The organism is Enterococcus caccae ATCC BAA-1240, from assembly GCF_000407145.1.
GTDB classification, from domain to species: Bacteria; Bacillota; Bacilli; order Lactobacillales; family Enterococcaceae; genus Enterococcus_L; species Enterococcus_L caccae.
Genome location: NZ_KE136472.1, coordinates 865,069 through 922,739 on the forward strand (window position 1 = coordinate 865,069; position 57,671 = coordinate 922,739).

Below are 57,671 nucleotides of genomic sequence, written 5' to 3' on the forward strand. Positions count from 1 at the left end.
GAAGCGCTAGTGGAGGTTACGAATCGCAATATGCTTTCGATTGGTTATCAAATTCAGATGTAAATAATCCTGTGTCTATTTATCCAGACTACAGCAATTTAAAAAAACGTAGTTTGGGTTCTATAAATATTTCAAAGATTATTCAGGCAAAGACAGAAGAAATGACTCTTGTTTTTAGTATTGCTTCTATAGGGATGTATAATACAGGAGTAAAATTTTCTAACCTATCCCTCGTGGATTTGAACCAAGGAGTTGCAGAATCAAATGAATGGATTGAAGGTTTATTCACAGATAAAACGCATACAGAATTAAAACTATCAACGACACAAGCGGAAATTGATAAGGTAAAAGAATTGATTGAAACGATTCTTGATGCAACGACAAAAACGGAACTGTCTAAGGAACTAGCCAAAGCTCAAGCTTTGCTGGACAAAATTACGATGAGCTTGACCATTCCAACAGAATTGGTGAATGATCCGAAAAATGAACTAAGCCATATCATCAAAGGAAAAACCTATCCAAATTCCTTTCTTCAATTCTCAGGAAGTAGTGAATTTCCAGTGGGAACGTTAAGCTCAGAAGTGGCGAAGGATTCAAAAAAATACCAGATTCGCGCAGATGCAGAAGGGAACTTTAGCTACTCACTGCCAGAAGGAAAGTATTTTAAGTGGAATGAAAAAATCACCGTGACGAGCATGTTAAGAGGGAAAACGACTTCTGAAACACGGCAAGTCAAAGATGTCATCCCACCAGAGAAACCGACATTAAATGCAATCAAAGACCAAACAGGAACCATTTCAGGTCAGGCGGAAGCGGGAGCCACGGTCACGATGTATGATAAATCGGATGCAACTGTGTTTTTAACAGGAACAGCTGGGACGGATGGTCAATATTCATTGGTTGTACCAGAAGCTAAAAAACCGTTAGTTCCTTATAAAACGTATTATGTTACTGCAACAGATGCCGCAGGGAATGTCAGCGTTGCTTCTGATTCTCAAGTTGTCGCCGATACCACACCACCAAAAGCTGAAGCGGTAAAACAAGAGTTAACCCTAGGTGATAAGCTGCCATCCATCGATAAAATGCTTGCGAATGTTTCAGATAATGCTGGAACAGCAGATTTAACTATTGAAATGACGAAAACACCTGATGTTTCTAAAACAGGGTATAAAACAGCTGACATCACATTGACTGATAAAGCAGGAAATGCTCTCGTTGTTGTTGTACCGATAACGGTAAAAGATGATTTGACATCAATGGATAGTAAAAACTTACTGAAAGCCGATGATTTCTCAGCCTTAGCCATTGATTTACCAGAAACAGCGGCTGAGCAAAAGGCATTTATTTTAAAACATGGAGCAGTTGAGGCGTGGGACTTAGATAAAGGGCAGTTGATCAATGACAAACTTGTCTATAGTCAAGGAAGCCTAAAAAAAGAACCAGGAGTATATTCGATCACAGTTACGCTTGGAAGTTTAACACGTGTATTTAAAGTGACACTCGTAGAGGGAAGTTTGTCTTTTGATAAAACGATAGACAAACTCACATTTGGAACCCAAACAATTGCATCGAAAGAACAGTTTGTGCTTTCAGAAAATAAGTTAAGCCTGTCTATAAATGACACTCGATTTAAAATGAATAAATGGCGTTTGTTAGCAAAAATGGATCATCCACTGAAAACCAAAGACGGGTTGACTTCAGCGAGTAGTTTAGTCTATCGCTCGTACGAATCAGGTAAGGTTGTGGATAAAAAACTGACCGAATTAAATACTCAGATGTATGAACCAGGCAAATTAAACAACGGTGTTATTCAAGTGGACTTTACGAAAGAAAAAGAAAAAGAAGTGGGGTTGAATATCCTGCCTGGAACTGTTCAGTCAGATAAAGAATATTCCACTCAAATAATATGGACACTTGAAGATGGACCGTAAGAATGAAGAAAAATAAGAAAAATTATTGTTTTGCTGTTTAAAGTAGAAGGGTGTATCTGAAAAAGGGATTAAGTGGAAAATTCAACGTTACAATCCCCAACGCTCATTTCTCTATAGAATCAACGCTACTGCAAATAACAAAAACAATAAAAACAACCATTGCAGCGATAAGTTGTTGTAATGGTTGGTTCTTACATAAAAAAATAACATATATTCAAACATAAGAAAGTTAGGAGAAATTAGTAATGAATAAACGAATAGCCGCACTGTTACTTTTGATTATAATGATAGGTTGTACCCCTATAAAAGCTTCTGCACAAGTTGGAAAAATGAATGTTTCTATGACAGCAGTAATTCCTGAAAATCAAATTGATAAAACGAAAACTTACTTTGATTTAAAAATGAAGCCAGGGCAAGTTCAAGAATTAGAAGTTTTAATAAATAATCCTTTAGACGAACCAGTGACTGTAGAAAATCACGCCAACACAGCTATTACTAATGATAATGGGATTGTTGACTATAGCAATTCAGAACCGAAGTTAGATGAAACGTTAAAATCACCTTTTTCAGCTATTAGTGAGCTAGAAAAAGAAACAACTATTCCAGCAAAAAGTTCAAAATCATTAAAAGTGAAGGTAACCATGCCAGAAGAAGAATTTGATGGTGTAATATTGGGCGGTCTTTATTTTACTGAAAAAGAAGACAAAACAAAGGAAGAAAAAGAAAACTCAGGAGTACAAATCAGGAATCGCTTAGCGTTTGCGGTTGGTATAATGATTAGAGAAAATGATAATGCAATTAAACCAGATTTGAAATTAGGAAAAATACAACCCTCACAAGTGAATTACAGAAATGTTTTAAAAGCAAATATTCAAAATACACAGCCCGTAATTATACAGGACATGAAAGTTGATGTCCGTGTAACTAAAAAAGGCAAAAACGAGAGTCTTTTTGAACAGAACAAAACTGGCGTGCGTATGGCACCTAACTCAAATTTTAATTTTGGGATCAGTTGGGCTAACCAAGAGTTTAAACCTGGAACATATACATTGCATATGAATGTGACGAGCGGATCAGATGAATGGAAATGGTCTAAAGACTTTGAAATTAGTAAAAAAGAAGCACAGGAATTGAATGAACAGGCAGTTGAGTTGGAAGTTGACAATACAAAGTGGTACATTATCGGAGGAGTAGCGGGAGCTATAGTATTAATCATCATTACTTTTGTGCTAAGTCAGTATATCAGTAAAAAAAGACGTCAGAAAAGAAAGAGATTAAAAGCTCAAGCTATTAAGAAAAATAGAAAAAAATCTATGACAAAAACAAGTGCTAGAAAAAAACATAAAAAAAATAACTAGTGATATAAGGTAATTTACAGAGCATTTTCAAATTCACTATAAATTAGGAGAGAAATATATGTACAATATAGGTTATTTTTCATTAAGAACACCTCAAAATAATTACTATAAAACATTGGATTTAGATCAACAATGCTCACTTGAACTCATTGATAAAGTTTCTTTAGAGGATTTAGGTGAATTAGATGTTCTTATAATAGAAGAGAGTAAAGAACTCAACTTTACAAATATATGTGAATGGTTGTTAGAAATAAGAAAAATCTCTGATATTTACATTCTTATTCTCGCAGATGTGGATCAAATGATTTTTACTTCTCGCATGGTTTATTTAAAATTAGGAGCAGATGGTATTTTCACTGAGGAAGCGGATGAGATGGATTTGATTGTGAAAAACATTTTGAAACGGTTAAAAAAAGAAACGGTTAAAAAGCGAGAAAATCAATCTTCTTTTGAGATAATACCAGAGAAATCATGTGTATTAGTTAATAAAAAGCAAGAAGTTGATTTGACAAGACAAGAGTTTTTAGCATTAACGATTTTGTATAAAAATAAAAACCAAACAGTTACGTATGAAGATATTTACAAAGGTGTTTGGGCTAAAAATGGCAGTGGGGTTCAAAAAAATCGAGTATGTAATTTGGTTTCTCATGTGAGAAAAAAGTTTGCTGATTTAAAAAATTCACCTGTTCAAGTAAAAACAATACGTTCTATTGGTTATATTCTAGATACTTCTTTTTCAGAAAAAGAAGTATAAGTTTTTATGATAGAGCGACAGAAAACATTCCCTCGAAGTGATTGAAACTCTGAGAAACTCGTACGTGGTCTCATTCACTCTTATTCTGAAGACCGTTAGCCATTTGTTCATGACGGCTATGAACGCAACCTTATCCTTTTTAGGTAGAGGTTGTGTTTTTAATTTATAGTTATAGTCTGTATTATGATTCAAAGGTTCCACTTGTTGGTGGAGTCTATTCTAAAGAATTTCTTGTTGTGTTTTACAATGATTTTAGGTGTTCCCGAAGGTTCGTTTTTTACCACCGTTTATTCAGATTTTAAGGAGCTGATATATAACTTGAAAAGTTATTGTCCAGCTCCTTAAAATCTTATTCTTGTTTATTTAACTAATTTCCACTCTGGGAACGCTATTCAGTGAATCAGAAGGTTCAAGATTGAAACTATAAGAATAATAGCGGAATAAAAGATTTAAAATATAAAAAGAAGCGATCTCTGTGGATACAAATCCTTTTAAAGAAGTAATAGAAAAAGTAAGTAAAGAGATTACTAGAAATAAAATAATAAATAATGAGAATAATTGCTTGATATGATTATTATTTACAATAACTACTTCTTTCGTTTCAGACTCTATTTTTATTGTTTTAGAAAAGTAGAAATAACCCTCTTTAAAACTAAGAACATCGCCATCTTCTACTTCTATCTCTGTTACAATGTTATTAAATAACTTTCCTTGTTTAATCCCATTTTTATAAATAACAAAATGGCGCATGCATCCCCATGGTGTTTGGCGTTTTAAGCTGATGTTCATTATAACCACCTCCTAGGAGTAGTTTCCCATAAATAGAAGAGTATAGAATCGAGCAAAAGACCGATTTATTCTGCCATTTTTATCCTGCTAAAGTCGTAGTTATTTTTTGATTTGTATACTGATAAGAAAAAAGAACGAATACTTGTATTCTAGTTAGTATGTTCGTTCTTTTATAATTATAACCTAATTAGTCTTGCTCTACAGATGGTAAAAAAGTATAGTCGGCTATATTAGCCGCATGTGTGCCTGCAACATGTCCGGTCACAAATGCTGCAGTAACATTATATCCTCCAGTATAACCATTAATGTCAAGTAACTCTCCAGCGAAAAATAATCCATTGACCAATTTACTCTCCATTGTTTTAGGGTGGATTTCTTTCAATGAAATTCCGCCACCAGTTACAAAAGACTTTTCGATCGGAAGTGTTTTTGCAGCATTTATTCTAAAAGACTTTAAGCACTGGACAATTTTATCAAGTTGTTGCTCCGATATTTGTTTTGATTGATAGTCAGAAAGATCAGTTTTGTTCAAGACAAAATCTAATAGTCGTTCAGCAACAAGATTTTTCAGTGAATTTTTTAGTGCTTTTTCGGGTTGCTCTAGAAGTCTCCTTTGGATCTCGTTTTTCAATTCTAATGCTGTTTTTTGAGGGAAAATATCAAGTTGTAAAGTAACAGCTTTATGCTCATTTTTAACTAATTCTTGATTAACAAAGCTTGAACATCTCAGAGCAGCCGGACCCGAGACACCAAAATGAGTAAAAAGAAGATCCATCTGATGTGTCACGATTACTTTCCCTTTGCTATTTAAAACAGAAAGTGCCACATCTTGTAAAGAAAGACCTTGTAACGTTTTTTCTGTAATAAAATCATCATTAGAAACGATTGGCGACTCCGTTGCATACAAAGGGCTGATAGTATGACCTAATCGTTTAGCAAGTTTATATCCGTCTCCTGTCGAGCCTGTGGAAGGATAGGTACGCCCGCCTGTTGTTAAAATGACACAAGGTGCATAGATTTTTTCATGCTCTAAAGCGACTCCGATGATTTGTCCTTCTTTATGTAATACTTTTTCAACTTTTGCTTCTGTGTAAATCGTTACACCCAGTTTTTCCAATTGATTGAATAGAGTTTCAACGATCGTTTTTGAACGATCAGTGACAGGAAACATGCGTCCGTGATCTTCTTCCTTTAAATGGGTACCATTAGATTCGAAAAATTCCATGATATCGTAATTGTTAAATTGTGAAAAAGCGCTATACAAAAACTTTCCATTTCCTGGTATATGCGCAATGATCTCATCAGCAGGACGATTGTTGGTCACATTACAACGACCGCCGCCAGTTAATAAGAGTTTTTTACCTACACGTTTATTTTTTTCTATCAATAAGGTACTGCTTCCGGCTTTTGCCGCAGCAATCGCCGCCATCATGCCACTCGTACCTGCTCCGACGACAATAACATCAAAACATTTCATAAATTCTCCTCCAGTTCAATGGTAGTTTAACACAAATTTGAAAATTTTTTCTAAGTTTTTTTCAATTTACAGTAAAAAGTTGTGGAAATTTTCTGAATTTAGGTTAAAATAGGATTATAACAATGAGAGGGTGATTAAATGGAAGCAAAACAGTACGTGGAAGAGATTCAAAAAAAGATTCATGAAAACGATCGAGGGCAAGTAGAATACTTGCAAGCTGTTGATGAATTTTTACCAACAGTTGAAGTCTTTTTGAAAGAAAATCCAGCATTTGTTGAATCTAATATTTTAGGCGTTCTGATTGAGCCTGAGAGAATTTTACAATTTAGAGTTCCATGGCAAGACGATCAAGGAAATTGGCAAGTCAACCGTGGTTACCGTGTTCAGTATAATTCTGCTATTGGCCCTTATAAAGGCGGCTTACGTTTTCACCCTAGCGTGAATTTAAGTGTGATGAAATTTTTAGCATTTGAACAAATTTTTAAAAATAGTTTAACAGGGTTACCTATTGGTGGCGGTAAAGGTGGTAGTGACTTTGACCCCAAAGGTAAATCAGATGCAGAAGTCATGCGTTTTTGTCAAAGCTTCATGACAGAACTACAAAAACATATTGGACCAAGTACTGATGTACCAGCAGGAGATATTGGTGTTGGTGCAAGAGAGATCGGTTACTTATACGGTATGTATAAACGTTTGAGAAATTATGATGCAGGTGTTTTAACTGGAAAACCGTTAGGATATTGGGGCAGTGAAGCAAGAACTGAAGCAACTGGATATGGTTGCGTTTATTTTGTTAAGCATTTGTTGAATGACTTAAATGATTCTTTTAAAGGGAAAAAAGTTGTTGTTTCAGGTAGTGGAAACGTATCAATCTATGCAATGGAAAAAGCCAAAGAATTAGGTGCCACGGTTCTAACTTGTTCTGATTCTAATGGATTTATTTACGATCCCAATGGTATCGATGTTGAATTAGTGAAAGAATTAAAAGAAAAAAATCGTGAGCGTATTTCTAAATATGTGGAAACTCATTCAGATGCTACGTATTATGACGGTCAATCCGTTTGGGATTTTGAAGTTGCTTACGATATTGCTTTACCTTGTGCAACTCAAAATGAGATCAATGAAAAACAGGCGGAAATTTTAGTGAAAAATGGAGGCAAAATTGTAGCGGAAGGCGCCAATATGCCGTGTACGTTGGATGCTGTTGAAGTGCTAGATAAAGCGGGGGTATTGTATTGTCCTGGTAAAGCTGCAAATGCTGGTGGTGTAGCTGTTTCCGCATTAGAAATGAGCCAAAATTCAGAACGCTTATCTTGGTCATTTGAAAAAGTTGATGGTATGCTTGACGACATCATGAAAAACATTTATGAAACATGTCGTGATACAGCTAATAAATATGATGCCGCAAATAATTTTGTTTTAGGTGCTAACATTGCTGGTTTTGAAAAAGTAGCACGAGCTATGTTAAGTCAAGGATTAGTCTAGTTTAAAATAAGTAAGAATGAAGAATGATAATGAGGGATTTAATCATAATCATTCTTCATTTTTTCGGTTCTGCTTTTATTCTGTATAGACCAATTCTGCTGAGAAATAGTTAGATTTGTGCTGTAAATAAGTCTTTTTAACTGATTTAAAATAAAATTGGTACAGACAATCATAATTTGCTTGAAAAAAGCATGAAAAGAACGTAAAGTAGTGAGTGTATTAAGTTTAATTTCAAGGAGGAGAAGGAATGTCACACATTCAATTTGATTATTCCAATTTGACACCATTTGTTGCTGATCATGAATTGGAATACATGCAGACACAAGTGACTGCAGTAGACAAAGCATTAAGAGAAGGAACTGGGGCTGGAAGTGATTTTACTGGTTGGATTGATTTGCCAGAAAATTATGATAAAGACGAATTTGCTCGTATAGAAAAAGCGGCTGAAAAAATTCAATCTGATTCAGAGGTTTTAGTTGTGATTGGTATTGGTGGTTCTTACTTAGGTGCAAGAGCAGCAATCGAATTTTTACATCATTCATTTAATAATCTATTACCAGCAGATGAACGAAAAGCACCACAAGTTTTCTTTGCTGGAAACAGTATCAGTTCAACTTATTTAGCTGATTTGATCAATGTTATTGGTGATCGTGACTTCTCAGTAAATGTGATTTCTAAATCAGGTACAACGACAGAACCTGCAATCGCATTTAGAGTATTTAAAGAATTATTGATCAAAAAATATGGTAAAGAAGAAGCGAACAAGCGTATTTATGCTACAACTGACCGTGAGAAAGGTGCTGTGAAAGTTGAAGCGGATGCTGAAGGTTGGGAAACATTTGTGATTCCTGATGATGTCGGTGGACGTTTCACGGTATTGACGCCAGTTGGGTTATTACCGATTGCAGTTAGCGGGGGAGATATTGATGCCTTGATGACAGGTGCCAATGATGCGCGCAAAGAATATGCATCAACAACTGATTTAAGTAAAAACCAAGCCTATCAATACGCTGCGTTGAGAAATATCTTATATCGTAAAGGCAAAACAACTGAAATGTTGATCAACTATGAACCAGGAATGCATTACTTCTCTGAGTGGTGGAAACAATTGTTTGGTGAATCAGAAGGAAAAGATCAAAAGGGAATTTTCCCCGCAGCAGCAGATTTTTCTACTGACTTACATTCAATGGGACAATACGTTCAAGATGGCATGCGTAATTTATTTGAAACGGTTGTTAAAGTTGAGACACCACGTCATGTGGTTTCGATCCCAGAACTTAGTGAAGATTTAGACGGACTAGGATACTTGCAAGGAAAAGAAATAGACTTTGTAAATACAAAAGCTTTTGAAGGTACTTTGCTTGCGCATACAGATGGCGGTGTACCAAATATGATCGTTAAAATTCCTGCAATGGATGCTTATTCATTAGGTTATGTTATGTACTTCTTTGAAATAGCTGTTGGTATCTCAGGTTATTTGAACGGTGTGAATCCATTTGACCAAGAAGGTGTAGAAGCCTACAAGAAAAATATGTTCGCGCTTCTGGGCAAACCAGGCTTTGAAGACTTAGCCAAAGAATTGAATGCACGTTTGTGAAATTGGAACAAGTAGAGACAAAACTGTTGAGTTAGGAAGTAATCAACTTTCAGTGTTTAAATGCCTAGCATTAGATGGAATACAAAGAAGCGAATAATAGCGAATATTGTTTTGATTATTTACATTTAGAGAGAGAATGGGGCAGAAGCTTATTTCCGAAGGGATTGCTTCTGCTTCCACCGTTTATTCGAATTTAGGGTGTGAAACAAAAGTGATTTTTACTTTTGTTCCACACTCTTTTTTTGTCGGAAAAATTACTGTTGTTCTTTTCTAAAAAGAATGGTTACCCTTGTGAACGCTTTGATTTTATTTGTGAAATATCCGTTATTCTCCTATCTAGAACAATAAATGAACCAGTAATGGAGTTTAATATTAGGAATGGTCAGTGTAAGATAGTCTTATAGATGTTTCTACAATATGTAAAGTATGTTTTATCTGTGGTTCTGAAAAACAAAGAGGAGGGAATGGGAATTAGAAAGAAAGAAAAACTGATTCTACTTTTATTGTTGCTAGTGTTCTTAGGGGCGCTCTTTTATCAAAAAATTCTAAAAAATTCAAACGAAATAAAAGCAAGTGGAGATATGAAAACCACTGCCACCAATTTATTAAAACAAGAAAATTGGAATGGATACTACAACTATGGTGGAAAAACGGTGGCAATGGGCAAGCTAAAACCTGAAGATAATATAAAAGTAAAAGATGACGGTTATGGGAAGCTTATTGTGTCATATAGCAATGTTTCCTTGACTAAATCTCAAAGAGAAAAGCAGACAATCTTCGTTGAGCAAACATTCCAAACTACTCCGAACAACTACTATGTTTTTAAAACAAGGGTGTCTGGTGGGGATATGAGTGCTGCAGGGATTGAGGCAGGTATAAAAATCGATAATAACGAAAAGCCATTAGGTCTATTTGTAATGGAAGGTAAGCCCAAAGTGGTTAATCTCTTTTTTAAGGCAAAATCTACTCAAAGTAAACTAAGCCTCTATAATTATGGCGATGTAACTCCTTATAAACTAAGTTTGGGGAATATTTCTTTTACCACCCCTAGTGTATATGACGCTACAGAGGAACTTAATGAGTTCACTGCACTGATTAATGATTTATTTACGGATGAAACTCAAACAGCGATTAAGCTAAAGGTAACCCAAACAAGCATTGATGAGTTGCGTATAAAATTCAATGAAGTTAAAGAGGTGTTTACAACAACTGAATCCGATACTTTTGACAATAATTTGAAAAAAGCTCAAACACTGTTAGATGCTGTAAATATAAACTTGACACCGGAAAAATTGGTAACAGATCATGAAGATCCACATAGTAATACTATCATCGGTAAAACATTTCCCAATGCTTTTCTGAATTTTTCAGGTAGTACATTAATACCTGCTGCACAGATCGATTCACCAGTAAATGGAGACACTGGCAAATACCATATTCAAGCAGATAACCAAGGGAACTTTCGTTATGCTCTTCCCACTGGAAGTTATTTCACTTATGGGGAAAAGATAACCATTTTAAGTACAATTCATGGTAAAGTGATTTCTAAGACAGTTTCAGTTTTAGATGAAACGCCACCAGAACAACCAAGTTTGAATGATTTAAAAGATGCAAGTACGATATTTTCAGGTAATGCAGAAAAAAATTCGACGGTCAAAGTTTATGATAACGAAACTAATAGTTTATTTTTAGAAGGCAAAGCCAATGCAGATGATACGTATTCATTAAGTATTCCAACAACAAAACAACCTTTGGTACCCTACAAAAACTATTACGTTATAGCTACTGATGCTGCTGGGAATAGTAGTAAAAAGTCTCTGGTCCAAACTGTAGCAGATACCACTCCACCAAAAGCGGAACCAGTTAATCAAGTTATACAATTAGGAGATCCGTTACCAGATATTTCTAAGATGTACAAAGGACTTTATGATAACGCTGGAGCCGATTCGGTAGAAGTGGTCTTAACCAAACAACCTGATATCACTAAAGTAGGTGTGGCTCAAGGAGAGCTTACGTTAACTGATACGGCCAAAAATACAACAATCATTAAAGTATTGTTTTTTGTAAAAGATTCTCAAACTATCATGAATGATAACTATATGTTTCATGTTGCGGATTTTTCAGCGTTGGCCATTGATTTTCCAGAAAAAGTAGAAGAGCGGCCAAAATTTTTATTAAAATACGCAAAGGCTGAACTTTGGGATGTCAAAACTGGAGAAAATAAAACAGATCAGATTATGATTAATCAAGGAACGATCGATAAGAAACCTGGAATATATGACATTATTTTTAGTTTTGGAACTTTTAAGAAAACAGTGACAGCAACTTTACTCGAAGGGACTATAGGCTTTAGTCATGTAGATTCGAACATTTCATTTGGTGAGCAAACAATTAATTCGAAAAAACAATTTGTTTCAACTCAAGATTCCTTAAACCTAATAATTGAAGATACGCGGTATGTAATGGGAAATTGGCGGATTGTTACGAAATTAAGCCAGCCGTTACAAACGAATCAAGGAAATCAAACGGCGAGTACGTTAGTTCTTCAAACAACTGATGCTGCTGGCAATCAAATAAGAAAACGCTTGAGTGATAAAAAAACTACTGAATTTTATTACAATAAAAATGCGGTAAATGGTCAACTGTCATTTATGCTAGGAAAATCAGAACAACAACAAATTTTATTGAATGTTTTACCAGGTACAGTACTTGCAAATAAAGAATACTCATCTAGTATTATGTGGATAATAGAAAATGCACCATAACAGTATGATTTAATAAAATTGTCTTTATTTTCACTAATAATAATGAAGTCGCATTAAAAATAAAGGAGCCAGTAACAAAAAACTGATTTTCAGTTTTTGTTACTGGCTCAAAATTTATATAAACAGTTTGTTTTTCGGAGTGTATTCCTGTGTTATCTCGTTTTTCTCTGTTAGAGGTAAGGGCTAATAAAAGGTTGATTTAGCTTTAAAAAATAAAGTTTGAATACAAGTGAATAGTTCATGCCAAGTTTGTTCATTATAAACATCTGAAATGTAAAAAAATTTCTGTTTATTTTTTTTTTCACGATCTTCGAAGCAGTCAATGATTACAAGATCGGCTTTTTCTAAGCAATCAGTATAGTGAATAGCTCTTGGATTGAAAAGCATGTGTAATTTATTTTCTATATAAACTGACCCAAGAGAGTTTCTAGAATACTTTATATAAATAGATAAAGTAGGACATAAGAAAGTTTCTGTTAAAATGGTTAACAAGATACAGATGCCAAAATCAGAATGAGTAGGTAAGGGGAAATCTGGGTTTTTCTCTCGAAATTTCTTATAAAAGTGATTAACTTTTGGATTATCTTTAATAGAAAGTTTTGTCTCCATATTTTCTATAAATGCCGTTCTAAAAAACTGTATAGGGCTAATTGAAAAATACGTTGCTTGAATCATACCAATCAATAAAGAATAAAAGAGAGTTGTTTTTTGCTCTTTATTCATAGAAAAATCCTTATAAAAATATTTTTCATATTCTTCAATTAGTAAGTCGCAGGCGCTGATTAGAGGCAAGCTTCTAGGAAATGAATCATAGAGTCTATATTTATCCTGTAGCGTATCAATTTCAGAAATATAACATCTTGCCAGTAAATTAAAAAATAAAATCTCATCTTCAGTGGCCAAAAATGGTTCTACAAGTTTTGAAATAGCGTTAGTAGTTGCAAAATGCTTTGATAACTCTTTGATTTTTTTTGGTAAACGAATGGGATGATCATCTTGTCTAACCATAAAAAGACCAACCATGAACTCCAAACGTTTGATTACTGAGTCGGAATAATTCTTTTGTAATACGCCAAAGTCAACATTTTCCGAAAAGTATTTCATATTCTGAAAATCATATGGCCAAGCAATCCCACGATAAACACTCCAAAAAAAATAAAAATTGAGCATACGGATATATTTTTCTTTTCCTTCAAAATTAGTAGTAGGATGGAAAACTATTTTTAAAGGATATCTTTCTAGTTCAATATTTAAAATGTTAATATTTTTATAAAGGTGAGGAGGACTTATATATAATTTTTCAGCTAAATCTTCTACAGAATTATAATGGTTTAAAAGGAGTTCTAAAAAAATTTTAAATTGTAAGGATTCTTCAAAGTAACTAAGTCGTAACTGAATAATTAGATAATCCATGTCGTGGGCTGAATGATTTCGAATCACATAACCACCAACATTTCGTATTAATAGTATATGTTTGAGGGTTTTGTTATTCTTAATATCTATTGATAATTCTTGAAAATATCGTTTTAAGGTACTGATAGAGACACCAAGAAAATTTTGTAAATAGGAGAAAGATATTTCTTCATTCTCTCTATATAATAATTCTGTAAAAAGTTGGATTTTTTTTTTACTTTTTTCATTTAATAAAATCTCCATGTCATCACTCCTGTTACCTTTTTCCAAATTATAGAAATAGAATGATTTAAAGTCAAATTTTATGGGTGCTATCACATATAACAGTGGTTATTTATTTTTTTAATACAAAATATATATTTAAAAAAAATAAGCGTTTGAGAAATAATTAAAGGAATTATTTCTCAAACGCTTTAAAATCAAAATCACGATGGATAAACGTAGCATTTTTATTCTTGATACTAGGTCGGTTCGTGCTCTCTTTTTGCTTTTTACTCAAACTTATTGTCTTTAGGATAAGGTAAAACATGAAGTGAGTCATCAACTTCATCAATGTCCACATCCTGTTGGGGATCATTTCTAGATGACTGTTGTCTAAAGTCAGTTTCTTGATTTATTTTAAATGAAGTTGAATGCTGTGAACGCCGAGATAACTCATTGTCATTTTGAGCTAGCAATTGTTTTGCAGCTTCTTGTGCCTGGTGCACATTTTTATGGCGTGAATGTTGTTTATTTCCTCCAGTAAAAGTCAAGTAAATAATAGCAACAATCATGATAATCGTTAGTATAATTAAGCCTATAAACATACCGAATGTTATGAACATGATAAATAACCTCCCTTACAACTCATACTCTTTTACAGTTTATCAAATGTTTCTTGTCCAGTCATCTATTTTTCTTTATTATTTCTACTCAATCGTTAGAATCTGTCAAAAGTTATTGGCTAGTTTGAAAAGTAGTATCATTTGTTCAAAAAGATGGTAACGACGTTCTCTTTTTTGTTAAGCTAGTTTAATAAAATATTCACTAGCTAAAGGGTTACCTTATATTTTCTTTTTTTATTTCGTGGTGTCAATTTCCTAATGAAGTATGCGAAAAAGCATAAGGAAATGAATTGATAAATAGAAGAAATACTGATAAAATTATCGTTGTACAATAAACATTACAAAATGATTTTGATTCTAAGTTGTATGATAATGGTCTTGTGGTTGTCTGTTACTTTTTGTAAAAGTGAATATATAAGCCAACGTTATTTTTGACTGTATAGATGACTAATTCTCCCTTTTCGTACAACTTTTACGAGGAGGGCTTTTTTTGAAAGTAAGTATTTTTTCTACATGTGTTGTTGATTTGCTTTTTCCGAATGTAGGGCAAGCAATGGTGGAGGTTTTGGAACGTTTAGGTTGTGAGACATCTTTCCCAGATAATCAAACCTGCTGTGGACAGCCAACCTATAATAGTGGCTATGTTGAAGAGAGCTATGCTACATTGAAAAATCAAATCGACTGTTTTGAAGAGGCAGAATACGTAGTCGGGCCGGCTGGCTCATGTGTGGGGATGTTAAGAGAATATCAACATTTTTTAAAGAACGATCCCGTTTATGGACCGAAAGCTGAAGCTTTAGCGGCTAAATCATTTGAATTTAGTCAATTTTTGTATCGCGTTTTAGGTGTTACGGATGTTGGAGCGACGCTAAAAGCTAAAGCGACCTATCACCGTTCATGCCATATGACAAGAATTTTAAAAGAGCGAGAGGCGCCGTTTATCTTGTTAGATCATGTGGCTGGGTTAGAGATGATTCCATTAAATCATATTGAAAACTGTTGTGGATTCGGTGGTACTTTTTCAGTAAAAATGCCTGAGATATCTGAACAAATGGTTACAGAAAAAATGAACGATGTACTGGATACAGAGGCTGAAGTTCTAATTAGTGCAGATATGGGCTGCCTAATGAATATTGGTGGGAAATTCAATCGAGAAGGTAAGCCAATCAAAATCATGCACATCGCAGAAGTTTTAAACCAACAAGTAGATAAGAAACGGATGGATCAACCCAAAATAATGACAGTCATCTAGGAGGAAATAATGTGGGATTAACGACTAGTACGAAAACTTTCAAAGAACGATTAGAAGACAGCAAAAAAGATGGTTTTATGCAGAAAGCTGTTGCAAAAGCCCAAGATGATCAGTGGGTCAAACGAGAAGGAGCCAGAGATGAGCTTGGGCATTGGGAACAATGGCGAGAGCTAGGGGAACAAATTAGACAGCATACGATTTCTTATTTACCAGATTACTTGGAACAATTTAGTGATAAAGTAGCGGAACAAGGAGGCAAAGTCTTTTTTGCTCAGACTGCAGAAGAGGCCACTGAATACGTAAAACAAGTAGTTATAGAAAAAAAGGCCAAAAAAGTGGTTAAATCAAAATCCATGGTGACTACCGAAGTTGATATTGATCCGATGTTATTGAACTTAGATGGCGTTAGTGTTATGGAGACTGATTTAGCTGAATTTATTTTACAAATGGATGATTGGGACGAACCATCTCATATTGTTTTTCCTAGTATTCATAAAAATCGTGAACAAATTCGTCAAGTTTTTGCAGAAAAGTTAGGGTATCAAGGAGATAATGATCCAGTCAATTTAGCGCGGTGCGCCAGAGAGGTTATGCGGAAGTTTTTCTTAGAGGCTGAAGTTGGCATTACAGGCTGTAATTTTGCGATTGCGGACAGTGGTGTTATCAATTTAAATACAAACGAAGGAAATGCGGATTTAACTATTAGTATTCCGAAAACACAGATTGTTTTGATGGGAATGGAACGGATCGTTCCTAGTATAAAAGAAGCAGAAGTACTGGATAATTTATTGGCAAGAAGTGCGGTCGGACAAAGTCTGACAACTTATGTGACCTTTGCTGGCATCAAAAATGAGGATGAGTCAGATGGTCCAGAAGAGTTTCATGTTGTGATTTTAGATAATGGCCGCTCCAATGCTTTGGGAACAGCCTTTGAACCTGTCTTGCAATGTATTCGCTGTGGTTCTTGTTTAAATGTTTGTCCAGTTTATCGTCATATCGGTGGTCATGGGTATGGCTCGATTTATCCGGGCCCAATCGGCGCAGTTTTATCGCCAGTATTAGGTGGTTACAAACAATTCGGTGAGTTGCCGTATGCGTCTAGTCTTTGTGGTGCTTGTACAGATACTTGTCCAGTGAAGATCCCGCTACACGAATTATTGATAGAACATCGGCGAGTAATGACAAATGAATTGAATATGCAACATGGCTTTGATGATTTTCAAATGCGTGTTGTAGGAAAGGCAACTGCAACCCCAAGTTTATTTAAAATGGCTATGAAAATCGATCATGTTGGATTGGCTCCCTTAAGTAAGAAGAAAGAGATCACGGTAGAGAATATGTTCCAATATGGCGGGTATATAGCTAAAGGACCGGGTCTTGTCAAAGGTTGGACTGATGTTCGAGATTTGCCTCGCCCTCCAAAGAGTTCAGAAAATTTTAGAAGCTGGTATAAAAAACATAAAGCAGGTGAAAAAAATGACTAATGCCAATATCCAAAATAGAGATGCTTTTCTAAGTCATTTAACTGATAAATTAGGGACTAAAGGGCAAAAGGCCACGGATCATCCCTTTCATCCAATGAATAATTTGCCTGAAAAGACACTTTCTGATAAATCATCTGACGAGTTGCTAGAGATTGCAAAGAAGCGAGTAGAAAAAATTAATACTAAATTAGTAGAGACCACAAAAAGGCAATTAAAAGGGACAATCGATCAGTTGATCAAGGAGGTTGGGCAAGGAAACATTTTATTGCCGATTGATGAACGGTTTACAGAATATGGATTAACTGAGTTTACTCCAGAGCATTATACAAAAGAAACAGGGATACAATTAATGTTTTGGAAAAAAGGGGCAGAACATCGAGAAACAAATATTTCAAATGCGGCAAATGCGAATATTGCTATAGCATTTGCTGAATTTCTTTTAGCTGAATCTGGTTCGATAGTTGTTGAAACCAACGCCGGTCAAGGTCGGTCTTTACATTTTTTACCTCAGTACTATATCTCAATTATTCCTATGAGTAAAATCGTACCACGATCCACACAAGCTGCTGCATATTATGAAGAGAAGTTGAAAAAAGGGGAAAAAACTGGATCTGCGATTCATTTTATTTCAGGACCTTCCAATTCTGGTGATATTGAAATGCAATTGGTTGTTGGCTTACATGGACCGTTGGCTGTTTATTATGTTGTTGTAAAAGATATGTAAGAGCCTGGATCAACTATCAAGTCGTTCACTTTTCATGGAACTCTTGACATTTCATTCCTTTAAGAGTAAGTTGACCGCCTAATTATTAAGAAATATACTAAAAGTTTGCTCAAACAAGAAAGAAATCTGTAGGAATTTGGTTGTTTGTGGTAAACTATAGAAAGCAAGTTTTTGGAGGAATGAATTTGAAATCGAAAGAGTTATTCAATACTATATTATTTTTTATTGGTTTAGCAGCGCTGTTATTTTTATTAAGACAGTTTGTCTTTACCCCCGTTGTAGTCAAAGGACATTCAATGGATCCAACATTAGCAGATGGCGAACGCGTAATTGCCTTAAAAAATACAGAAATCAAACGCTTTGATATTGTAACGTTTCCTGCGCCTGATGAACCTAAAAAAAGTTACATCAAACGCGTGATAGGCTTGCCTGGAGATACTGTTGAGTATAAAGGAGACGTTCTGTATATTAACGGTAAAGAAGTAAAAGAACCATATTTAGATGAATTTAAAAGTGAAGTTACAGATGGTTCACCATTGACACTTGATTTTACTTTAAGTGAAGTAACTGGTGAGAAAAAAGTACCTGAAGGGGAATATTTTGTGATGGGTGATAATCGCAGAAACTCCAAAGATGGGCGAATGATCGGTTTTATCAATAAGAAGGATATATCTGGTGATGTTAAATTTGTCTTATGGCCGCTAAATCGTTTTGGAACAATTTAACCATCTATCATAACTTACAAGAAAGCTCTCTTTTTATTAAGGGGCTTTTTTTGTTAGAGGATGAAAGCCATATTCGGACTTGATTTATGATAAACTAGGAGCATGAGAGATTGACAAAGGATGTGAAGAAATGAGTTTACAATTTATCCGTGGAACGGCCGAAATGGACTTAGAAGAAGCTCTTTTGCAAGCTTCTGTTAAGTGGTTGGACGAAGATGATGCCCATGAAGTTTTTTATTTAGTGCCTAATCATATGAAATTTGAGCAAGAAATCAATGCGCTTAAACGCATTAAAACGATACAAGGGAATCAAAGCGAGTCAATTGCAACAATGCGGTTTCAAGTGTTTAGTTTTTATCGACTGGCATGGTATTTTTTACAACATACGCAATTTTACAGCTCAGAAATACTTTCTGAAGCGGGGGCTGCGATGGTATTTAGAAAGATTTTATCGGAAAACGAAGAAGAATTAAAAGTCTTTCGTGGAGAAGTCAATAAAGCCGGTTTTATTCAACAACTTTTTGATCTTTATCAGGAAGTGAAGGAAGGAAATGTTGATTTAGATGATCTGTTTGGTCATCTTTCTGGGGCCAATTCAGATAGCAAAGAACAAGATTTGCAATTAAAGATTCAAGATATTAAATTGGTTTTTTCAAAGTTTGAAGACACCATGAGTCAGTATGGGATAAAATCTGCTGAAATCATTCATTATTTAACGGATTATTTGGAGACCAAAGATTTGAGCCACGTTTTATTTGTAGTGAATGGCTATCATAATTTTTCAGCAAGAGAATTGAAATTAATGGAGACATTGATGCGTCGGAGTGGGGAAGTCAAAATTTCTTTGGTGCTGGATAAAAAATATCCAAATGAATTACCCTCTCTGATGAATCTATTTTATGAAACAGGTACAACGTATCATAAGTTATATCAATTAGCTAGAAATTCAAATGTAGCAATATTACCTGATTATATAGAAAAAAAGAAAATGCTGATTGAAAATAGCAGTCTTCATACTCTTGAAGACTATTGGATTGATGCACAAGAAAGTCATCCTAAGAAAGAAAAACAAATACTTACAGATGATCATCTGCAATTTTGGTGTGCAGAAAATCCAAAAGAAGAAATCAATCATATTGCAAAGGAAATCAGAAGATTAATAGTCGAAGAAAATTATCGTTATAAAGATATCCAGCTGCTGACTCGAGAACTGGATAGTTACGAAACGATGATCGAACCGTTGTTTTCAATGCTTGATATTCCCGTATACTTGGATCGAGACATGGCGATGGAACAACATCCATTAGTAGAATTTATCCAATCTCTATTTGCCATCCATAGTTACCATTACCGTTATCGTGATGTCTTACGTTTTTTAAGAACAGAATTATTTTTTCCTATAAACGATCAAATAACTACCGAAGAATGGCAAACGCAACGCAATGAGTGGCGTCGTAAAATTGATGTGACAGAGAATGTTGTGTTAGCTTACGGTTATGAAGGGTATCATTGGGAGAAAAATAAGGACTGGCACTTTATTCGTTATGATTTTGAAACTGAGCAACAAGATGATACAGAATGGATTGAAAAAGAGTCCAATGTTGTGAGAAGCATGGTTCAACAAACTATTCCTACCTTTTACAAGCAACTTCAAAAAGCTCATACAGGGATTGAAGCAGCTGATTCTTTTTACCGTTTCATGGTGAACAATGGGGTAGAAAAACAGTTGATGATGTGGCGTAATCAAGCAATTGAACGAGGAGAATTAGAAGAAGCTCGTAATCATGAACAAACGTGGGCAGCTTTGATGACCTTGTTGGATGAGTATGTCACGATTTATGGCAACGAATCATTTGATTTAACTGTATTTGAAGAGATTTTTTCTAGTGGTTTAGAAGGCTTACGATACAATAAAGTGCCGACTGCAATTGATCAAGTCCAAGTTCGTTCAATAGATCTTGCACGACCTGGACAGGCTAAAATCGTATTTGCGATTGGGCTGACGGATCAAGTATTACCACAAAAATTTGATAATAAAACATTATTATCTGACGAAGAGCGACAATTTGTGAATGGCTATCTGGAAGAAGGGCAATTTTTACTGAATGACACAAGAAAAAGTATTGCGAAAGAACCTTTTAATGCGTATATCATGTTTTCAGCCGCAACGGAACGTCTATACTTTTCATATCCAAGTGTAAAAGATACGACTAAAGATGTGAAAGTTTCAACCTACTTAGCGAATATTCAAAAGGATTTAGGGTTGCAATTGCAACAAAGAAACGCTCTGACGATTATAGATAGAGAACAGGTCAGTTTAGAGCATGTAGGCACATATCGAACGTTGATCAGTGATTTAACGAATCTAAAACGTCAAAAAAAGGAAACCCAAGAAGGAATTTTGGCTTTTTGGCTTACTTTGGAAGAAGCCTTGATGAAACAGTCACAAGGGAAACTGGCGAGTCATGTTTTTGAAAGTCTGCGTCATCAAAATCTGCCGGAAAACTTAGAAGAACATCTTGCAAATGAATTATATACAAAACATATTTATACCTCTGTCTCAAGGATGGAAAGTTTCTATCGCTGTCAATATCAATATTTCACTCGTTTTGGTTTAGGGCTAAAGGAAAGAGATGTTTTTGCCTTAACGCCAGCAGCTACTGGTGAATTTTTCCATGAAGCATTAGATCAGTTCTTTAAATTACTGATCATACAAAACAAACAATTATCTGAATTAACAGATCGAGAAGTTGGAGAGTTTACAGAACAAATTCTAAATGCGGTGTTCGGGGAGATTAAGTTTTCGATTTTAGATTCTTCAAGTCGGATGAATTATATTCGCTATCAATTGGGACAAACAATTAAAAAAGTTAGCTGGGCTTTAAAACGTCAAAGTGAACGTAGCGGGATGACTACAGTTCAAACGGAGGTTTTGTTTGGCCAAATTGCCAGTCAAAAGGGAATCAAAGGATTAGATTTGCCACTGAAAAATGGTGGCAATATCAGTGTTAGAGGGAAAATCGATCGTTTAGATCAATTAGTGACACCAGAGTCTATCTATTTAGGTGTAGTGGATTATAAATCTAGTCATAAGAAATTTAACATTACAGAAGCTTATTATGGTTTAGCCATGCAAATGTTGACCTACTTGGATGTTGCCCTGATGGATGCAGTGAATTTGGTAGGTAGAACAGCAAAACCGGCGGGCTCATTTTATCTTCACGTTCATAATCCAATTCTTCCGTATGAAACAGAGGACAAAAAAGAGCAGCAACTTTTAAAAAAATTCCAGTTTGATGGTTTGTTATTGAATGATCCTACTTTGCTCGAAAATCTTGATAAGGGCTTACAACCAAAACAAAGTTCCTTAATTTTCCCAATCGAAGAATCCGCAAAAGAAATCATTAAACCAGGTCGTCGTCAAGAAGATAAATTTGTGACAGAGCCAGAATTAGACGCATTATTATCACATAATCGCAGTAAGTTTATAGAAGCTGGGAATAAAGTGATAAGCGGCGAAATTGATTTAAATCCAGCATATCAAGGCAAAGAACGAATTGCCTGTCGCTTTTGTCCATTCAGAAGTGTCTGCAATTTTGATGTTATGCTGAAAGAAAACAACTATAATCGAATTGAAACATTATCTAAAAAGGAAGTTATGGAACGTTTGCTTGAAAACGAGCAGGAAGGAGGATCTTTTGATGAGTAAGACTATCCCGCTACGTCCGGAAAATGAACAATTTACTGATAATCAATGGCAAGCAGTATTCGATGGTGATGAAAATATATTGGTTTCGGCTTCGGCTGGATCAGGCAAAACCACGGTTCTTGTTCGTAGAGTAATCGAAAAGCTTAAAAGTGGTGTAGATATTGATCGTTTATTGATTGTGACATACACGGAAGCCGCAGCGAAAGAAATGAAAGAAAGAATCCAAGTTGCGCTACAAAAGGCGATTACTAACGAAAGTGACCAGGAGAAAAAACAACATTTTGTCCGACAACTGACCTTACTTCCAACGGCAAATATCAGTACGTTACATGCTTTTTGTTTAACAGTGATCCGACGGTTTTATTATTTGATCGAAATGGATCCTGTTTTCCGTTTGTTGACGGATGAAACAGAAATGTTGCTTTTAAAAGAAGATGTTTGGGATGAACTGAGGGAGAAATTCTATTCTGAAAATGAAGAAGCTTTTTATCAATTGACTAGCAATTTTTCTAATGACCGCAGCGATGATGGTCTAACAAAACTGATTTTTTCTTTATATGAGTTTGCCCGTGCCAATCCTGATCCAAATGAATGGCTGACACATTTAGCGGATAGTTATCATGTTTCAGGACAGTTAGGTGATTCAGTTCTATTTCAAGAGTATTTGAAACCCCAAGTTATGGAAAGTCTGTTAAGATGCGTGGATCGATATGAGGAAATGATTCGCTTAACAGATGGCGAAGAGAAACTGCAAAAAATTGCGAATCTAGCTAGAAATGAAAAAGAATTTGTTGAAACCTTCAGTAGCCAATTAGCAGATAATGATTTAGAATCAGGATTTGACATTTCAAAAACAGTTACTTTTGAACGTTATCCTACAGTACGCGTGGAAGAACTAAAAGAGATTTCAACGCAAGCAAAAAATTTACGTGAACAAAATAAAAAAGCGATCAATGATATTCTAGAAAGTTTGTTTACCCTATCACCGGATCAAATGAAGGAGATTTTAGAACAATCTCAGCCGCTAGTTGAAGAAATGGCTAAAGTTGGAAAAGCGTTCATTGAAACTTATAGTCAACAAAAGCTTAAAAAAGGATTAGTTGATTTTAATGATTTGGAACACTTTACGTTGAATATTTTGGCGAAAAAAGAGGCTGGCGAATGGTTTGGTACAGAAGCATCTAACTATTATCGAGAGAAATTTGAAGAAGTGTTAGTTGATGAATATCAAGATATCAATCGATTGCAAGAAACGATTCTTTACTGGCTGAGAAGACCAGGCACTGATGAGGGAAACCTATTTATGGTTGGCGATGTCAAACAATCGATATACTCGTTTCGTTTAGCTGACCCAACATTATTTATTGAAAAATACAATCAATATGGACAAACAAATGATGGAAAGCGAATCATCTTAGCTGAGAATTTTCGTTCTAGAAGAAATGTATTGGATTTTACCAATCTAATTTTTGACCAGTTGATGGACGAACGTGTTGGGCAAATTGCCTATGATGAGGCAGCACAACTCGTTCATGGATTTGATCAGTTTGCTGAAGCAGAAAATTATGATGCCGAGCTCTTGATTTATGAGAAAAAATCGGAACAGTTGGAAGAACCGTTCCAGCTTGACGATAGTCAATTGATTTTAGAAGATAAAACTGAAGGCGAATTGCATATGACTGCGCTCAAAATTAGAGAGTTGATCGATAATAACTTTTTGATCTATGATAAATCAACTAAAGAAAATCGACCATTGACCTACAAAGATATCGTACTTTTAACCCCTACTAAAAAAAATAATTTGACGATATTAGAAATCTTCAAATTAGCAGGAATTCCGATTCAAGTGAACGATGCGCAAAATTATTTTCAAGCGACAGAAATACAAACAATGGTCGCGCTTTTGCAGATTATTGACAATCCGTATCAAGATATACCACTTGCGGCAGTGCTACGTTCGCCAATTGTAGGATTAAAAGAAAATGAATTAGTGACACTTCGATTAGCCGCTAAAAAAAGTTCGTACTATGACGCATTTTTGCAGTTTAATCAAAACGATCCTGTCGATAAAGGACAACAAGTTCTGAAAGAAAAAACAACCAAATTCGCTGAATTGCTTGAGCAGTGGCGAGAAATGGCTAGACGAAATCAACTGTCAACACTTATTTGGCAAATTTATCAAGATACTGCTTACTTAGACTATGTAGGTGGGATGCCTGCTGGCAAACAACGGCAGGCAAATCTATTTGCGCTAGTGGATCGTGCGTCCAGTTATGAACAAACAAGTTTTCGTGGATTATTTCAATTTGTTCGTTTTATAGAAAAAATGCAGGAAAAAGATAAGGATCTGGCTGAACCAGTCATTTTAAGTGAAGAAAATGCAGTTCGAGTTATGACAATTCATGCTAGTAAAGGCTTGGAATTTCCAGTAGTTTTTATTTTAGATATGACCAAAGAATTTAATCTTGGAGATTTGAATGAGCGTTATATTTTTGACGATCGCTTGGGTGTGGGCATCCGATACTTGGATCAAACAGACCGAATGCTTTATGAAACACTGCCATTTTTAGCGATAAAGCAAGCAAAATTAAAAAAATTACTTTCAGAAGAAATGCGTAAATTATATGTAGCCTTGACTCGGGCAGAACAAAAACTTTACTTAGTTGGGTCTTACAATAATCAAGAAGCGACTTTTAAAGAATGGTTGAAAGTTGCGGATGTTCAAACAAAAGTATTGCCAAGTGAAAATCGGTTACAAGGTAAGAGCAGTTTGATGAATTGGGTGGGAATGAGTTTGGTTCGTCATCAGCAGATGTCCGAATTTCAAACAGAATTTAGTACTGAAAAAATTGCAGGCATCACACAACATCCAGCCGGTTTTTCGATTTCATTTATGACAGCACAAACGATCCAAGAGCAATTTGCTACCTTGCAATTTATTGATACGAGTTTTGGACAAGAGCAGACTAAAAGTAGTGATCCAAAAGCTGTGGAAAAAGGATTGCGTCGTTTAAATTATGAATATCCCTACCAACTATCGACAAAAACGACAAATTATCAATCGGTATCAGAGATCAAACGTGTATTCGAAGATCCAGACAATAAAGAAATTGCTAAAATAGAAGTGGATGAGAAAAATATCATACAACCCACTTCGATGATTGTTCACCGAATGAGCGAAGGTGAGTTAGGGAAACCCAGATTCATTGAGACAATTCGAAAACCGTCGGCAGTAGAGATTGGTTCGGCTACGCATTATGTATTACAATTGTTAGATTTAAGTGAGGAACCAACTAAAGAGAGTATTATCCAATTGATCGAAGAGCTTGTTCAGACGAAAATTATTCAAGAAAACGTAGCAAAGCAAATCAATGTTGATCAGGTGCTCTCGTTTTATCAAACAAATTTAGGGCAACAATTATTAAAAAATCCAACGCATGTTGTCCGTGAGCAACCATTTTCAATGTTGTTAAAAGCAGAAGAATTGATCAAAGATTATCCTAAAGAAACTCAGGATGATTTATTAATTCACGGAATGATCGATGGTTATCTTGAACAAGAAAAAAACTGCATTCTTTATGACTACAAAACTGATTTTGTTCAAGATATTGAAAACCCTCAAGAAATTAAGAAAATCATCCAACGATATCGGGGTCAGCTGAATTTGTATCGAAAAGCACTAGCTCAAGCTACCAGCAAAGAAGTAACGCAAGTTTTTCTAGTTTTATTATCAGCTGGAATCATTATCGATATGATTAATGAACAAATCATTGAAAAAATGAAGTAAAACGAAAGCAAATGTACTTACAAATTGTAAGTTGTGTGCTATACTCAATGCACGAGGTGAGGAAAATGGAGCAAGTAAAAACAACCGAGTTTTCATTATGTCCTAAATTTGAAAAAGCTTTTGCAATTTTAGGGAAAAAATGGAATGGTTTGATTATTGATGTCTTGTTGGAAAATGGTCCTCAACGATTTGGTGAGTTAAGACAAAAAATCCCGGAACTAAGCGATCGAGTGTTAGTAGAACGCTTAAAAGAATTAGAAAGTGAAGGGATCATCTCAAAAGCAGTTCGTTGTGATGAGAGTAGCCGTCTTGAATATTTTCTCTCAAATAAGGGCAAGGACTTACAGCAAGCAATGGAACAAATCCAGCACTGGGCAGAAAAATGGGTCACGGCTGAAGAATGCAGTTGACCTAAGACTTAATTTCTTGTAAACTGTAATCAATTGAATAACAAAAAGCGTAGATGGAAACGAGTAGTTTGGTTGATGCAAAAAGGGAAAACCTGTCTTAGACTGTAAACAGGTTATGTCATCGAAAAATGAAGTTCACTTCCGGAGTTTGTTTGTTCTGTGAAAGATCAGACCGGTGAAAGCCGTTATAAGAATTGAGTGCATGATTTTTTGTCATGAAGTAGGATGGTAACACGATAGCTCGTTCCTTTATATAAGGAATGGGCTATCGTTTTTTATTTTAGAGATGTTATTAATGATGTGCTTGATTCATTTATCAAAGAAAAGAAAGGATTAGAAAAATGACATTAAAAGCTCAATTAGAGGCTTTAAGAGATGAAACATTGACGAATATTCAAAATGTTACGGATCTTAATGCCTTAAACCAAATCAGAGTAGAAACATTAGGCAAAAAAGGACCAATCACGGAAGTGTTAAGAGGTATGAAAGACTTATCTGCAGAGGAACGACCAGTGGTAGGTAGTTTTGCCAATGAAATTCGTGATTTATTGACGGATGCTGTCGAAGCTCGCAAGGCTGTTCTGGAAGCAGTAGCTTTAAATGCTGCATTAGAACAAGAAACAATTGATGTCACATTACCAGGCAAACAAATGACTCATGGTACTCGACATGTGTTGTCTCAAGTAATGGAAGAAATAGAAGATATTTTTGTGGGTATGGGGTATCAAGTTGTAGAAGGCTATGAAGTAGAGTCTGATCATTACAATTTTGAGCGCATGAACTTACCTAAAGATCATCCAGCTCGTGATATGCAGGATACATTTTATATTTCTGATGAAATTTTGATTCGGACACATACTTCTCCTGTTCAAGCAAGAACAATGGAAAAACATGATTTTTCAAAAGGTGCTTTACGCATGATTTCACCAGGGAAAGTTTTTCGTAGAGACACAGATGATGCGACGCATAGTCATCAATTTCATCAAATCGAAGGTTTAGTGATTGATAAAAATATTACGATGGGTGACTTAAAAGGAACCTTGGAAGTAGTTATGAAGAAGATGTTTGGAGAAGACCGTAAGATTCGTCTTCGCCCAAGCTATTTTCCATTCACAGAACCTTCTGTTGAAGTTGATGTTAGTTGTTTTAAATGTGGTGGTGCTGGATGTAATGTTTGTAAACAAACTGGCTGGATCGAAATTTTAGGAGCCGGCATGGTTCATCCTGATGTTTTATCAATGTCAGGAATTGATCCAAATGAATACACTGGTTTTGCTTTTGGCTTAGGTCCAGACCGTGTGGCAATGTTACGTTATGGTGTCAATGATATTCGTAATTTTTATCAAAACGATTTACGTTTCTTAAATCAGTTCAAGGTAAAGGAGTAATCGACGATGTTAGTTTCTTATAAATGGTTAAGTGAGTATTTGGATCTTTCTAAAATATCTGCAAAAGAATTATCTGATCAAATGTCTTTGACTGGAATCGAAGTGGAAGGTATTGAAGTACCAGAAGAAGGTTTGAAAAAAATCGTAGTTGGTGAGGTCAAAGAATGTATTCCGCACCCTAATTCCGATCATTTATCAATTTGCCAAGTAGATATTGGAGAAGAAGAATTGTCTCAAATCGTTTGTGGTGCGCCGAATGTTAAAACTGGTATCAAAGTGATCGTAGCGCTGCCAGGTTCACGCATTACTGGTAATCAAAAAATCAAAAAAGGTAAAATGCGTGGCGAAGTATCAAACGGTATGATTTGTTCTTTACAAGAATTAGGCTATTCAGATAGTGTGATTCCTAAAGCTTATTCTGAAGGGATTTATTATATGCCGACAGAGGCTGTTAATGGCGATGATGTTTTTTCTTATCTAGATATGGATGATCATATTATTGAATTATCGATCACACCTAACCGTGCAGATGCATTAAGTATGCGAGGGGTTGCCTATGAAGTAGGGGCAATTTATCGCCAAACACCTGAATTCAATGATGCAGAGTTGAACGAAGATACCAGCGAGCAAGCTACAGATTATATTAGTGTTGAGGTAGAGGACGAAAAAGATGTCCCTGCTTATCAAATTAGAGTCATAAAGGATGTTAAAATCGCTGAAAGTCCGTTATGGTTACAAACGCGTTTAATGAACGAAGGAATTCGCCCAATCAATAATGTAGTTGATATAACGAATTATATTCTTTTATTATTTGGACAGCCTTTACATGCTTTTGATTATGATAAGTTGGCAAGCAAAACTATTTTAGTGAGACGCGGTAAAGCTGGCGAAGAAATTGTTACTTTAGATGGAGAAACTCGTAAAGTATCAGAGGAAACTATTGTTATCACAAACGGAAAAGTTCCGGTTGCGTTAGCTGGTGTAATGGGCGGTGCGGATTCAGAAATCTCTGAGGAAACAACTACTGTTGCTTTAGAATCAGCATTATTTGATTCTTTATCGGTTCGTAGAACATCAAAAGAATTTAATTTACGAAGTGAATCTTCTAGTCGTTTTGAAAAAGGAATCAACCGCGCAACGATAGGAGAAGCTGGTGATGTTGCAGCAGCGATGATTGCCCAGTTAGCTGGTGGAACTGTTGTTTCAGGTAAAGTAATCGGTTCGGAGATAGCACTTGAAGAGGTTGTTGTCAGCGTATCAATTTCACGGATCAACGACTATTTAGGCACTGAAATGGATCAAGCGACAGTGAGCGAAATTTTTGATACGTTAGGCTTTGCTTACACGCTAGCTCAAGAAACATTTATCGTAACCGTTCCACCTAGACGTTGGGATATTACAATCGAAGCAGATTTAATCGAAGAAGTCGCACGAATTTATGGGTATGATAATTTACCATCAACCTTACCAAAAGGTGAAACTGTAGCAGGCAGCCTGACAACCGGACAACTATTGGTCCGGAAAATCAAAAGCTTATTAGAAGGCTGCGGTGCAAGTGAGGCGATTAGCTATGCATTGACGACAGAAGAAAAATCCCGTCAATTCATGATGAGAGAAAGTCTAACTACAAGCTTACAATGGCCTATGAGTGAAGATCGTTCTGTTTTAAGGATGAATTTGATTTCAGGTTTACTTGATGATGTAGCGTATAATGTAGCACGTAAAAATAACAATATCGCTCTTTATGAAATTGGTCGAGTATTTTACCAAGATAATGACCCTAAAAAAGACTTACCTTATGAAGAAAATCATTTAGGGATTGTTTTATCAGGAAATGAAACGGTGAAAGATTGGCAAACAAAAGAAACGCCTGTTGATTTTTATACGATCAAAGGAATGTTGGATGTTTTATTTGATTCTGTAGGACTTGGGGATAAAATCACTTATACAGCAACAAAAGAGCATCAGGAACTTCATCCAGGAAGAACAGCTTTAATAAAATTGGGTGACACAATTATTGGCTTTATTGGTCAAGTTCATCCAACCGTAGCAAAAGAATATGAAATTCCTGAAACATATGTGGCTGAATTAAATCTTCAAGCGATTATTGATGCAGAAAATGACGCTTTAGTGTATCAACAAGTTTCAAAATTCCCAGCTATTTCACGAGATATTGCTTTATTGGTTGATGAAGCAGTGACAAGCCAAGAATTAGTAGAAATAATTTCAAAACATGCGGGTAAATACTTGCGATCTATTCACTTATTTGATGTTTACCAAGGTGATAATATCGCTGAAGGCAAAAAATCAATGGCTTATAGCTTAACATTTGTGAATGCAGAAGCAACATTGGTCGATGAAGAAATCAATCAGTCAATGGAAAAAGTAGAAAAAGCGTTAGTGGAACATTTTGATGTAACGATTCGCTAAAAATAAAAGGTGCAACAAAACGATTCCAGTTTTGTTGCACCTTTTTTTAGTAGAACTCAAGCCCAGTTTCTTGATAACCATCTCGAAAATTGGGAAATCGAAAAATTGATAACAAAATACATTAAAGCTACAAGCCCATAAATAGCAAATACTTGCTCCGTTTTAGCATAACGGCCCATTAATATATATGATTTACCAAACAACTCTTGTAACGCAATAACAGAATATAAAAAACTAGTATCTTTAATAACTGTCACAAATTGTGATACGATAGCTGGCAAAACATTGCGAATTGCCTGGGGTAAGACGATATATAAAAGAATTTGAAACTTACTAAATCCTTGCGAACGAGCAGCTTCTTTTTGTCCTTTGTCTACACCATTTAATCCACCTCGAATAATTTCAGCTAGAGCAGCTGTTGTAAAAACAGTGAAACTAACAATACCTGCGGGAGTAGATTTGATTTTAAAAATCAAGAAAATGACATAAATCCATAATAAATTGGGAATATTGCGAACAATTTCGATATATAAACTAGCTAAAAATTTTAAAGGTCTATTTTTTTGATTTCTTAAAACCGCCAGAATTGTACCGAAAATTGTACTTAAAATAATGGATACAAAAGAAATATAAAGAGTAAGCTTCAAACCATCAAATAGAAACCGCAAATTATTGCCGGTCAGAAGTTGACTCATTTGTTCTGAAAAAGACATGTTTGCGAACCTCCTATCTGGTATAAGCTTTCTTATTATTTTCTTCCAATTTTCGAGCTAGTTTTGCTAATGGGAAACACAAGATAAAGTAAAGGAATCCTGCTAAAGCAAAAGCTGGAATATAATTTAGATTGATGGAAGACCAACTATTGGCTGTAAACATCACATCAGCTCCTGAAATGATTGCAACTGTTGAGGTGTTTTTGATCAGATTTACGATTTGATTTGTAAGTGGCGGTAACATAATACGCCAAGCTTGTGGTAAAACGACGTAACGCATCGTTTTACCATAAGAAAAGCCTTGAGAATAAGCCGCTTCAAATTGACCTTTAGGTACGGCACCAATACCAGAACGAACAACTTCCGATATATAGGCACCATGGTAGAGACCCACACAAATAATGGCGATTGTAGTCGTTGAAAAGGTCAACAACGGACTAATCAATGGAAAACCATAGTACACGACGATAAATTGAATCAGCAAAGGCGTATTCTGAAAGAACTCAACATAAATTCGGCTGATTATATTCAAGAATTTATGTTGCATTGCTGACAAACTGCCGAAAAAAATTCCTAATAGCATCGCCACCAGTAGGGAACCAACTGCTAATAGAATTGTATACACAAAAGCATCACCAAAAAGTCTCCAGTCTTTAAGCAATGCTTCCCACCGATAAAGAGCAAATGGTCCTGAACTTGCTAAAATAAACATTTAATTTCCTCCCAAACTCTAACTAAGTTGTATAGAATCGGGAAGTATTAGTCCAGATTCCACTTTTTATAAATTTTTTCTAGAGTTCCATCTTTTTCCCATTGTTCAATGGATTTATTTAGTTTGTCATTTAGTTCAGTATTGGCTTTTTTAGTAGCAATACCATATTCTTGCGGTGAAAAACCATCTTTAAGAATTTCTGTACTATCATCGACATATCCAGTTAAAATCGATTTATCAACTGAAAAAGCATCGATTCTTTTAGAAGTTAAAGCTGTTTTTAATTCAGGATAAGATCCAAGTTCTTGGTATTTAAAAGAAACACCTAATTCTTTTGCTTGTTTTTCAATGGCTTCTTTTGTTGTAGCTGATTGAACTACACCAATTGTTTTTCCGTCCAAACTAGCGGTATCAGTCAATTTGTCTGCCTTTCTTACTAGGAAACCAACTTCATCTTTATAGTAAGGAGTAGTAAAATTGTACGTTTCTTTTCGTTCATCCGTGATTGTGAATGTTGCAATTACCATATCTAATTCGCCATTATCCAACAAAGGTCCCCGGGTTTTAGCTGTGACACCAACAAATTCTACATTGTCTTCACTACCAGTTAATTCTTTTGCTATCAAACGAGCAATATCTGGTTCCATACCTTCATTTTTATTCGTATCTGGATTCATATAACCGAAATTTGGGACATCTTCTTTAACTCCGACTTTGATAACACCAGCATCTTTGATTTTTTGAATATCAGTAGTTCCTTTATTACTAGAATCCGCTGAATTTTTATCCTCACCGCTACTTCCACAACCAACAATCAAACCAAGTAATAATGTCAGGGTCAATGCGCCAAATAATTTTTTTGTTTTTTTCATTTGAAATTCCTCCTAGTTAAATAGTGTATTAATTATGAATGATTTTACTTAGAAACTCTTTTGCACGCTCATTTTGAGTGCTTGTAAAGAAATGTTCTGGTGTTCCTGTTTCAATGATTTGGCCATCATCCATAAAAATGACTTTATCTGCCACTTGTCGTGCAAAGCCCATTTCATGGGTTACACAAATCATCGTAATATTTTGTTTTGATAAATCAACCATAACATCTAATACCTCTTGGATCATCTCAGGATCAAGGGCAGAGGTTGGTTCGTCAAAAAGAATAATCTCTGGATGCATATTTAAGGCTCTGGCAATAGCAACCCGTTGTTGCTGTCCACCTGAAAGTTGAGCGGGATAAGCATGAGCTTTATCCGCTAAACCAACTCTTTCTAAGTATTCCATACCTGTTTTAGTTGCTTCTTCTTTGCTAACACCCTTAACTTTTATAGGAGCTAAGGTAAGGTTCTGAATGATTGTTTTGTGCGCATATAGATTAAAGCTTTGAAAAACCATGGCTACTTTTTGACGAACTTTTTGAACGGGTGCTTTAGGCTCAGTGATATCAATGCCATCTACCAATATGTGCCCATCAGTGACTTTTTCAAGACGGTTGATACAACGGATCAACGTGCTTTTACCAGATCCGGATGGTCCGATAATGACAATTTTTTCTCCTTCGTTGACGTCTAAAGAAACATCTTTCAACACATGATGATCCCCAAAATACTTGTTTACATGTTCCAACGAAATCATGCTCATTCTCCTTTATGTATAAATTTATCACATCATTTTTAATGACTGTCGATTTGTGAATGAACGAATAGAGTGATAGAAATGAAAAAAAGATAGAAAGTTTTTAAACTAAAAAAATGATAAGAGCTATTTGTAAATTTATTTGGCACGGCTGAAAGGATTTTCAGGTGAAATAAACCGTGTAATTATTTTCTTTTTATAAAAACAGTTTTCTTTTAAATTTAATGTTTTCATCATAAATCTATTCGTTTGTTAATGTTAGAAATTATAACATACGAAAAATAAGATTACCAGTTTTTTTTCAAAAGCTAAAAGAAAAACACTCATAAAAAGAAGAAGGCAAATGAAAATTCCTTTAAAAATAATGGTATAATAGACGCTAGTGATAATAACACTTGAAAAAAAGTGTTGAAAAGTAGAGAATAAGAGTGTTGGAAAATTACTGTAAAGGTTTGATTGACTTGAATAATCATGAAGCAATAGGGTTTATAGATTCCGGAGTCGGTGGACTTACGGTAGTAAAAGAAGCAATGAAACAACTCCCAAATGAACGCTTGATCTATCTTGGCGATACAGCACGGTGTCCATATGGGCCAAGACCTGCTGAACAAGTCGTACAATTCACTTGGGAGTTAACAAATTTTCTTTTGGAAAAAAATATTAAAATGTTAGTGATCGCCTGTAATACTGCGACTGCTGTTGCCTTAGAAGAAATCAAGACAAAATTGGATATACCTGTAGTTGGTGTTATTTTACCAGGAACAAGAGCAGCTTTAAAAGCAACTAAAAGTAATCGTATTGGGATTATTGGGACCGCAGGAACGATTAAAAGTAGTGCGTATGAAAAAGCGTTGAAAAGCAAAGCACCAAATACATTTGTTTCTAGCTTGGCTTGTCCGAAATTTGTTCCCATTGTTGAAAGTAATGAGTTTCACTCTTCTGTTGCAAAAAAAGTTGTATCGGAAACATTAAACCCACTACAATTGAAAAAATTAGATACGTTGATTTTAGGTTGCACGCATTATCCGTTACTCCGTCCGTTGATTCAAAATGTGATGGGAAGCCATGTGAAATTGATTGATTCTGGTGCTGAGACAGTAGGAGAAGTTAGTATGTTGCTAGACTATTTTGATATAGCGAATACTCCGCAATACAAAAATGAAGCGAATGAATTTTATACAACAGGATCAGCAAAAATGTTTAAGGCTATTGCGGATGATTGGTTAGATTTAGAGACAATACAAGTTGAGCAAGTTCGATTATCTAGTTACTCTAGCTGAGTTGTTTGACAAAGTTCAACTAATTTTTGGAGGGATAAAACGTGATCAGACATGATGGAAGGCAAGCGAAAGAATTAAGAAAAATCACCATTGAGACTAATGTTTATAAACATCCAGAAGGATCAGTAGTCATTTCTTTTGGTGAGACGAAAGTCATTTGTTCTGCAACCGTGGAAGAAAAGGTTCCACCATTTTTAAAAGGTGAGGGAACAGGCTGGGTGACAGCAGAATATAGTATGCTTCCGAGAGCCACAAATACAAGGAACATCCGTGAAAGTGCCAAAGGAAAGTTGACCGGACGTACGATGGAAATCCAACGTTTAATTGGCCGTTCACTGCGAGCTGTTGTTGATTTAAAGAAATTAGGAGAAAGAAGTATTATTGTTGATTGTGATGTTGTCCAAGCTGACGGTGGAACTCGAACAGCCAGTATTACAGGGGCGTTTGTTGCAATGAAAATTGCAGTCGATAAAATGCTTAAAAAAGGAGAACTACAAGAAAATCCAATCAAAGAATATTTAGCGGCAATTAGTGTTGGGATTTTAACTGAGGGGCATTGTGTTCTTGATCTAGATTATATAGAAGATTCTGCGGCAGCGGTGGATATGAATTTGGTAATGACCGAATCTGGTAATTTTGTTGAAGTTCAAGGGACAGGCGAAGAGTCCACTTTTTCAGGTGATGAGCTAAACTCATTATTATTTTATGGCAAAACAGGAATTGAGCATTTGATTGCTTATCAAAAAGAAGCGTTGATGGATCAATTAAGGGATAAATCAGTTTCGATAGAAGACAAAACGATCGTAATCGCAACAAGAAATCCAGGGAAAGCCAAAGAATTCACGAAAATTTTTGCTGAAAAAGGCTATAAAATCAAGACGCTATTAGACTATCCAGACATACCAGATGTTGAAGAAACTGGGAAAACATTTGAAGAAAATGCTCGGTTAAAAGCAGAAACAATTGCGGATTTGCTAAAACAACCTGTGCTAGCAGATGATTCTGGATTGATTGTTGATGCGTTAGATGGTAGGCCTGGGATCTTCTCTGCACGTTTTGCTGGAGAACCAACCAATAATGCTGCTAATAACGCAAAACTATTACATGAACTAACCGGAATACCAAAAGAAAAACGAACAGCTAGATTTCATTGTACACTCGTATTTGCTGCCCCTGATAAAGAAAGTTTAGTTGTAGAAGGAAATTGGTCAGGAGAAATCGGAACAATTCCACGTGGTGATCATGGTTTTGGTTACGACCCTTTGTTCTTCGTACCAGAGGAGCAAAAAACAGCTGCTGAACTTTCTGATGAGCGCAAAAATGAAATTAGTCATCGAGGGAAAGCAGTTGCAAAACTAAGAAATCAATGGGAAAATTGGTTGAAAAACTAGGAGGTTGTGCATGAAATATCTAGTAGTGAGTGATAATCATGGTGATCGTGATATATTAGTTGATTTAGCAGAAACATATCGAGGAAAAGTTGATAAATTGTTTCATTGTGGTGATTCGGAATTAGAACCTAGCGACGTATTGTGGAATGATTTTATTGTAGTAAAAGGAAATTGTGATTATGATCCTGAATTTCCTGACAGTATCGTAGAGAAGACTGGATTGGATACCATTTTTATGACACATGGTCATTTAGCTAACGTTCGTTCTGGGTTGACTGCTCTTGCTTTAAAAGCTGAGCAGGTCAAAGCAACGATTGCGTTATTTGGTCATACACATGAAATTGGTTGCGAGGTTCGTGCCCATGTTCTTTATCTGAATCCTGGAAGCATCAGTCAGCCAAGAGGCGCGATCCAACTAAAATCATATGCGATTATTGATAGTACTCCAGATCAATTTATCGTTCAATATTATGGGCGTGACCATGAACCATTCAAGGACTTGCATTTTGTTTTCAATAAAATATAAGATTAAATAGCTTTTGCTAGGGATAGTGAGAGCTATTTTTTAGTTTTAAAAACGAATTTAGCGATGAAGAAAATAAGCTCAAATGTTAATTTTTTTTAAGAGTTATGAAAAAAGTTTGAATTTAAAGACATTTGCATCCGTTTTCTGTACAATGATAGTTGTGGCAAAGAAAATGAAATGGAGGCACTCCAAATGATTGGAACTGCTATAAAAGAATTATTATTAGAAAAGCAAGAAACCTTTTTGATTCCAGCGGAAAATGTGGCAAATGTTATGTGTTTGAATCCGTTAAGTCATGCATTATTGGTTTTATCTCAAGTAAAATATTCCAAAATTCCTGTTTTAGATAAAGGAGATCGCTTTGTAGGATTGATTAGTTTATCTGATGTTGTGGATAAAATGTTTGATATCACATCAGTAGATTTTGATAAATTAAAAGATTTTACTGTAGCCGATGTTATGGAAGTTAATGTACCAGTGATCGGGGAACAGTGGGAATTAGAAGATGTGCTACATCTATTGGTAGATGCAGCATTTCTACCTGTGGTGGATGACAATCAATGCTTTAAGGGGATCATTACACGCAAAGAACTGTTAAAAGCGATTAATCATATGGCTCATGAACTGGAACGAAAAAATATCATTTTACCCAAATCGGATGAAGAGTCTAGAGAAATGAAAGTGGTTTGATTTTTATTCACTTTTTCTCAGTTTTCTGATAAGCTAAATATCTAAAAACAGTTGTGAGTTTTAGATTAGTTCGATTTGCAGCTTAATTTGAAGGGAGTTATTTGATGGACGCATATGAAATTATTAACTATATCGGGAATGCTGAGAAGAAAACGCCAGTAAAAGTTACATTGAAAGGCAAACTTAAAGAGGTAATCTTTCCTGATGAAATTCAAGCCTTTACCAACTGTAAAACAGGAACTTTATTTGGTGAATGGAATGTAATTAAAAACTTTTTAGAAGAGAATAAGGAGTCTATTATCGATTACGTCATTGAAAATGATTCAAGAAACTCTGCCATTCCAATGTTGGATATTAAAGAACTAAATGCTCGTATTGAACCAGGGGCAACTATCAGAGATCAGGTTGAAATCGGAGATAATGCAGTGATCATGATGGGCGCTGTTATTAATATCGGTGCAGTAATTGGCGCCGGAACAATGATTGATATGGGCGCAATTTTAGGCGGACGGGCAACGGTGGGTAAAAATTGTCATATCGGTGCGGGGACTGTTCTTGCAGGTGTTATTGAACCACCAAGTGCAGAACCAGTCGTTATCGAAGATAATGTCTTGATTGGTGCAAATGCTGTTGTGTTAGAAGGCATTAGAGTTGGCGAAGGTGCAGTTGTTGCTGCTGGCGCAATCGTTGTCGATGACGTTGCACCATATACAGTCGTAGCTGGAGTACCTGCTAAAAAAATAAAAGACATTGATGAAAAAACGAAAAGCAAAACAAACATGATGGAAGAACTGCGAAAATTATAATAAAAAAAATAGAACTAAAAAAGGACATGGCTCCTTTTAGTTCTATTTTTTTTTGTTATATTAAACTTGCAAATGTGTAAGTTAAATGTTCGTTCATTCAATTCTCATTATACTGATTTCTGACTATAATCATAGGTATAAGAGTATGTAGGAGGAATAAGTATTATGAAAAACAAAAAATTAAAATTAGTTATTGGTGGTATCATAGCCGGAGTATGTATAGGAAGTTATTTCTTATTTTTTTCCTCCCCTAAGAAAGCTGAACCTAACTATAATGCCTTTACTTTGAAGCCATTAGACCCACTTCTTTTAAAAGGCGAAGTGAAAGCTACTCAAACTCAGGATATTTTTTATGATCAAACATTCGGAACGATTGCAGATATTCCAGTAAAACATGAACAAGAAGTGAAAAATGGTGATGTTTTACTTAATTATTTGAATGGAGAAGCTCAGAATAGAGCAGATCAACAACAAAGAATAGTGAACAAAAGTAGTCTATCTGCACAACAAGCAGCTCAAAATTTGAGTCGTGCACAAACTCGTTACAATGAAGCTCAAACAAGTTTAAATCAAATGAAAGCTGATTTTAATAGAGAAACGGATCCTGAAAAAAAAGAAGAACTTAAAGGGAAAATTGATCAACAAAAAACAGAAGCGACGAGTATCAATAATGAAATGGTTCAAGCACAACAAGCACTAGATTTAGCCTATACAGAAGTGAACGACGAAGCGGCTGCTCTAGAATCTGAACAAGGAAAAGTTACCTCAACAGTCAAAGCAACGATTGATGGAGTAGCAATGGTAAATGAAGCTGGTAAGAAATCATTGGAGCAACCTTTAGTACAAGTGTTAAGCAAGTCTAAACAGACAAAAGGAATCGTGACAGAATATGACTTAGCGAAACTAAAAGTAGGACAAGAAGTCAGTGTGACATCTATTGGCTCTAACCAAACTGCTCAAGGGAAAATTAGTAGAATCGATCAACTACCTAAATCAAAAAATGGAAATGATTCAGAAATTCCGACCTATGAATTTATAGTAGATGGAGAATTCCCATGGGCGTATGGGTCATCGGTACAAGTTTCATTACCACAACCACAATTGGTCTTACCAGAAAAAACAATTGTGACAAAAGATAACAAGACTTTTGTTTACGTCTATAAAAATGGTCGAGCGGTAAAAACAGATGTTAAAATCGCAGATATGAATGGGGCAAAAATTGTAGAGTCAGGGATTTCTAAAGGAACTAAAATCATTGGAAATCCAGATGACGGATTGACAGATAATGCAGAAGTGCAGGTGCGTGAAAATGATTAAACTTGAACAAATCAATAAGTATTATTCTTTAGAAGAAGAAACGCTTCATGTTTTGAAAGATGTAAATTTTGAAATCAAAGAAAAAGAGTTTGTTGCGGTTATGGGACCTTCTGGTTCAGGAAAATCGACACTGATTAACCTGATTGGATTCATTGATAAAAAATTTGAAGGAAAGTATTTATTTGAAGAAAAAGAGATTACAGACTTTTCCGATAAGGAATTATCTGCTATCCGAAATAAATCAGTTGGTTTTGTTTTTCAAAACTTTAGTTTGATTGAAAATAACACCGTTTTTGAAAATATTGAATTGCCACTTTTGTATAATGGTTCGGCTTATACAGATACCAAAGCAAGAGTACAGGAAGTATTAACAAAAGTTGGCTTAGCAGATAAAGCTAGTAAATATCCTAAACAGTTATCTGGAGGTCAACAACAACGTGTAGCTATTGCTAGATCGATCGTGAACTCACCCAGATTTATTATTGCTGATGAACCGACCGGAGCTCTTGATTCAAAAACCTCTGAAGATATTATGCAGTTATTTCAAGATTTAAATAGGCAAGAGGGCGTAACCATTATTTTGGTTACCCATAATCCTGAAATGGTCTCATACTGTGATCGTTTAATTCGGGTGAAAGATGGGGTCATAGTTGAAGAGGAGTTGGTTAAATGAAAAATTTTGTTATTTGGAAGACAGCATTAAAATCAATTCTGAAAAACAAAAAGCGCAGCTTCTTAACGATGTTTGGTATTATTATTGGGATTGCTTCAGTGATTACGATTGTATCTATCGGTAATGGATTCAAACGTGATATGATCGACAAGATGTCAATGAATAATACAAATAAAAACGTTAGCAACATTACGTTCAATTATTATGATGTGGCCAATGCGTTCACAGCAGGTGAGGTCTTTAAGAAGAGCGATTTAGATTTGATCAAGAATGTTAAAGGAATTAAGAAGGTAAGTTTTTACAAACCCAAAATCATATTGACCGAACGTCAAATAGAACTATATGTGCGCGGTAAAAAACTAACCAAAAAAGCAGAGCGAGTTGAAAACACATCAGTAAATTTATTGGTGGGTCGACAAATAGAGCCAAAAGATAATGAAACGTTGAATAAAGTAGTTGTTATCGATGAAGTGTTAGCCCAAAAGCTCTATGGTGACCCTGAAAAAGCTGTCGGAAAAGGTTTTGAGGTAATGAATGAATTATTCACCGTAGTAGGTATCAAAGCTAGCGAAAGCGGTACATTATCAATGGAAAATCAAGAACCGCTTGCCTATTTTCCTATTAAAAGCTATGATCATTACTTCAACAAACCTGACCGTCAAGCTATTTTAGACTTAGAAACAGAAGTGGGCGCGAATAAACAAAAGGTCACATCAGAAGTTTTAAAACAGCTTAATTTCAGCGGAAGCATGAGAAATACTGGAGAGTACGAAGTATATAATCCAAAATCAGATATTGCACAAATGGGCAGTATTTTAGATAATCTTACGCTGTTTATTTCAGCTGTAGCGGGTATTTCGTTGTTTATTGCAGGAGTTGGTGTTATGAATATGATGTATATTTCTGTTTCAGAACGAACGAAAGAAATAGGGATTCGTCGAGCGTTAGGGGCAACAGAAAAAGACATCAGAAAACAATTTTTAGCAGAAGGACTAACCTTGACTTTACTTGGTGGTTTGGTTGGCTATTCATTAGGGATGATTCTAGGGATTGTTTCTTCTATATTTTTACCCTTTGCAGTGCGCCCAGATTTATTTACGGTTGGATTAGCCATAGGAATTTCAGTTCTGATCGGTGTTGTGTTTAGTTACATGCCTGCATCAGCAGCTTCTAAAAAAGATTTGATTGATATTATGAAATAATATTGGAGCGAAGAAGTTACATGATCATGTCTTCTATTCAGGTCATCCTAAAGGTTAGGCTAAAAGTTGGTTAGATCAAGTAAATATGCCAAAGCTGATACGTTGATAGAATAGTCTGTTTTTACCATTTTTTGTTTGCATGTTAAGGAACTGAGATATGACTCAAAGAGTTGTGTGTCAGTTCCTTTTTTTAAAAGTAGAATATCATGTGATTTTAAGGAATCGATTTAGAAAAAATCAATACATTTACTCCATGTTTTTTTAGACTATAATAAAAGTAGAATGAGTCTTAATTTCCTAAATACTATAAAATTTTTCTAAGTGAAGGATTGACAGAAGAACTATTTTATTCAACAATAAGACATAATGAAATAGAAAAGAGGCAGACAAATAGTGATTCAAGAACAATTGATTGAGATTCGTAGACAGCTTCACCAAATACCAGAAATAGGTCTGGAGGAAGAAAAAACTCACAAGTATTTGCTGGAAATTATTACATCGCTGGATAAAGATTTTATAGAATATAAAACTTGGCGAACGGGTATTATGGTTTTTGTTCATGGGAAAGAACCTAAAAAAACAATAGGTTGGCGTGCTGATATGGATGGTTTGCCAATAACAGAAGAGGTGATTTCTGATTTTCAGTCTACACATAAAGGGTACATGCATGCTTGTGGACATGATTTTCATATGACGATTGGATTAGGTTTGTTGGAACAACTGACAGTTGAACAGCCTGAAAATAATTACTTATTTCTATTTCAACCTGCAGAAGAAAATGAAGCTGGTGGTATGTTGATGTATGAAGCGGGAGCCTTTGGTTCATGGTTACCAGATGAATTTTATGGCCTGCATGTAAATCCAGAATTACCAGTTGGAAAGGTTACAACGAAAGTTGGTACACTGTTTGCTGCGACCTGCGAAGTTCAAATTACGTTAAAGGGAAAAGGTGGACATGCTGCATTTCCACATGCCTCAAATGATATGATTGTAGCCGGAATGAGTCTTGTTCAGCAGGCTCAAACTATCGTCAGTCGAAATGTAAATCCAGTTGAAGGAGCTGTTGTCACGTTTGGTACATTCAATGCAGGATCAGCAACGAATGTGATTGCGGGAGAAGCAACGATTTCTGGGACGATTCGGACTTTAACTGAAGAGATGAATCAATTAACACAAGTTAGAATCAGGGAAATTGGAGAAGGAATTTCTAAATCCTTTAACTGTGAAGTAGTTGTTTCTTTAGAGCAAAAAGGCTATCTTCCAGTTATCAACAATAAACAAACGACAGAAACATTTATATCGTTTATGCAAAATGAACCGAATGTTTTGTTTGAAGAGGCAGATGTCGCTATGACGGGTGAGGATTTCGGTTATCTGTTATCCAAAGTTCCAGGAACGATGTTTTGGCTAGGAGTAGATAGTCCTTTTGGTCTACATTCTGCTCAATTTAATCCTAAGGAAGAAGCAATCCCATTTGCGGTAGAACATATCAGTAATTTTTTGAGATTTTTAGACAAATAAAAATAAGGTTGGGAGGTGACTCGCAGTGTCATATCCCAACCTTATTTTTTATTTTAATGTAATAGGTGTATTTGGAATCGTAAAGTTAGCTTCAGATAATTTTTTTACATATTGAGCTAAGAATTCTTCTCTGATGGGTGCTTGTTTTCCGTTTAATACATACATCGTCGTGCGAACGGCAAAATTTCCATTGCCGAGATCGACCATTCCAAAAATAGTGGGACCTGTTTGAATACTTTCTGTGTATTTATCTTTTAATTGCTGATTCACTTGGTCAATGATTGCAGTGATCTGATCATATCCTTCGTCAGGCACTATTCGTACATCAATCAAGACTTGCATATTGGAACGAGAAAGGTTGCTGATCGTGGTAATATTTCGATTAGGGATAAAGTGAACAGTTCCATCTAATGCTTTCATTTGTGTTGTTCTAAGACCGACTGAAGTGACAGTTCCTTCTATTCCAAGCGCAGTCAGACGAACATAGTCCCCAACATCCATTTGTTGTTCTAAAATGATAAAAAAGCCAGTGATGATATCGTTCATGAATCCTTGGGCCCCTAAACCAATTGCTACACCAGCGATACCCGCTCCAGCAAGAAGTGAGCCGACGGGTACACCTATTACGGTCAATAACGAATAAATAAAAAAGAAAAAAAGAGTATATTGAAAAGTATTATTGATCAGGGTATGTAATGTTTTTAAACGACTTTCACTAAATGATTGTTTTTTACTATAGTTACCGTATGTTTTATCAATCAGTGTTTTGCCTATTCGATTAAGAAGTGCAAAAAGTAGAATCAGGAATAGTAGGTAAATTGCCTTTTGAATTAGTGTGGCGATAATTTGATCCCAATTGATTCCGTTCCAAAAACGTTGTAGCGCATTGACTTTATCTTCAGTAGCCGTTTTTATATCCATAGTGCTTTCAACTGTAGCACTAGATGCTGATTGTCCAAGAATAAACAAGGAAATCCCAACTTTCTTTTTTTTCGATGATTACTTTCTCATTATACTTGAATTTGAAAAAAGATGTCATTATTTATTGAAAAAGCTTAACAAATTCATTGGAAATGTGTTACAATATTCTGAAAATAAGGAGTGATCGTATGTCAATTGATTGGGATAATTTAGGATTTGACTATATAAAAACACCATTCAGATACATTTCAACTTGGAAAAATGGTCAATGGGATGAAGGAAAATTAACGGAAGAGAACACATTGCATCTTCACGAAGGTTCGGCAGCGCTTCATTACGGACAACAGTGTTTTGAAGGTTTGAAGGCCTATCGTTGTAAAGATGGCTCAATCAATTTATTTCGAGTGGATGAAAATTCAAAACGTATGAACCGAAGTGCTAGACGTTTATTCATGGCTGAGGTTCCAGAAGATAAATTTATTCAGGCTGTAGAGGACGTTGTTAAAGCAAACGAAGCGTTTATTCCACCGTATGGGAGTGGTGGTACGTTATATATTCGTCCGTTATTGATTGGAGTCGGTGAAGGGATTGGTGTAAAACCAGCACCAGAGTATTTATTTACCGTTTTTTGTATGCCTGTAGGTGCCTACTTTAAAGGAGGACTGACACCGACAAACTTTATATTCTCTGACTATGATCGCGCTGCACCTCAAGGAACTGGTGCGATTAAGGTTGGTGGGAACTATGCAGCTAGCTTTTTGCCTGGAGAAGAAGCAAAAGAAAAAAACTTTTCAGACTGTATCTATCTAGATCCAACGACCCATACTAAAATCGAAGAAGTAGGTTCAGCTAATTTCTTTGGGATCACAAAAGACAATCGTTTTATCACCCCGTTATCACCATCTATTTTACCGAGTATAACGAAGTACTCACTGCTTTATTTGGCAGAACATAATCTTGAGATGGAAGCTGTTGAAGAAGATGTTTATATTGATTCTTTAGATCAATTTAAAGAAGCTGGGGCTTGTGGAACAGCAGCTGTAATTTCACCTATTGGTGGTATTCAAACGTATGATGATTTCCATGTTTTTTATAGTGAAACAGAAGTTGGGCCTGTAACTCAAAAACTTTACGATGAACTAACTGGGATTCAATTTGGTGATGTGCCTGCGCCAGAGGGTTGGATTAGAAACATAAAAATATAGATAAATTTTTTATAGTTTATTTAGAAAGAAAATGACGGAGAAATGGCGTTGTTTTCTTTTTTAGTTTATTTGAATAGAAAAAATCTTTTCGTCTATTCTTAATCAAAAAGCAAAAATAATGCGTAGTATTATTTCAAGAAGAATGATTAAAAAAGAGAAGGGGTATATGGGAAATAATATATTTGATGCATCGTTATGTCAGTACCAATTTTATATAGATAATTGGAATAAAGGCTTAACGAATAATCAGTAAGTAACAGCATTCTTGATAGGAAAGTCATCAATATATTTTTTAAAATTTAATGTCATTACAGTCAGCCCTTCATTATCAAAATAGAATCATTCTTTATCATAAGCTAGGAAACTAAACTTTTCTAGACTATGTGACAAAAAAGATATTGCACTTGTATAATCCAGTTAGTTTTAATTTGGTATTTTAAAGAGTATACTAATTGTGTATTCACTTTTTTTAAGAAAGGATGAAAAAAATGTCTTTTAAAAAAATGAAAGAGTTAGCCAATGGTTCGATTATCCCTCGTTTAGGTTTAGGGGTATGGAAAGCGAAAGATGGAGCTGAGGCTGTTAATGCTGTAAAATGGGCGTTAGAATCTGGTTATCGTTTAATTGATACCGCTGCAGCTTATAAAAATGAAGTTAGTGTCGGCGAAGGAATTCGTACATCTGGCGTTCCTAGAGAAGAAATTTTCGTTACAACGAAATTATGGAATGCTGATCAGGGGTATGAGTCTACTCTAAAAGCCTTTGACGATAGTTTGAATGAATTAGGTTTAGACTATGTTGATTTATATCTAATCCATTGGCCAGTAGAAGGGAAATACAAAGATTCTTGGCGTGCGATGGAAGAAATCTATGAAAGTGGACGTGCCAAAGCGATTGGTGTCTCTAACTTTCATGAACATCATATAGAAGATTTGTTAAAAGAAGCGAAAGTTGTTCCTATGGTGGATCAAATCGAAATTCATCCAACATTGACACAAGAACTATTGCGCAAATTTTTAGCTGACAAGGGAATTGCAGTAGAAGCTTGGTCTCCTTTAGGACAAGGTAAAATTTTAGAAAACCCAACTTTAGTTGAAATCGCTAAAAAGTATAATAAAACAGCCGCCCAAGTCATTATTCGCTGGCATTTACAAAATGATATCATCGTTATACCAAAATCAGTACATCAAGATCGTATTAAACAAAATTTCGATGTATTTGACTTTGAACTAACTGAAGAAGATATAAAGCAGATTGACGAATTAAACACAAATGAACGTTTAGGCCCAGATCCAGATAACTTTGATTTTTAAACTAAAGCAATCCTTTAAAAAGGTGGGAAATCAATTTTCGTTGATTTCCCACCTTTTTTATAATTGATTTACAAAATAGTCGAATAAATTAAATTCTTTTGTATCAACATCAAAACGAAGTTCAGGATGCCATTGAACACCGATTAATCGCTGATTAGGATCTATCGATTCAACAGCTTCTACAATCCCGTCAGATGATCTTGCAGTAATTTTTAAAGATGGGGCTAAAGTATTGATAGCTTGGTGGTGATAAGAATTAACTCGATAGCTTTCTCCAAATACTTGATAAAGAGCGCTGTCTTTTTCTATTTTGATTCCATGAGTTGCAAATTGCGGTTGAGTTGGTTGTTGGCCGTGTTTGACTGTCCAATCAGGGTATAAAGAAAGATCTTGGTATAAAGTTCCGCCCAATGCAACATTGATTAATTGCATACCGCGACAAACTGAAAAAATGGGTTTGTTTTGTTTGATAGCTTCGTTAATCAAAGCTAATTCAAAAAGATCGCGATTGCGATTTGTCTCTTCGAGTTTTGGGTGAGGTTCTTCCCCAAAAAAATCAGGAGAAATATCTTGTCCGCCTGCTAATAATAGTTTATCGATTTTAGAAATATAAGCAGCCGCCGCTTGTTCATCACTGATTGGCAAAACAATCGGTAGCCCGCCTGCTTTTTGAATCGCAGTTACAAAGTTTTGTGGCGTATAGCTTACATGGTTTCCGTGGAATACATCAACGGATTGAATAATTTGATTTCCAGCTATGCCTATAGTTGTTGTCATTTGATCACGTCCTCAATTAATATGTAGGGTAACAGTGTATCATTCTTTTTAAGAAATAGCGTTATAAATCGCTTTTAGTTTGATTACTGGGAAAAAGAAACAGTTAGTCACAAATTAGGCAAGTGCCAAATAGTGAGTAACTGTTTTTAGTATTAGCGAGCTCGAATAACTTCGATTTTATAACCATCAGGATCAATGATAAAGTAATATGAAGGAGGTGTTCCTGGTAATCCTTTCATATCTGTAACTGTGAAGCCTGCATTTTTTTGCTCTTCGTGCAATTTTTCGATTTCGTCTGTACTAATAGCGATGTGACCATAACCGTCACCTAAATCGTACGCTTCATGATCATAATTATAGGTTAACTCCAGTTCATATCCATCTCCTGGTAACGTTAGATAAACTAAAGTAAATTTATGTTCTGGAAAATCACGACGGCGGCTTTCCTCAAAATTAAAGGCCTTTTGATAAAATTCCAGCGAGGCTTCTAAATCTTTAACTCGAACACATGTGTGAGCCATTTTCATATGAATCATCTTCCTTTCAAAAGTAGATATTATCGAAGATTATAGGAAATAATCTACTGATATTTTTATAGTAGCATACACTTTCATGAAATTGTGAGTGAAATGATAAGATATTGCTTGTTCATGAGAAAATTCTCATGTAAAATTAGGTTAAAAGAAAAGGGAGTTGTTTTTATGAAAACACCGTCATTTGGTGAAAAATCGGAAACATTAGTCTATAAAAAAAGGCTAGGTGCTTATATTATTGTATCGAGAAATAATGGTTCAGAGATAGTGTTAGTTCAAGCACCTAATGGAGCTTATTTTTTACCAGGCGGAGAAATTGAACAAGGGGAGACGAAAGAAAATGCTATCCATCGGGAAATGCTTGAAGAACTTGGAGTTGAAGTAGCCATCGGTGAATACCTGGGTCAAGCGGATGAGTATTTCCATTCGAGGCACCGTAACACCGATTATTATAACCCAGGTTATTTCTTTGTTGCTGATAATTGGACGCAGGTTTGTGAACCTTTGGAAAAAGAGAATACGATTCGGTGGGTATCTGTTGATGAAGGAATTGACTTGTTAAAACGTGGTAGTCACAAGTGGGCAGTTCGTAAATGGAAATCCTCTCAATAAAATCATGAGTAAATGAAAGAGGTTGGACAGAAGTGGTTATTTCCCAAATCTCCAACTCTTAATGCTTTAGCACTTAAAAAATAAAAGAAGTACGGTGTCATTCAGACACCGTGCATTGTGTATCGTCGAATTACTTTGTTCTTTGTGATTTACAACAGTGTAATCGCTTCTTTTTGCACTAGTTTGCTGGATTCCTTGAGGCTAGGATATGACTCGTAGAGTGATATCCTAGCCTTTTTTCATGGAAATAAACCTGAAAAAAACAGTGGAAATTACAAAAGAATGTCTCAATCACGCTCATTGAGTGCGATACTTGTATTTAAATTTATCATCTGTTGGAACGAAGTAAAGATCAAAACAAAAAAGTGAACGAAATAACACACATTTGCTTCGTTTTATTGATCAGCGAATGTTTTTTTGCTGAAATAAGCCTTTTTCAAGACCACTTTTTGTGACGTTTGAAAACAAAATAAGGAATCAAAAGAGATTGAAACGTTCCTGTAAACAGATTATATTGAAAAGGAACCAATAAGTCGTACGCTTGGTTAAAATTTAAAGGGGTGTTGCATATTGTTAAGTGAAATGATAAAGGAAGAATATATTCAATTAGGTATTGAAGCCGCTGATTGGGAAGACGCGATTCGTCAATCAGCAAAACCGCTGCTTCATAATGGGAAAATCACAGTGGAGTATATTGAAAAAATTATTGAAACGACTCAAACTTTGGGGCCCTATATTGTGATCACGAAATACGTTGCATTACCTCATGCACCAACACAGTATGGTGCATTGGATTTAGCAATGGGGATAACAACCTTGAAAACACCAGTAGTTTCTGGAAACAAAACGAATGATCCAGTCAAGTATCTTTTTTGTATGAGTGCAAAAGATAGTGAAACGCATCTAGAATCAATGGCTGCATTAGTAAATTTACTAAGTGATCAGAAGTTTTATCAGATATTAGATACTGCTAAAAATCCAAGGGATATTTTAAACTATATTATTGAAAAAGAATAGGAGATGAACAATATGCATAAAGCATTAGTCGCATGTAGAGCAGGAGTAGGATCAAGTTTAATGTTAAAAATAAAAACAGAACAAGTGATAAAAGAAAAAGGGTTTCCTATTCAAGTTGAACATTCTTCTTTGGATGCGGTTTCAGGATTTGACGGTGATTTACTCATAACTTTAGCTGATGTTGCAAAAGAATTGGAGACACAAGGATTAAAACAAACAATCATTGGTATCAATAATATCGTCGATAAGGCTGAAATTGAAAGTAAGCTAAGTGGATTTTTGAATCGTTAATTTAAATGCAAACACAAGGAGATGAAAAAAGTGGATTTTATTATTAGTTTTTTAAGCACACCAGCAATTTTACTTGGCATTGTTGCGTTCGTTGGACTAGTCGCTCAAAAGAAGACAGGTACGGAAATCTTAACTGGAACCTTTAAAACAATTATTGGTTTTATGGTTTTTAGTGCAGGTGGTGCACTGATGACAGGAGCATTGCAAAATTTCAACAAGCTATTTCAAACGGGTTTTAACATTGTTGGTGTTGTGGCTTCACCTGAGGCAGCAACGGCTATGGCCCAAGAACAGTATGCGTTAGTGACATCATGTACATTGATATTAGGATTTATAATGAACTTGATTTTTGCCCGTATCACACCCATGAAAAATATTTTCTTTACAACAGGTCATAGCTTATTCTTTGCTTGCGTTTTGTCATTGATTATCAAATCTCATGGGATTTCAGATGTTGCAGCTATCATTTTAGGAGGAACGATTTTAGGATTTTGTTCGGCGGCACTTCCTCAATTATGTCAACCGTTTATGCGAAAGATCACTGGAAGTGATGATGTTGCAATTGGACATTTCAATATGATTGGTTATTCACTATCTGGCTATATTGGTAAAATTTTTAGTAAGCATGAAGATAAAAGTACTGAACATATCAATTTTCCTAAATGGTTGTCTTTCTTTAGAGATTTCTTGATGGGAGTAGCGGTTATCATGTTGATTCTTTTTTATGTATCCGCTTTAAAAGCGGGTCGTGAAGTTACCCAAGAATTATCTGGAACTACTCATTGGTTAGTTTTCCCGATGATTCAAGCATTCACATTTACAGCAGGGATGTCTATTTTAATGACAGGTGTACGTATGTTTTTAGCTGAAATTACAGCCGCTTTTGTTTCAATATCAGAAAAATTCATTCCGAATTCACGTCCGGCATTGGATGTTCCAACCGTTTTTCCATATGCTCCAACAGCTGTCATTGTTGGTTTTTTGTCAGCATATGCGGCCGGGTTAGTAGGCGTTGCAATCATGGTAATCTTCAAATTTCCAATCGTAATTATTCCTGCTGCTCATATATGCTTTTTCTCTGGTGGAACTGCAGGAGTTTTTGGAAATTCTACAGGAGGATGGCGAGGTGCAGTTGCTGGATCATTTATTGTGGGGTTACTGCTAGCTTTTTTACCGACAATTCTTTATCCAGTCTATGGAAGTATGGGGTTAGAAGGTTCGACGTTCCCGAATATCGATTACAATGTGATTGGAATTTTTATTGAAAAAGTATTGAATCTATTTTCATAATACAATAGATTGGAGACAAAGTTGAAATGATCAAACAAAGAACAGAGCAAGTATTAGAAAATTTTTTTGATACAACATCAGAAGAACTAAATAAACTTATTCAAGCAATATCAATCAAGCAGTTGTCCATAGCAAAAGAGTTGATTCTTGATTCTGAAAAAAATGGGGGACGAGTGCATGTAACTGGAATTGGTAAACCGGGTCATGTAGCAGAATACATTGCTTCACTGTTATCTTCGACAGGAACGCCTGCTTATTTTTTAGATGGTACTGAAGCGATTCATGGTTCAGCGGGACAAGTTCGAGCAGGGGATATTGTTCTATCCATTTCAAATAGCGGGGAAACGGAAGAACTGAAAAAAACAGTTCAAACACTCACAAAAAATGGAGCTAAAATTATTTCAGTGACAGGAAAAAAAAGTTCATGGCTTTCAAAAAATAGTGATTGTTTTCTGTTTGCTGGTGTTGAAAAAGAAGGTGATTCGTTGAATAAGCCTCCGCGCGCTTCAATCTTGGCGGAAGTGTTGATTCTGCAGTCGTTAAGTGTTTTATTGCAAGAGGAAAAAGGCATAACAAACGAAGAATATGTCAAATGGCATCCAGGTGGAGCTTTAGGGAAAAGTAGCTCAAAAAATAGGTAAGAAAGGAACTGTCAAATGAAACCAGAAGGAATCATTACCGCAATGGTCACACCACTTGATAAAACCAATCAAATAAACCTTATGGCGACAAAAAAGCTAGTGAATCATTTGATCGATAAAAAGGTCAACGGCTTGTTTATTCTTGGAACAAATGGAGAATTTCAAGTGTTGAGTGAGTTGGAAAAATTAAGGTTTGCTGAAATGGTTATCAATGAAACGAATGGTCGAGTACCTGTATATGTTGGAACAGGGGGAAACAGTACAGATCAAGTGATAGCGTTGTCAAAGGAGATGACGAATCTTGGTGCAGATGCATTATCCATTATCACGCCCTATTTTGTTGCGCCATCTGAGGATGAATTGACTAAGCACTATTTAATGATTGCCGAAGAGAAGACAGCGCCCATACTGCTATATAATATACCTAAAAATACAGGAGTAGATATTAGCCACAAGACAGTTGCAGTACTCTCTAGACATCAAAATATTATTGGTATTAAAGATAGTAGTGGGAAAATTGAAAATATAAAAGGATATTTAGATGGATCAAAAAATGAAGATTTTTCAGTTTTATCAGGATCTGATTCGCTGATACTTGAGGCGCTAAAAATTGGCGCAACAGGAGCTATTGCTGCTACTTCTAATGTTTTGACTGAAATCGATGTGGCTATTTATCAGTACTGGTTAGAAGGTGAAGTAGAAAAAGCTCAAATGATGCAAGATAGCATTGAAGAGTTTCGCCGTATTTTGAAATTAGGAACTATTCCATCAGTATTAAAAGCGGCAATCACTTATCAAGGAATTGATGTTGGGAAGCCTAGACTTCCTGTACAGTCATTAAATGCTGAAACTTTATCAGAGATAGCCCAAACAATGGATGACTATATGGAAAATTTTAAATAGAGGAGGATAACAATGTTTCGTACAACTATATTAAAAAGAATTGAAGAAACAGCGATTATGGCTATTGTAAGAGTAGAAACGATGGAGCGAGCAATTGAGATTGCAGACGGTTGTTTAGAAGGTGGTGTGGATTGCCTAGAAATCAGTTATACTTTACCCAATGCAGGTGAGATTATTCAACAGTTGAGCGCAATCTATCAAGAGCGAATATTAGTCGGTGCTGGAACTGTATTAGATAGCGAGACAGCAAGGCTTGCAATCCTCAATGGTGCAAAATTTATCATTGCACCAAATTACGAGGAATCAGTTTGTAAATTATGTAATCGGTATCAAATTCCATATATGCCTGGATGTACGAGTGTTACAGAAATGATGACCGCAATTGAAGCTGGAGCTTCGATGGTCAAAGCTTTTCCGATTTCAACGTATTATGGCCCTACATTGATAGAAACATTGAAGACACCAACACCCTATCTTCCAATTATGTCATCTGGCGGAGCTAATTTAAGTAATATTGATGAGTGGTTGGAAAGTGGTGTAGATTGTGTAGGAATCGGTAGTCTTCTAACAAAAGGGACACAGGAAGAAATCGCAGAGAATGCAAGAAAATTGAAGCAAGCAGTTCTTAAACACAAGGAAAAAAGTGAAGAAAAAGTAAACTGCTGAACCATTCAAAAAATTGTTTTTATTGGAGGAGGGGATTTAATGATGGATGAGCGTTCTAGAAAATTAATGAAGCGGCTGATTGAGCGCTCCGTACATGAAGTAGATGAGTTGGCTGTTCAGAATAGCTTAACAAAAAGACAATTAGAATATTCGCTTGAAAAAATCAATGGATATTCTGTATTCGACAGCAACGCCAAATTAGTGATTGAAAACAATCGAATCATTTTAACGAACCAACTCCGAGAACAATTTATGACAATACTCTCAGATAAAACCTATAGAAAAGGCTACTCGATGAATGCTTTTGAGCGATCAAAGTATTTGTACTTGTTAATGTTTTACTTTTCAGATGAATATCTTTCAATCAATTATTTTATTGATGAACTTGGGGTTGGAAAAACAACAGTAATGAATGATTTGAAAAATTTGACGATCGAACTGGAAATAGAAAATATCCAACTTGTTTATACTAGAAAAGACGGCTATCAATTATCAGGAAATGAAGAACAAATCCGGTATCATTTAATGAAAATGATTATTTGGGATTCAACTGAGAATAATACCGCTTTTATCTATGATCAATTTATCGAAAAGCATCAGGTTGAAACGATTGACTCTATGAAAGATTTAGTTGAAAAATACACTGTGAAATATGGGATTTCTTTTGTAGAAAATCGTTTAAGCGAATTTATATATACCTTTATCTTTTTAAAAAAAAGATTATTTAATCAGTCAGTAAGTTTTTGTGATAAGTATCAGTTGTCTGCATTGATCGCTATGAAGGAATATCAATTTTCTAAAAGTCTACTTGCTCATTTTTGTATTGAGGATCAATCGGCTTGTATGTATCTTTGTGCTTGGATATTAGGTTTGTCTATTGGACGGCCGGATGATTCCACGAAAGATTATGAAACGATTATTGAATTAGTTAAACGGATTATCCAACGTTTTGAGGCAATTTCAGGGATTCGCTTTAACAACCAAGAATTAGTGGTTCGGCAACTGTATACGCATTTTAGACCTGCGTATTATCGACTATACTTCAAGTTGCCAATCGTAAATCCGCTTCATAATAAGATCAAAGATGAATACAGTGAGTTGTTCAATATTGTGGAGGAAACATTAAAACCAATTGCTTCATTATTTGAACATCCGATACCAGAAGATGAGATTGCTTTTTTGACAATGCATTTTGCTTCGTTGTGTTCTAATTTTGATGAATATACAACAACTCAAAAAGTGGCATTGATTGTTTGTCCAAATGGGATTGGAAGCTCATCCATTGTTTATACAGAGCTGAAAACCCTTTTTCCAGAGTTATCGTTTTTAGGGCCGGTAGAAACAAAGGAAATCGAACGTTTATCAGATTCCTATGATTTGATTTTCTCTACAGTTCCAAATATACGTTTGTTTTATACAAAAAAACCTGTCTATATCGTGAGCCCAATCATGAACACACGAGAAAAGTATCGCTTAATCAGTGATGTCTATGCGCAAATCGGTAATTTTAATTTCAAATTACCAAGTGTTGATAAAATTATGGAGATTATCCAGAAACATGCTGCGGTGAATGGCGGTTCTGCTTTAGAAAAAGAGCTGTACGAATACCTGATCAACCAAGAAGAGCCAGTTGAAAAAAACGGAGAGGGGCCAGGCTTGCAGGAAATTACAGCTCCTGAATTGATTCAACTAAATATAGAGGCTAAAAATTGGGAGGAAGCCATTCGATTGTCGGCCGCTCCATTACTAAAATATGGCAGGATTACAAGAAATTATATCGACACAATCGTTGACACAGCAAAAAAAGAAGGCCCTTATATGGTGATTTCTAAAAATGTTGCGTTGCCTCACGCAAGACCAATTGATGGTGTAAAAAGGTTAGGGATAAGTATCAGTGTTTTAAAGGAGCCACTTGTATTTGGAAGCAAAGAAAATGATCCAGTTAAGTATATATTCTGTTTAGCAGCTACAGAAAATAATCGTCATTTGAATGCTATGGTAGAGTTGGTAAAATTATTGGATGATCCCCAATTTTATTATTTAATGGATAATGCGAATGATTCTCATGAGCTCTATCGTTATTTATTCCAGCAAGATATTTTGATAGCCAGAAATTAAACATTAGAATTGTAAAAAGAGACGAGGAGATAACTCTTCAAGTTATGCCTCCGTCTCTTTGAATTTGTATAAACGATGGGAGCGTAGTCAGCCCACTACTTAGAGCTAAATAGTTCTGTTGAACCTCTTAAATGAATAAATTACATATATTTTAATAAAACTTCAGCGACACCATCTTCATCATTACTGGATGTTTGGATATCTGCAGCACGTTTAACACTTTCCGTTGCATTCCCCATAGCGACTCCGATTCCTGCATATTCGATCATGGACAAGTCATTTTCATTATCACCAATCGCCATTGTTTCAGATTGGGCAATACCGAGATGATCCGCAAGTTTAGCTAATGCATTTCCTTTGCTTGCTTCTTTATTTAAAATCTCGTAGTAAAAATCAGTACTTTTAACAGTAGTATATTTATTGGCAAATTCTTCTGGCAATTGGCTGATTGCCTGGTCCAAAATTTCAGGTTCATCAATCATCATCATCTTAATAATAGACATGTCTGGTGTCATTTCATCCACAGCACGATATTTTAAAGGCATGTCAACAAGATAAGCTTCATGCACAGAATACTTGCCGATATCACGATTTGCTGTATAAATTGCTTGATCGTCAATGGTGTGCAAATGACTGCCGACTTTTCGTGACATTAATTCGATTTCTAAAAAGTCATCATAACTTAATGTGTATTGGGAAATGATTTCATTTGATTTTGTTGCCTGTACTAAAGAACCATTGTAGGTAATCACATAGTCGTTGTCTCCATATAAATCTAATTCAGCTAATTGCTCTTTGACTCCTGGCAAAGGTCTCCCTGTACATAAAACGATATACATGCCGCTCTCATTCGCTTTTTTTAGTGTTTCTTTCACTTTGGGGCTAATTTTTCTATTTGAATCAAGTAACGTTCCATCAATATCTATTGCAACTAATTTGACTGACATAAGTTCCTCCTAATGGGTATGTTCTTTAATTTTTTCCTTCAACTAATGCACCGTTGTGAATATAGGTCGCAAATTCACGATAAGTGTCATCAAATAAATCATAATGCTGTTGTCTTTTTGGATCAACCATTTCTTTAGGAAAATAAAAACGTTCATCAATCTGCGTTTGACCAGCAAGAGCCGCTACAAGGTGACTGATTTTTGATAACTCGATCAATGTACCATCTTTTTGCATAATTTCGATCTGAGTTCGGTGGCTATTTTTTTCCGGACGATAAAAATCGTAGGGCAGATCATAACTTGAGTTGATAGCAGTGTAATATTTTGGATTATAACCAATTTTTTCGATCAAGGCTTTTAAATGGCGTATAGTTACTGAATCTCGATCACCAGAGAAGGTTGCTGATTTAAGCGGTTTGCGATTTAAAAAGCGGTTTGCTAAATCGTTTAGAATCGGATCAGGCAAAGAAGTCCACTGTGTAAAGTAAGTATTTAAAACGCCATCATCTAGTTTTAAATATTCTTGCAATGAAAAATGTCCTTTGAAAAAAGGCACTAGCAGTTGAGAGTGTAGCTGATAATCTTCCGATTGCTGTTCATATAACTCTTTTGCACGATGTAATAAATGATCCAAAATAACTTCCATACCACGAGAAACAGGATGGAAATAAACTTGAACGTACATTTGATAGCGGCTAACAATATAATCTTCTACCGCATGCATCCCATTCATAGCAAAAGCCAAGCCATCCTTATATGGACGAATAACACGTAATATTCTGGTCAGGTCAAACGTTCCATACTCCGTTCCAGTAAAGTAAGCATCTCTTAACAGATAATCCATACGGTCCGCATCTATTTGGCTGGAAATCATTTGAACAACTTGAGGATTTGGATAGGTTTTAGTGATAACACTCGCTACCTTATCTGGAAAATCAGCTGATACACGATTCAATATTTGAAAAACTTCCGTTTCAGGTGAAGTAATTATTTCCACCGTAATTGCTTCATGATCTGTATTGAAAATGTGTTCAAACGTATGAGAATAAGGCCCGTGACCAACATCATGCAATAAAGCCGCACAAAGTGTAACTAAACGTTCGCTGTCATTCCAACCATCTTCACCCAAGCGTTCGGATGAATAATTACGCTGGAAAATGTCGCAAATACGGCGCGTTATTTCATAAACACCTAAAGAATGTGCAAAACGGCTATGTTCTGCACCGTGGAAGGTGAAAGAAGAGGTTCCAAGTTGTTTGATTCTTCGTAATCGTTGAACTTCTGAGGAATTGATCAAATCTAAAATAACTTGATGCTGCACATGGATATAATTGTGTACAGGATCTCTAAACACTTTTTCGATCGGTAAAATTTGATGCTTGTAAGGGGTTGGCATTATTTCACTCCTTTATTTTTTATGTTTAAGTAAAACTAGTTTAATAATTGATTTCGCTGTTTCATTTTATCCATTTGCTTGTTTGTCTCAATTGTAAACCATTCTGTTGTTAGTAATTTCGGCAGTATTGCATCATCAATCGTAAGCTTCTCCTGTTTTAATAATACATCAATTAATCTTTTTTTCACTTCATCGATAGTTAAAGGACGATGAATCAATTCTTCTAAATTAGCCATAACAGTTGGGGCGACTGGTGGATAACCATTTTTTCCGAAATCT

The 57,671-nt window shown here is 35.4% G+C and carries 48 protein-coding genes (2 of these 48 only partly in view); 34 read left to right on the forward strand and 14 right to left on the reverse strand.

The features are described from left to right. From I580_RS03875 to I580_RS03885, 3 genes are all read left to right on the forward strand, one after another. Positions 1-1,931, forward strand: the 3' portion of a protein-coding gene (locus I580_RS03875; protein ID WP_016249793.1) for a toxin Cry1Ac domain D-VI-related protein. Its footprint begins 433 nt before the window's first position; only the last 1,931 of its 2,364 coding nucleotides appear in the window; the start codon falls outside the window, past its left edge; it ends in the stop codon at positions 1,929-1,931. 245 nt (positions 1,932-2,176) lie between these two features. After that, positions 2,177-3,289, forward strand: coding sequence for a WxLIP family cell surface protein (locus I580_RS03880; protein WP_010772614.1), 1,113 nt, complete (start codon positions 2,177-2,179; stop codon positions 3,287-3,289). Positions 3,290-3,347: 58 nt separating this feature from the next. Beyond that, a complete protein-coding gene (locus I580_RS03885) occupies positions 3,348-4,043 on the forward strand; it encodes a response regulator transcription factor (RefSeq protein WP_010772613.1) in 696 nt (231 codons plus the stop codon). A 363-nt stretch (positions 4,044-4,406) separates the two neighbouring features. Here the strand turns inward: I580_RS03885 and I580_RS03890 are convergent, their stop codons facing one another. Both I580_RS03890 and I580_RS03895 read right to left on the reverse strand, forming a co-directional pair. After that, entirely contained in the window at positions 4,407-4,832 is a 426-nt protein-coding gene (locus I580_RS03890) for a hypothetical protein (protein WP_010772612.1), read from the reverse strand. Between the two features lie 187 nt (positions 4,833-5,019). Further along, positions 5,020-6,309 (reverse strand): BaiN/RdsA family NAD(P)/FAD-dependent oxidoreductase, encoded by a 1,290-nt coding sequence (locus I580_RS03895; protein ID WP_010772611.1) that lies wholly within the window; start codon positions 6,307-6,309, stop codon positions 5,020-5,022. Positions 6,310-6,447: 138 nt separating this feature from the next. On the opposite strand from I580_RS03895, the gene gdhA reads away from it, so the two are divergent. From gdhA to I580_RS03910, 3 genes are all read left to right on the forward strand, one after another. Beyond that, positions 6,448-7,794 (forward strand): NADP-specific glutamate dehydrogenase, encoded by a 1,347-nt coding sequence (gdhA, locus tag I580_RS03900; protein ID WP_010772610.1) that lies wholly within the window; start codon positions 6,448-6,450, stop codon positions 7,792-7,794. A 247-nt stretch (positions 7,795-8,041) separates the two neighbouring features. After that, positions 8,042-9,391 carry a glucose-6-phosphate isomerase gene (locus I580_RS03905; protein ID WP_010772609.1) on the forward strand — a complete coding sequence of 450 codons (1,350 nt, stop codon included), beginning with the start codon at positions 8,042-8,044 and terminating at the stop codon, positions 9,389-9,391. Between the two features lie 464 nt (positions 9,392-9,855). Continuing rightward, positions 9,856-12,156, forward strand: a complete 2,301-nt coding sequence (locus tag I580_RS03910; protein WP_010772608.1) for an Ig-like domain-containing protein — start codon at positions 9,856-9,858, stop codon at positions 12,154-12,156. Between the two features lie 183 nt (positions 12,157-12,339). On the opposite strand, the gene I580_RS03915 is transcribed toward I580_RS03910, so the two are convergent. Together I580_RS03915 and I580_RS03920 are read right to left on the reverse strand one after the other, a co-directional pair. Next, the gene (locus tag I580_RS03915; RefSeq protein WP_010772607.1) at positions 12,340-13,812 is read right to left on the reverse strand and encodes a helix-turn-helix domain-containing protein; all 1,473 of its coding nucleotides are present in this window, start codon (positions 13,810-13,812) and stop codon (positions 12,340-12,342) included. 248 nt (positions 13,813-14,060) lie between these two features. Beyond that, positions 14,061-14,393 carry a hypothetical protein gene (locus I580_RS03920; RefSeq protein WP_010772606.1) on the reverse strand — a complete coding sequence of 111 codons (333 nt, stop codon included), beginning with the start codon at positions 14,391-14,393 and terminating at the stop codon, positions 14,061-14,063. A gap of 490 nt (positions 14,394-14,883) precedes the next feature. On the opposite strand from I580_RS03920, the gene I580_RS03925 reads away from it, so the two are divergent. The 9 genes from I580_RS03925 (at position 14,884) to pheT (ending at position 30,302) form a co-directional block, all read left to right on the forward strand. After that, positions 14,884-15,645, forward strand: coding sequence for a (Fe-S)-binding protein (locus tag I580_RS03925; RefSeq protein ID WP_010772605.1), 762 nt, complete (start codon positions 14,884-14,886; stop codon positions 15,643-15,645). Positions 15,646-15,656: 11 nt separating this feature from the next. Next, on the forward strand, positions 15,657-17,129 hold the full coding sequence (locus I580_RS03930; protein WP_010772604.1) for a LutB/LldF family L-lactate oxidation iron-sulfur protein: 1,473 nt from the start codon (positions 15,657-15,659) through the stop codon (positions 17,127-17,129). After that, positions 17,122-17,853, forward strand: coding sequence for a LutC/YkgG family protein (locus I580_RS03935; protein ID WP_010772603.1), 732 nt, complete (start codon positions 17,122-17,124; stop codon positions 17,851-17,853). The genes I580_RS03930 and I580_RS03935 overlap by 8 nt, the downstream gene beginning before the upstream one ends. 179 nt (positions 17,854-18,032) lie before the next feature. Then, a complete protein-coding gene (gene lepB, locus I580_RS03940; RefSeq protein WP_034860428.1) occupies positions 18,033-18,578 on the forward strand; it encodes a signal peptidase I in 546 nt (181 codons plus the stop codon). 130 nt (positions 18,579-18,708) lie between these two features. Next, positions 18,709-22,287, forward strand: coding sequence for a PD-(D/E)XK nuclease family protein (locus tag I580_RS03945; RefSeq protein WP_010772601.1), 3,579 nt, complete (start codon positions 18,709-18,711; stop codon positions 22,285-22,287). After that, the gene (gene addA, locus I580_RS03950) at positions 22,280-26,074 is read left to right on the forward strand and encodes a helicase-exonuclease AddAB subunit AddA (protein ID WP_010772600.1); all 3,795 of its coding nucleotides are present in this window, start codon (positions 22,280-22,282) and stop codon (positions 26,072-26,074) included. Before I580_RS03945 ends, addA begins: the two co-directional genes overlap by 8 nt. A 65-nt stretch (positions 26,075-26,139) precedes the next feature. Beyond that, positions 26,140-26,484, forward strand: coding sequence for a winged helix-turn-helix transcriptional regulator (locus tag I580_RS03955; RefSeq protein ID WP_010772599.1), 345 nt, complete (start codon positions 26,140-26,142; stop codon positions 26,482-26,484). A gap of 341 nt (positions 26,485-26,825) precedes the next feature. Beyond that, positions 26,826-27,872: a phenylalanine--tRNA ligase subunit alpha gene (gene pheS, locus I580_RS03960; RefSeq protein ID WP_010772598.1), complete on the forward strand. Its 1,047-nt coding sequence runs from the start codon at positions 26,826-26,828 to the stop codon at positions 27,870-27,872. A gap of 6 nt (positions 27,873-27,878) precedes the next feature. Next, positions 27,879-30,302: a phenylalanine--tRNA ligase subunit beta gene (gene pheT / locus I580_RS03965; protein WP_010772597.1), complete on the forward strand. Its 2,424-nt coding sequence runs from the start codon at positions 27,879-27,881 to the stop codon at positions 30,300-30,302. A gap of 56 nt (positions 30,303-30,358) precedes the next feature. Here the strand turns inward: pheT and I580_RS03970 are convergent, their stop codons facing one another. From I580_RS03970 to I580_RS03985, 4 genes are read right to left on the reverse strand one after another with little or no spacing between them, the layout of a single operon-like run. Continuing rightward, on the reverse strand, positions 30,359-31,015 hold the full coding sequence (locus I580_RS03970) for an amino acid ABC transporter permease (RefSeq protein ID WP_010772596.1): 657 nt from the start codon (positions 31,013-31,015) through the stop codon (positions 30,359-30,361). Positions 31,016-31,028: 13 nt separating this feature from the next. Beyond that, the gene (locus I580_RS03975) at positions 31,029-31,727 is read right to left on the reverse strand and encodes an amino acid ABC transporter permease (RefSeq protein ID WP_010772595.1); all 699 of its coding nucleotides are present in this window, start codon (positions 31,725-31,727) and stop codon (positions 31,029-31,031) included. Positions 31,728-31,774: 47 nt separating this feature from the next. Then, positions 31,775-32,599 carry a transporter substrate-binding domain-containing protein gene (locus tag I580_RS03980; protein WP_010772594.1) on the reverse strand — a complete coding sequence of 275 codons (825 nt, stop codon included), beginning with the start codon at positions 32,597-32,599 and terminating at the stop codon, positions 31,775-31,777. 28 nt (positions 32,600-32,627) lie between these two features. Further along, positions 32,628-33,356 carry an amino acid ABC transporter ATP-binding protein gene (locus I580_RS03985; RefSeq protein WP_010772593.1) on the reverse strand — a complete coding sequence of 243 codons (729 nt, stop codon included), beginning with the start codon at positions 33,354-33,356 and terminating at the stop codon, positions 32,628-32,630. A 452-nt stretch (positions 33,357-33,808) separates the two neighbouring features. Here I580_RS03985 and racE point away from each other — a divergent pair, with 452 nt between their 5' ends. The 9 genes from racE (at position 33,809) to I580_RS04030 (ending at position 42,762) form a co-directional block, all read left to right on the forward strand. Then, positions 33,809-34,636, forward strand: a complete 828-nt coding sequence (gene racE, locus I580_RS03990) for a glutamate racemase (protein WP_390621152.1) — start codon at positions 33,809-33,811, stop codon at positions 34,634-34,636. A gap of 41 nt (positions 34,637-34,677) precedes the next feature. Further along, a complete protein-coding gene (gene rph, locus I580_RS03995) occupies positions 34,678-36,027 on the forward strand; it encodes a ribonuclease PH (protein ID WP_010772591.1) in 1,350 nt (449 codons plus the stop codon). A 10-nt stretch (positions 36,028-36,037) separates the two neighbouring features. Further along, complete coding sequence (locus tag I580_RS04000) at positions 36,038-36,553, forward strand: metallophosphoesterase (RefSeq protein ID WP_010772590.1); 516 nt, start codon at positions 36,038-36,040, stop codon at positions 36,551-36,553. A gap of 192 nt (positions 36,554-36,745) precedes the next feature. After that, positions 36,746-37,243 (forward strand): cyclic-di-AMP-binding protein CbpB, encoded by a 498-nt coding sequence (gene cbpB / locus I580_RS04005; RefSeq protein WP_010772589.1) that lies wholly within the window; start codon positions 36,746-36,748, stop codon positions 37,241-37,243. A 104-nt stretch (positions 37,244-37,347) separates the two neighbouring features. Further along, positions 37,348-38,049, forward strand: coding sequence for a 2,3,4,5-tetrahydropyridine-2,6-dicarboxylate N-acetyltransferase (dapD, locus tag I580_RS04010; protein WP_010772588.1), 702 nt, complete (start codon positions 37,348-37,350; stop codon positions 38,047-38,049). A 165-nt stretch (positions 38,050-38,214) separates the two neighbouring features. Continuing rightward, positions 38,215-39,366, forward strand: coding sequence for an efflux RND transporter periplasmic adaptor subunit (locus I580_RS04015; protein ID WP_010772587.1), 1,152 nt, complete (start codon positions 38,215-38,217; stop codon positions 39,364-39,366). Then, the gene (locus I580_RS04020; RefSeq protein ID WP_010772586.1) at positions 39,359-40,039 is read left to right on the forward strand and encodes an ABC transporter ATP-binding protein; all 681 of its coding nucleotides are present in this window, start codon (positions 39,359-39,361) and stop codon (positions 40,037-40,039) included. The genes I580_RS04015 and I580_RS04020 overlap by 8 nt, the downstream gene beginning before the upstream one ends. Continuing rightward, the gene (locus I580_RS04025) at positions 40,036-41,241 is read left to right on the forward strand and encodes an ABC transporter permease (RefSeq protein ID WP_010772585.1); all 1,206 of its coding nucleotides are present in this window, start codon (positions 40,036-40,038) and stop codon (positions 41,239-41,241) included. The genes I580_RS04020 and I580_RS04025 overlap by 4 nt, the downstream gene beginning before the upstream one ends. 393 nt (positions 41,242-41,634) lie before the next feature. Beyond that, positions 41,635-42,762, forward strand: coding sequence for an N-acetyldiaminopimelate deacetylase (locus I580_RS04030; RefSeq protein WP_010772584.1), 1,128 nt, complete (start codon positions 41,635-41,637; stop codon positions 42,760-42,762). A 48-nt stretch (positions 42,763-42,810) separates the two neighbouring features. Here I580_RS04030 and I580_RS04035 read toward each other — a convergent pair whose 3' ends face one another. After that, positions 42,811-43,683, reverse strand: a complete 873-nt coding sequence (locus I580_RS04035; protein WP_143141651.1) for a mechanosensitive ion channel family protein — start codon at positions 43,681-43,683, stop codon at positions 42,811-42,813. 188 nt (positions 43,684-43,871) lie between these two features. On the opposite strand from I580_RS04035, the gene I580_RS04040 reads away from it, so the two are divergent. Together I580_RS04040 and I580_RS04045 are read left to right on the forward strand one after the other, a co-directional pair. Next, positions 43,872-44,888 (forward strand): branched-chain amino acid aminotransferase, encoded by a 1,017-nt coding sequence (locus tag I580_RS04040; RefSeq protein WP_010772582.1) that lies wholly within the window; start codon positions 43,872-43,874, stop codon positions 44,886-44,888. Between the two features lie 488 nt (positions 44,889-45,376). Next, positions 45,377-46,201, forward strand: coding sequence for an aldo/keto reductase (locus I580_RS04045; protein ID WP_010772581.1), 825 nt, complete (start codon positions 45,377-45,379; stop codon positions 46,199-46,201). 57 nt (positions 46,202-46,258) lie between these two features. On the opposite strand, the gene I580_RS04050 is transcribed toward I580_RS04045, so the two are convergent. Both I580_RS04050 and gloA read right to left on the reverse strand, forming a co-directional pair. Then, entirely contained in the window at positions 46,259-46,978 is a 720-nt protein-coding gene (locus I580_RS04050; RefSeq protein ID WP_010772580.1) for a gamma-glutamyl-gamma-aminobutyrate hydrolase family protein, read from the reverse strand. A gap of 152 nt (positions 46,979-47,130) precedes the next feature. Further along, positions 47,131-47,505 carry a lactoylglutathione lyase gene (gene gloA / locus I580_RS04055; RefSeq protein ID WP_010772579.1) on the reverse strand — a complete coding sequence of 125 codons (375 nt, stop codon included), beginning with the start codon at positions 47,503-47,505 and terminating at the stop codon, positions 47,131-47,133. A 174-nt stretch (positions 47,506-47,679) separates the two neighbouring features. Here gloA and I580_RS04060 point away from each other — a divergent pair, with 174 nt between their 5' ends. The 8 genes from I580_RS04060 (at position 47,680) to I580_RS04095 (ending at position 55,049) form a co-directional block, all read left to right on the forward strand. After that, the gene (locus I580_RS04060; RefSeq protein ID WP_010772578.1) at positions 47,680-48,123 is read left to right on the forward strand and encodes an NUDIX hydrolase; all 444 of its coding nucleotides are present in this window, start codon (positions 47,680-47,682) and stop codon (positions 48,121-48,123) included. 570 nt (positions 48,124-48,693) lie between these two features. Then, complete coding sequence (locus I580_RS04065; protein ID WP_010772577.1) at positions 48,694-49,140, forward strand: PTS sugar transporter subunit IIA; 447 nt, start codon at positions 48,694-48,696, stop codon at positions 49,138-49,140. A gap of 12 nt (positions 49,141-49,152) precedes the next feature. After that, positions 49,153-49,431 carry a PTS sugar transporter subunit IIB gene (locus I580_RS04070; RefSeq protein WP_010772576.1) on the forward strand — a complete coding sequence of 93 codons (279 nt, stop codon included), beginning with the start codon at positions 49,153-49,155 and terminating at the stop codon, positions 49,429-49,431. Positions 49,432-49,461: 30 nt separating this feature from the next. Then, a complete protein-coding gene (gene ulaA, locus I580_RS04075; protein WP_010772575.1) occupies positions 49,462-50,721 on the forward strand; it encodes a PTS ascorbate transporter subunit IIC in 1,260 nt (419 codons plus the stop codon). A gap of 26 nt (positions 50,722-50,747) precedes the next feature. Further along, positions 50,748-51,362: a KpsF/GutQ family sugar-phosphate isomerase gene (locus I580_RS04080; protein WP_010772574.1), complete on the forward strand. Its 615-nt coding sequence runs from the start codon at positions 50,748-50,750 to the stop codon at positions 51,360-51,362. A 15-nt stretch (positions 51,363-51,377) separates the two neighbouring features. Continuing rightward, positions 51,378-52,265: a 4-hydroxy-tetrahydrodipicolinate synthase gene (gene dapA, locus I580_RS04085; RefSeq protein WP_010772573.1), complete on the forward strand. Its 888-nt coding sequence runs from the start codon at positions 51,378-51,380 to the stop codon at positions 52,263-52,265. Between the two features lie 12 nt (positions 52,266-52,277). Beyond that, complete coding sequence (locus I580_RS04090; RefSeq protein WP_010772572.1) at positions 52,278-52,931, forward strand: beta/alpha barrel domain-containing protein; 654 nt, start codon at positions 52,278-52,280, stop codon at positions 52,929-52,931. A 39-nt stretch (positions 52,932-52,970) separates the two neighbouring features. Next, entirely contained in the window at positions 52,971-55,049 is a 2,079-nt protein-coding gene (locus I580_RS04095) for a BglG family transcription antiterminator (RefSeq protein ID WP_010772571.1), read from the forward strand. A 140-nt stretch (positions 55,050-55,189) separates the two neighbouring features. On the opposite strand, the gene yidA is transcribed toward I580_RS04095, so the two are convergent. The 3 genes in view from yidA to I580_RS04110 are tightly spaced (at most 35 nt apart) and all read right to left on the reverse strand, a layout consistent with a single transcriptional unit that may run on beyond the window. Next, entirely contained in the window at positions 55,190-55,996 is an 807-nt protein-coding gene (gene yidA / locus I580_RS04100) for a sugar-phosphatase (protein WP_010772570.1), read from the reverse strand. A gap of 25 nt (positions 55,997-56,021) precedes the next feature. Then, positions 56,022-57,392, reverse strand: a complete 1,371-nt coding sequence (locus I580_RS04105) for an HD domain-containing protein (protein WP_010772569.1) — start codon at positions 57,390-57,392, stop codon at positions 56,022-56,024. Positions 57,393-57,427: 35 nt separating this feature from the next. Further along, a protein-coding gene (locus I580_RS04110) for a lipoate--protein ligase family protein (protein WP_010772568.1) crosses the window boundary here: on the reverse strand, positions 57,428-57,671 show its 3' end. 605 nt of this gene lie beyond the right edge of the window; 244 of the gene's 849 nt are visible here — the last part of the coding sequence; its start codon lies beyond the right edge, outside the window; it ends in the stop codon at positions 57,428-57,430.

Excerpts from the sequence above, each read along its gene's own strand:
- I580_RS03975 (WP_010772595.1), bottom strand. The coding sequence starts at position 31,727 with ATGTTTATTTTAGCAAGTTCAGGACCATTTGCTCTTTATCGGTGGGAA.
- lepB (WP_034860428.1), top strand. The coding sequence starts at position 18,033 with ATGAATTTGAAATCGAAAGAGTTATTCAATACTATATTATTTTTTATT.
- pheS (WP_010772598.1), top strand. The coding sequence starts at position 26,826 with ATGACATTAAAAGCTCAATTAGAGGCTTTAAGAGATGAAACATTGACG.
- gdhA (WP_010772610.1), top strand. The coding sequence starts at position 6,448 with ATGGAAGCAAAACAGTACGTGGAAGAGATTCAAAAAAAGATTCATGAA.
- I580_RS03880 (WP_010772614.1), top strand. The coding sequence starts at position 2,177 with ATGAATAAACGAATAGCCGCACTGTTACTTTTGATTATAATGATAGGT.
- I580_RS04070 (WP_010772576.1), top strand. The coding sequence starts at position 49,153 with ATGCATAAAGCATTAGTCGCATGTAGAGCAGGAGTAGGATCAAGTTTA.
- I580_RS03905 (WP_010772609.1), top strand. The coding sequence starts at position 8,042 with ATGTCACACATTCAATTTGATTATTCCAATTTGACACCATTTGTTGCT.
- dapA (WP_010772573.1), top strand. The coding sequence starts at position 51,378 with ATGAAACCAGAAGGAATCATTACCGCAATGGTCACACCACTTGATAAA.
- I580_RS04060 (WP_010772578.1), top strand. The coding sequence starts at position 47,680 with ATGAAAACACCGTCATTTGGTGAAAAATCGGAAACATTAGTCTATAAA.
- I580_RS04040 (WP_010772582.1), top strand. The coding sequence starts at position 43,872 with ATGTCAATTGATTGGGATAATTTAGGATTTGACTATATAAAAACACCA.
- I580_RS03895 (WP_010772611.1), bottom strand. The coding sequence starts at position 6,309 with ATGAAATGTTTTGATGTTATTGTCGTCGGAGCAGGTACGAGTGGCATG.
- I580_RS03910 (WP_010772608.1), top strand. The coding sequence starts at position 9,856 with ATGGGAATTAGAAAGAAAGAAAAACTGATTCTACTTTTATTGTTGCTA.
- cbpB (WP_010772589.1), top strand. The coding sequence starts at position 36,746 with ATGATTGGAACTGCTATAAAAGAATTATTATTAGAAAAGCAAGAAACC.
- pheT (WP_010772597.1), top strand. The coding sequence starts at position 27,879 with ATGTTAGTTTCTTATAAATGGTTAAGTGAGTATTTGGATCTTTCTAAA.
- I580_RS03955 (WP_010772599.1), top strand. The coding sequence starts at position 26,140 with ATGGAGCAAGTAAAAACAACCGAGTTTTCATTATGTCCTAAATTTGAA.
- I580_RS04025 (WP_010772585.1), top strand. The coding sequence starts at position 40,036 with ATGAAAAATTTTGTTATTTGGAAGACAGCATTAAAATCAATTCTGAAA.
- I580_RS03985 (WP_010772593.1), bottom strand. The coding sequence starts at position 33,356 with ATGATTTCGTTGGAACATGTAAACAAGTATTTTGGGGATCATCATGTG.
- I580_RS03980 (WP_010772594.1), bottom strand. The coding sequence starts at position 32,599 with ATGAAAAAAACAAAAAAATTATTTGGCGCATTGACCCTGACATTATTA.
- I580_RS03890 (WP_010772612.1), bottom strand. The coding sequence starts at position 4,832 with ATGAACATCAGCTTAAAACGCCAAACACCATGGGGATGCATGCGCCAT.
- I580_RS03920 (WP_010772606.1), bottom strand. The coding sequence starts at position 14,393 with ATGTTCATAACATTCGGTATGTTTATAGGCTTAATTATACTAACGATT.
- I580_RS03935 (WP_010772603.1), top strand. The coding sequence starts at position 17,122 with ATGACTAATGCCAATATCCAAAATAGAGATGCTTTTCTAAGTCATTTA.
- I580_RS03945 (WP_010772601.1), top strand. The coding sequence starts at position 18,709 with ATGAGTTTACAATTTATCCGTGGAACGGCCGAAATGGACTTAGAAGAA.
- I580_RS04080 (WP_010772574.1), top strand. The coding sequence starts at position 50,748 with ATGATCAAACAAAGAACAGAGCAAGTATTAGAAAATTTTTTTGATACA.
- I580_RS04000 (WP_010772590.1), top strand. The coding sequence starts at position 36,038 with ATGAAATATCTAGTAGTGAGTGATAATCATGGTGATCGTGATATATTA.
- yidA (WP_010772570.1), bottom strand. The coding sequence starts at position 55,996 with ATGTCAGTCAAATTAGTTGCAATAGATATTGATGGAACGTTACTTGAT.
- I580_RS03970 (WP_010772596.1), bottom strand. The coding sequence starts at position 31,015 with ATGTCTTTTTCAGAACAAATGAGTCAACTTCTGACCGGCAATAATTTG.
- I580_RS04035 (WP_143141651.1), bottom strand. The coding sequence starts at position 43,683 with ATGGATATAAAAACGGCTACTGAAGATAAAGTCAATGCGCTACAACGT.
- I580_RS04015 (WP_010772587.1), top strand. The coding sequence starts at position 38,215 with ATGAAAAACAAAAAATTAAAATTAGTTATTGGTGGTATCATAGCCGGA.
- I580_RS04050 (WP_010772580.1), bottom strand. The coding sequence starts at position 46,978 with ATGACAACAACTATAGGCATAGCTGGAAATCAAATTATTCAATCCGTT.
- I580_RS04020 (WP_010772586.1), top strand. The coding sequence starts at position 39,359 with ATGATTAAACTTGAACAAATCAATAAGTATTATTCTTTAGAAGAAGAA.
- gloA (WP_010772579.1), bottom strand. The coding sequence starts at position 47,505 with ATGAAAATGGCTCACACATGTGTTCGAGTTAAAGATTTAGAAGCCTCG.
- addA (WP_010772600.1), top strand. The coding sequence starts at position 22,280 with ATGAGTAAGACTATCCCGCTACGTCCGGAAAATGAACAATTTACTGAT.
- I580_RS04095 (WP_010772571.1), top strand. The coding sequence starts at position 52,971 with ATGATGGATGAGCGTTCTAGAAAATTAATGAAGCGGCTGATTGAGCGC.
- I580_RS04045 (WP_010772581.1), top strand. The coding sequence starts at position 45,377 with ATGTCTTTTAAAAAAATGAAAGAGTTAGCCAATGGTTCGATTATCCCT.
- dapD (WP_010772588.1), top strand. The coding sequence starts at position 37,348 with ATGGACGCATATGAAATTATTAACTATATCGGGAATGCTGAGAAGAAA.
- I580_RS04105 (WP_010772569.1), bottom strand. The coding sequence starts at position 57,392 with ATGCCAACCCCTTACAAGCATCAAATTTTACCGATCGAAAAAGTGTTT.
- I580_RS04090 (WP_010772572.1), top strand. The coding sequence starts at position 52,278 with ATGTTTCGTACAACTATATTAAAAAGAATTGAAGAAACAGCGATTATG.
- I580_RS03885 (WP_010772613.1), top strand. The coding sequence starts at position 3,348 with ATGTACAATATAGGTTATTTTTCATTAAGAACACCTCAAAATAATTAC.
- I580_RS03915 (WP_010772607.1), bottom strand. The coding sequence starts at position 13,812 with ATGGAGATTTTATTAAATGAAAAAAGTAAAAAAAAAATCCAACTTTTT.